Here is a 57671-nt window from a genome sequence, read left to right on the forward strand (position 1 = left end):
CATCAGATAAAAATCCGCGGTTACCGAATTGAATTGGAAGAGATCATCTCGGCGATGTTAAGCTTTGAAGGTTTACAGCAAAGTGTAGTGGTAGGATTGGAAATCGATGGCGAGAAACATCTGGCAGGTTATTATACCGGAGAAGAGGTAGAAAGCAATTCGCTGAGAAAACACTTAGCAGGCTGTCTGCCGGAATACATGATTCCAACATATCTGACCGGTATCGAAAAATTCCCTTTAACACCAAACGGAAAAATAGACAAACGTGCCTTACCCAACCCAACAGAAGGAATCGTAAGGGAATATGTCGCAGCGACCAATGAAACCGAACGCGTCTTAATCTCGATTTGGGAAGAAGTAATCGGAAAAGAACAAATCGGAATCAAAGACAACTTTTTCGAACTCGGTGGCCATTCCTTGAAAGGAATTCAGATTGTATCCAGAATTTATAAGATTCTTTCGAAGAGAATAGAATTAAAAAATATTTTCATGTATCCCGTATTGGGTGATTTGGCAAACCTGATTATCAATGAAGATTTTGAGGAATACACGCCAATAACAAAAACGGCAGAACAGGAATATTATCCGCCATCCTACCCGCAGAAGCGTATCTGGATATTAGAAAAATTTGAAGCCTCGGGAGAAGTATACAACATGCCTAATACGTTTTGGCTGACCGGAAATCTCGATAGAGAGATCTTAAAACGAACTTTTGAAACCATCATAGAACGACATGAAGTTTTCAGAACGGTTTTCGTAGAAACGATGGAAGAACCACGTCAGAAAATTGTACCGTTTAAAGACATTGATTTTGATATTGATTTTGTTGATTTAAGAAACGAGGAGGAACCAAAAAGTTTTGCCGTCGCGTTGGCACAAAATGCTTCTCAGGAAATATTTGACCTCGGAGAAGATCTTCTGGTAAAAGTAAGTTTATACCAAACGGCTGATGATGAATACCTGTTCTTATTTAATATTCATCATATTATAGGAGACGAGTGGTCTTTACAAATTTTAAACAAAGAAATCATTGCCATATACAATGCCTATTCTAAAGGAGAAGAGCATCAGTTACCGGTATTAAATATCCAGTACAAAGACTTTGCAACGTGGCAGCAGAAGGAACTGAGTGGAGAAAATTTACAACGTCACAAAGACTACTGGAACGAAAAAATGGGAGGTGATTTAGTGCCACTGGACATCACTACCGATTTGGTACGCCCATTGTCCCGTAAATTTAACGGAGACCGACTGTACTTTACCATAGATGCTGAAACCACTAAAAAATTCCAAAAATTACTGGCCAAAGAAAACAGTACTTTATTCATGGGATTATTAACCCTGGTCAAAGCAATGATGATTCGCTACACAGGAAACGAAGAACTGATCATTGGAACAGCCATTACAGGAAGAAGTCATACGGACTTAGAAGATCAGATCGGATTCTACTCCAATACCTTGGCATTTAAAAGCCAGTATAAGGAAAAAGATTCCTTCTTAAGCTACCTGCAAACGGTAAAAACTACGGTTCTGGAAGCATTTGACCATAGAATTTATCCATTCGATAAATTAGTCGATGACTTAAAATTAGTACGGGATTTAAGCAGATCACTCTTGATCGATATCATGGTGGTATTACAGGATGCCAACGCAGATAACGAAAGTATACTGACGTTAAACGGAATGAACATTGCAGAAACGAATGTGCGAATGCCTATTAGTAAATTCGATTTATCGTATTATTTCAGAGAGCGTGACGGAGAATTAATCATGACCATTGAATACGATACCGATATATTTTTTAAAGATCGAATTGAAAAAATGGGAAGCCATGTGATGCAATTGTTAGCTTCCATCGTAGAGAATCCAATTGAAGAAATTTACGAATTGAATTATCTTCAAAAAGAAGAAAAACAGGTACTGTTATCAAAATTTGCCGGAAAAGGAACGATCAATATTCCGGATGAAACCCTTAGTGAATTATTTGAAAAACAAGTAATCATAAACGGGGATCGCACAGCAGTAGTGGACGGTGTTTATGAAATGACCTACAAAGAGCTGAACGAAAAAGCCAATCAGTTAGCGCAATACCTGAAAAATACTTACGATGCAAAACCGGAAGATGTAATCGGAATTATTGCCGAACACAATCAATGGCTGGTTATCAGTATTCTCGCCGTTGCAAAAACCGGAGCGGCCTATTTACCGATGAATTCAAAATCGCCAATAGACCGTATCAATTATCAACTGGAAGATGCCGGTGTTAAATTGGTATTGACCGATTATTTTGAAGAAAAATTAAAAGCAGAAACTTTCAAAGTGCCTCAGGAATGGTATCAGTTGGAACACTATCCGGTTACCAACTTTAAAAACAAGGCCAATACCAGTAACCTGGCGTATGTAATATACACCTCCGGTTCAACAGGAAAACCAAAAGGCGTAATGATTGAACAGGCAGGATTAATAAACCTTTGTGAATGGCATACAGCCTACTATGGACTAACGCACAAAAGCAGGGTCAGTATGTTTGCCAGTATCAGTTTTGATGCCAGTGTTTGGGAATTCTGGCCGGCAATATTACAAGGAGCTGCCGTATATATGGCTGCTGAAAAACAAGAAACCGGTTTTGATAATCTGATCGACTGGATTCATGAAAAAGAAATCGATCAGGTATTCCTGCCAACAGCTGCCTGTAAATTCCTGATACAGTCCGGAAAAGAAATTAATCCGAACATAAAAATTCTGACAGGAGGAGACACACTAGGAAATTTAGGTAAAGTTCCTTTTACGCTTTATAACAACTACGGCCCGACAGAAGCTGTTGTGGTGAGTACGGTTTATAAAGTAGATAAAGCACACGAAGACAAACAAGTACCCATTGGAAAACCAATAGACAATAAAGTAATTTACATATTGGATGCTAAGCTTAATCCGCTTCCGGTAGGTTTTGAAGGCGAACTGTATATTGGAGGAGCCGGTATAGCAAGAGGATATATCAACAAAGAAGAATTGACAAATGCGGCATTCATTCCGAATCCGTTTGGAGAAGGACGTTTATACAAAACGGGAGATGTAGGGAAATGGCTCGAAGACGGAAACATCGAATTTATAGGGCGAAATGATGCACAGGTAAACATCCGCGGACTTCGTATAGAATTAGGCGAAATAGAAAGCAACCTGCTGTCACATCCGTTAATACATCAAGTATTGATAAGTGTACACGCAGTGGAGGAAGATGAATACCTAATCGCGTATTTTATCTCTGATGAAGTACTCGAAAAGAACGATCTCAAAGAATATCTGAGAGACTTCCTGCCGGCCTATATGATTCCGGAACATTTTATTCAGTTAGATAAATTCCCGCTTACGCTGAATGGAAAAATGGATAAAAAAGCATTACCGATGCCAACGGAAATCTCTAAATTCAGATACGTAGCACCAAGAAATGAAAATGAAGTCAGAATGGTCGAAATCTGGAAAAAAATTCTGGAGCGTGAAGAAGTAGGTATCGAGGATAACTTTTTTGAGATTGGCGGACATTCGATGAAAGCACTTCAGATGGTTTCCAGAGTAAATGCTGAAATGGATTTAAGAATAAATCTTGGAAACGTTATCATTGCCCCATACATCAAAGATCTGGTAGAATTAATAAACAATTACCAGCGTGATTTCAATAACATAATTACCCTGTCCGATAGTGCAGAAAAAGAAGAAGATGCCTTTTTCTTCCCGCCGTTAATGGGAACTTCATTAGCTTATATGGGAATTGTAAAAATGCTGAAAAACGACTTTAATTGTTACGGAATTCAGGATAATGGCTTTGATTTTGACGAACCGTTTGATAAAAACCTGGAAGACAAAGCCTGGAATTTTGCACGACAAATCATGAAAGACCGTTCACAAGGAAAGCTGACCTTAGTTGGTTTCTCGTTAGGAGCAAGCTTAGCGTTTGAAACGGCCAGAATATTAGAAGACAAAGGATTTGAAACACGCTTAATCCTGATCGACAGAAATATTAGCCGAAGAAAACCAAAACTAACCGACGAAGTGAAAAAAGCGAATGAAAATGAGCTGCGTTATTTAGAAGGGTGGTTAAGTGGTTTTGAATACAACGAAGAGCAGATCAACCGTATCCGAAAATTGTGGAGAAACAACATTGAACTCAATAACAAATACAAACAAAGAGGGAAAGTAAAAGGAGATATTATAGCATTCAAAGCCAAAAATAATATCAGTAACAAATTCCTGAACATGAAAGAATGGGAAAAATTCACAACAGGAAAATTTGACCATGTCTACCTTCAGGGAAATCACTATGACGCCATTCAGTTAACAAAGAATATCGAAATCATAGCTCAGGAGTTATTAGGCGCTGCAATTCAGTCATAAACCAATCACTTATTTAATAATATATTTTGTCTGCTGCAATAGCGGATCAGATAACTACGATCAAAACTATTCCTATGAAAAATGAAAAAGTATATCTAAAACCCAATGTCATTTTAGAGCCATTAATAGATAAATGGTATGCTTGGACACATTTAATTTATCCGCCCACGGCAGCGATGAATATAAAATCGAGGCATTTAAAAATCATGAATTCCTATGTGCAGGCCCCGAATATTCATATGGCTGCAACGCGAAACCCTAAAATGCTGGGCGGTCCTTTTATGAATTACGAGTCCAACAGGAAAGAAGAGGTGCAGGGACTTATTACACATGCTTTTGAAGAACGAAAGCCAATGTTTGAGCTCGCAGAAGCGATTCATGAACTGACCCGTTTATTAAAAAAACACGGAAACGGACACTCCCTTGAACCGCTGTACGAAAAAGTACCGGAAATCCTGAAAGGCTACGTAGAACTCAATTACGATCTTAACGGAAATCCTTCCTTTCGGATATTTGAAAGTCTGATGTACAAAAGTGAATATTACAATACAGACACACAGAGTATTACGCTTTGGTTAACTGAAAATGATGAACGCCCTTTCGTATTGAGTACGGCAAGACTGCCTGAAAAAAATTGCCTGGAAATCAACATTCCCTTTGCACACGAAGCCATTGATAAAATGTGCAGCATGCGTAACGAAGCAGATACGCTGGAAAACCTGATCAGAGATTTCAGGATCAGTGAAGATCAGAAAGAACTGTTTGAATCGTTTTTTACAACAGAAAAACCAATAAAATATCAAAAATACACGGGAGATAAAATCAGGATGCGTTACTATGGTCATGCCTGTATCTTAATCGAAACCAAAGACATTTCGATATTGGTAGATCCGGTAATCAGCTATTACGGCTATCAAAACGAAGTAAACAGATATTCGATGCAGGACCTGCCGGATGAAATTGATTACGTACTGATAACACACAATCATCAGGATCATATCCTTTTTGAAACCATGCTGAGTTTACGCCATATGGTCAAAAATATTATAGTCCCGAAAGGTACCACGGGAAATCTTCAGGATCCGAACTTAAAAATCATGCTGCAAACCATTGGTTTTAAAAATGTGATCGAGTTACAGGATATGGAAACCATTGAAGACAAAGAATGCAAAATAACCGGAATCCCTTTCCTTGGAGAACATGGTGATTTAGATATTCAGGCAAAAATTTGTTACCACGTCAACATAGGAACGAATTCAATGATATTTATGGCAGACTCCTGTAATATCGAACCGAAACTCTATGATTTGGTGGCCAGGCAGGTGGGCGACATAGACGTTATCTTTTTAGGAATGGAATGTGACGGCGCTCCTTTTTCCTGGGTTTACGGCCCCTTAATCGAAGGAGAAGTTGACCGGGACATGGATAATGGCAGACGACTTGCCGGATCCAACTTCGAAAGAGGAAAAGGGCTGGTCAAATCATTTAAGCCAAAAGAACTCTATGTGTACGCTATGGGATTAGAGCCCTGGGTAGAATTTATCAGCAGCGTTCGTTTCGATGAAGCAGCACATCCGATAATCGCATCCAACAACCTGATCAGCCACTGTGCAGAAAATAATATCAAGGCCGAACGCCTGTACGGAGAAAAGGAATTACACTACGAAATTGACTAATAATTAAGTAACCAAATAAAAAAAACTTGAAAAAATGAAAACATTATCATTACACGAAGACATACTGGTAGAGGAAAACAAATATCCAATGACAATCACCTTTAAAGACGGCAGCATGGATAAATTTTTAGCTTACTACGAAGAAAATAAGGAATTTATTGAAGATCGATTAAGAAATGTAGGTGCCATTCACGTAGTGGGAATTAACATTGATAACGTAGATAAATTCGGGACTTTAATGAAAAATTTATGCCCGAAAGCGCCGGACTTTCTGGATGGTAACTCCTCAAGAGGAAAATACTCCTCCAATGTATACAATGCTTCCGAATACGACGAAGCTTCAATTGTAAGGCTGCATACCGAATTTTCATACTCCAATGTATATCCTAAGAAAATATTTTTCTGTTGCCAGAACCCGGCAGCAACCGGAGGACAAACTACTGTTGGGGATTGCAAAAAAGCATTGGAATTAATAGAGCCGGAAGTAGTAAAAGCTTTTGATGAAAAAGAAATTCTCTATATCCGAAACTTACATTCCGGAGGCGGTTTAGGACCATCCTGGCAGGAAGCGTTTGAAACAGAAGACAAAAACTTTATGGAAGAATACTGTAAAGAAAATGGTATAGAAGTAAGCTGGAAAGCAAACGGAATTGTACGATTAACACAGCGCAGACCAGCCATCAGGAAACATCCGGTGACAGGAGACCGTTTGTGGTTCAATCAGGTAGATCAATTTTTTCCGGCTATTTATGGAGAGGAAATTTATGAAACCCTGTTAGAAATCAACGGCGGAGAAAAAGATGCCCTGCCGATGTTTTCCCGTTTTGCAGACGGAACAGAAATCAAGAAAGAATACATTGAAAATATAATTAAAGTACTGGACGACATTACTATACCAGTTCCGTGGCAAAAAGGAGATTTGTTAATGGTAGACAATATGACTGCCTTACATGGAAGATTACCCTTTACGGGCCCTCGAAAAATTTTAGCCTCGATGGGATAATCCGGGATCAAAAACAGATAATCGGATGCGCGATATCTTAAACCCGGGTTTTAAATGGTACTAGAAAATAATTATAATTAAATAAAGTAAAAATGGAAAAATTTAAATCATATACATTAGGTCAACTTGATAAAATACCTCAATTAAGCGGACTTAGTGAAGAGCAGATAGAAGAAATTAAAATTGTCAGCTCCATATATCCTTTCAAAACCAATAACTACGTATTGGAAAAACTCATCGATTGGAACAACATTCCGGATGACCCGATTTTCAGGCTCAATTTTCCGCACAAGGAAATGTTGCTAACAGAAGATTTTGAGCAGCTAAAGCAGATCAGGGCTACGGGTACTGATGAAGAAATTAAGGAAGTGATTTACAATATCCGAATGAGATTAAATCCGCATCCTGCAGGACAGGTAGATTTGAACAGCGCGTATATCAATGACGATAAACTGGAAGGAATCCAGCATAAATACAGGGATATTCTGCTTTTTTTTCCTAGTCAGAGTCAGACCTGTCATGCATATTGTACTTTTTGTTTCCGATGGCCGCAATTTATAAATGATCTGGATTTTAAAATTCAGTCCAAAGAAATTGGCCCGCTTTTAGAATACCTGCATGAAAACCCACAGATTTCAGAAGTACTGTTTACCGGAGGAGATCCAATGATTATGAATTCCCGTGTATTGGATTCTTATATAGAACCATTACTCAAAGTAGACAGCATAAAAACCATACGTATAGGAACAAAAGCGTTGAGTTACTGGCCATACAAATTTACGACAGATGAAGACGCAGAAGGAATGCTGAACGTATTGGCAAAAGTGACCAAAGCAGGAAAACATCTGGGTTTTATGGCACATTTTAATCATCCGGTAGAGTTAGAACCGCCTGTAGTAAAAGAAGCTATCGATAACCTGATAAAAATTGGCGCCACGATCAGAACACAATCTCCGTTATTGAGATTTATCAATAACAGCCCGGAAACATGGACGAAAATGTGGGAAAAACAAGTACAGCTGAATTGTATTCCTTACTATATGTTTTTGCCAAGAGACACGGGAGCACAGCATTATTTTGCAGAAACCTTAGAAAGGGCACATGAAATTTATACAGAGGCCATACGAAATTGTACCGGTTTAGCCTCTACGGCAAAAGGGCCTGTAATGTCCATGACCCACGGAAAAGTAGAAATTTTAGGGGTTAAAGATGACCTGTACACCTTACGTTACGTGAAGCACAGAGATGACAGCAAAACATTTAAAGTGTTCACAGCGCAGTCTATCAGTCCAAAACCAATGTGGATTGGTGATTTACAGGAAATAAAATCAGAAATAATGAATTATTAATTTAAATCTCAGTTCTATGAAAAAGCAATGCCAAAACACAGAACTGAGATTATTACGGCTCTTGAAGCCTCAGTAAAAAGAAGGAAATGATTATTGCTAAAAAGCAGTAAAATTTAATAGTATAAAAGAATGGATAAAAAAATCTCTAAAAAGAAGTGGACCTATAAAAAAATAAGTTACGTCGCAATCGGTACTTTCTTTGCAATTTTTGTAGTGTATTTTCTGGTAGCCTATCAAAATAAATCTACGTTAAAAATAGATCCCTCAAAAGTTGCATTTTCAAATGTTGAACAAGGCGATTTTCAGGAATATATCGTTCAGCAGGGAGAAGTAGTGTCCGGAAGAACCTATTTTTTAGATGCGGTTGAAGGTGGAAATATCACCAAAATCTTCAAGGAAAGCGGTGTTCAGATCAAAAAAGGCGATAAGATTGTGGAGTTGGAAAACATCAATCTCAGGCTTAGCGTTTTGGGTCAGGAGAATTCGTTAAGTGAGCAAATCAACAGGATTCGTACGACGAGGCTTGAATTAGATCAAAACTTTTTAGCCAATAAACAACAGTTAGCTCAGATTGAAAATCAACTGCAGATTTTAAAACCACAGTTTAGAAGAGATAGCATATTATTTAAAAAGCAATTGATTTCAAAACAGGTTTTTGAAAGAACAGAAGCAGATTACAGATACAACATCAAAAGAAAAGTTTTTACACTCAAAGCGTTTGAAAGTGATTCTGTTTCCCGTGCCGTACAAATAAGACAATTGCACACTTCAGAATTAAGCATGATGGAAAACCTGGACGGCGTTCGGAAAATCCTGGATTACCTGACCATAAGAGCACCAATTGACGGACAACTAACGTCGCCACAGCTGCAGGAAGGCCAGAACATTAACAAAGGAGAACGTATTGGCCAGGTCGATATTACGGGGGTTTATAAAGTAAGAGTGCCCATAGACGAATTGTATCTCTCAAAAATCAAACAGGGACTTCGTGCCACTACCGAAATTGCCAATAAAACCTACGAACTGCAAATTACCTACGTCTATCCCAATATCAAAGACGGAAGATTTGATGTAGACATGCAGTTTATGAAAACCATTCCAAAAGACATTACAAGAGGACAGTCACTGCGTTTAAAAATTGATTTAGGAAATCCTTCAATTGCCACGTTAATTCCGGTTGGCGGATTTTATCAGAGTACCGGAGGAAACTGGATTTACGTAGCAGACGGGACCAATAAGGCTGTAAAAAGGCAAATTAAATTAGGAAGGCGAAATGTGGCAAACTACGAAGTCATCGAAGGACTGAATCCGGGAGATCGCGTTATTATTTCCTCTTACAGCACTTTTGGAGATAATGAAGAATTAGTATGGTAACTGAATTATTAAAACAGAACAAAAAAGACATGATAAAGCTAAATAAATTATTAAAAGTATATACGAGCGAAGACATCGAAACCACAGCCGTAAACGAAATAAGTTTAAACATTAAAAAAGGAGAATTTATAGCCATAATGGGCCCCAGCGGATGCGGGAAATCATCCTTACTGAACATTCTTGGTTTGCTGGATAATGCTTCCGGCGGAGAATATTGGTTTGGAGATGAAGAGGTAGTCAAATATGTAGAAAAGGACAGAGCCAATCTGAGAAAAGGAAACATCGGATTTGTTTTCCAGAGTTTCAACCTTATAGACGAATTAACGGTATACGAAAACGTGGAATTACCGCTTCTCTACCTGAAAATGACAAGTGCCGAACGTGCTGAAAAAATAAATCAGGGGCTGGAACGAATGGGAATTATGCACAGAAAAGGCCATTTCCCGCAACAGCTCTCAGGAGGGCAGCAGCAAAGGGTGGCTATTGCAAGGGCAATTGTAACCAATCCAAAAGTAATTCTTGCCGATGAGCCAACGGGGAATCTTGATTCTGCAAACGGAATAGAGGTCATGAACTTATTAAAGGAATTAAACCAGTCCGGAACAACGATCGTAATGGTAACGCACTCGCCGGAAGATGCCAAATATGCAGATCGCATCATTAACTTACTGGATGGCAAAATAGTAACGGAAAACATTAATCAGCCACGAGAACTAAAACTTACTATTAATAATGAATAAGCTATGTTTTTTAATTCTATTTCTAATAAACAGTTTCGCTCTGACGGCACAGGAAAAACTGAGTCTGGATCAGGCGTTAAAACTGGCATTAGAAAATAATGTAGAGATTGCTAAAAATAAAAATGACGAAGCCAGTACCAAATATGATAAAAAAAGAGCCTATTTTTCCCTGTTGCCAAGTGTAAACGGTTTCGGAAATGTATTCGAATCCACCGGAACCAATTTTGATCAGTTGACCGGAATGTTACGAACAGAAACTGGACAGTATGTAAACGGATCTGTAACGGCAAGCTGGGATATTTTGAATGTGGCCAATAAACTTTCCGATCTGAAGCTTTCCAATTCCAATTATGAAAGTCAGAAAGCGCAATTGGCCTACACAAAAGAATTCATACTGTTAAAAGTAGTAGGAAGATATCTGGAAACCCTGCAGGCAATGAAACAAGACGTGATTTTCAATAAGTTTTGTGATGTGCAGGAAGAACAACTCAGAAGAACTGATGAACTCATAAAAGTGGGGTCCTTGCCCGGACAGGATTTTTATACGCAAAATGCAGAATGGAGCCGTTTAAAATCCCTGAGAGAAGACAATCTCAATGTGATGAATGCCAAGAAAAACGAATTGATCCTGCTTTTACGATTAGATCCGTCCAAAGAAACACAACTGGACAGTATTCTCGGAGAAGGATTGTTTAAAGGTAAAATGAACATTGACAGTCTGTATCAAAAAGCATTGGTGAGCCGTAAAGATTACCAGCAAATTGAAGCAAAATCAATGGTAAAAAAGTATGAATTGGCTTTACAGCGCTCTAAATTTATTCCTTCGGTCTCTATTTACTATGACTATGGTTCGCGATATTCCTCCTTTCAGACCAGAAGATTTAACGATCAGTTTTATAAGGACAATATCACGACAACTATTGGACTTTCTGTTCAGGTTCCCATATTCAACGGATTGCAGACCAGAAATGTGGTGTACAAAGCCAGACAGGATTTTAAGAATGCCGAACTCGATGTCGTACAAACCAAAAGTAATATCTATGTGGAGTTGAAAAACTTAATGTCTACCATTGCTGCAAACGAAAAAAAGGTAACCTACAGACAAGACCAGACAGAATCAGCCAGCAGAGCTTATGAACTGGAAAAAGAACGTTACTATCTGGGACAGGGAAGCCCTCTTGACTTAGGGGTAGCACAACGAAACTATGTAGAAGCTTCCTTATCCTTAAACCAAATTAATTATCAGTTGATTTATAACCGGTTTGAACTTCTTTTTTATACCGGAGATATTATTTCTTTGGTGCAATAGCAGGCAGGATATGTCAAAGTAAATCAGTCGTTTTTAATCCACACCTCTTAATGTGAAAATAAATTTTAAATGAAAACACAAAAAATAATACCCCTCTTATTTTTCTTCTCCATCCTGTTGTGTAACGCCAATAATCCGGCCATAATATCAAACCTGAAAGGGACTATAGATGAGAAAAATCATAAGGTAACCATCGTTTATGATCTTTCAGATAAAGAAGAGAATCAGATAGAGGTGTGGTTAAAACTCACCGATGAAAAGGGTCTTAGCTATACAATAAACAAAAATAATACAGAAGGAGACATCGGATTTCCGGTAGCCACCGGCAAAAAAAGAAGAATTATATGGACCTATGACAAGAATACCTTTAATCCTAAAAAATGCAGCATAAAGCTGGTAGCAGATGACCAATACAAAATAGAAATCACACAGCTCCTTAAAGAAGTCGATACGGTTCGTATGATAAAAGATTTGCAGTATGTTATGGGAGAACGTAATAGCAGCAATAGTAAATCGGAAGAACACTTAAGAAGTGTGGGAGAGTATCTTAAAAATTCTTTTAAAGACAACGGTCTAAATGCTTATTATGATACCTTTAAAATTTCCAATTCAGAACTTAATCAAATTTCGAATGCCAAAACAGGGTCTAACGAGATCGTTCCGGCAGGTGACAAAAAACACAATGTAAAAAATGTGGTAGGCAGCATAGCGGGGCAGAGTGAAGAAGCAGAAACGTTTATTTTATCAGCGCATTACGACTCCTATCCGGGCAGTTTAGGAATGGATGATAATGGTTCCGGTATAATTGGTCTTCTAGAAGCCATGCGGATCCTTTCCCAATATAACTTTGCCCATACGATAAAATTTATGGCATTTGACAAAGAAGAAGACGGCCTGATAGGAAGTCTTTCGTATGTTTTTGCAGGAGGTATAAAAAAATCGGAAAAAATTGGCGGTGTCATCAATTTCGACATGATCGGCATTTCTTCCGATAAACCCGGATCACAGATCGTACCGGAAGGATTTGATCAATTGTATCCTGAAGTCTGCAAAGAAGTAGCAAAGAATCAATACAAGGGAGATTTTGTAATAAATACGTCTAATGAAAATTCGACAAAGTTGAGCGAATCTTTTATAAACTCAGGAAAAAAGTATGTGGAAGAGTTGAAAATAGTATCGCTCCTTGTAGAAGGTAATGGTGAAAGCACACCTTCATTGGCAGAAAGTGATCATGCCAGCTTTTGGTACAATAAAAATCCGGCTTTACATATCGGTGAAGGAGGAGCAACCAGAAATCCGAACCTTCATACCATCAAAGATAGCAGTAGTTATTTAAAATTCAACTATAAATTTATGAGCGATATCGTCAAAACGACAATAGCCCTTTTTATGGAACTGGCTGAAGCAGAACATTATACTACTGCGTCCATTCCGCTAACCCGATAATTGGTAAAGAATAGGATACATTTACGTATTTACCGTACTTTTTAATAATGGAACTTCATAACTTACGTCATATTTCATTTTTAAAAATACAACAATGCAAATAGTAAAGAATAAAAATATGATAAGACAGTTTGGTCTTTTAACTACCATTTTCCTGACAACCTGCAGCCTGTTCGGACAGAAAGCAGACTTTGTAAAAAGCGACAAAATAACGTACCCCGTTCACAAGGCAAACGTTGGAAAAATTGCTTTCATGCGGGAGAACATTCCCATCGAAAAATTTAAGCAGTCCGACTTTTTAACAACCTATGAATTAAAAGATAAAAGTAATCTTGATATCAGGTTTTTTCTCAAAAATTCGCTGACCAACAGCCTTCATGTACTTTCTCCAAAGTCATCCGCTGAGGAACTTGTTAAAAATGGCAACTACCAATTTTCATTTTTCCTGGACGGCAAAAAGGTTTATGTGGAGAATCTGAATAACAATGCAGGAAGCAAGGAAAGTAAAAACAAGAAAAAAATGGTAAGAGTTCCGTTAATTAGTGCTGCCAATGAAGATTCGTGGGGTAAATTTCTTTGGAACAGATTTCTGGCGAATGGCGGACAGGAAGCATTGACAGACGGAGAACATCTTCTTAAAATCGAAATCAGACCTTACCTGAACACAACAGAAGTGCTGACGGGTGAAATTATTGCAGAAGGCGAGATAAAAATTATAGTTCCACAAATTATAATAGACGAGAAATTAGTAAAGGTTCAGAATATTGAACAACTTACGGACTGGCAGGTTTCAACAGAAAAAATTGATAACGTTAAGCTGGAAGAGCTCAATCGAAAAATCTTAACAAATGCCTATAAAAATATCACAAGTGTTGTTGTCATAAAAGACGGAAAGCTTTTGATTGAAGAGTATTTTAACGAAGAAAACAGAAATTCACTTCACGACACCAGATCTGTCGGAAAATCGTTTGCATCAACACTTATGGGAATCGCAATCAAAGGCGGTTATATAAAAAGCGAAGCGCAAACCCTAAAAGATTTTTACAATCTCAGCACCTTTCAAAACTATTCCCCATCAAAAGACAGTATTACATTACAAAGTTTACTCACCATGAGTTCCGCTTTCGACGGTTCTGATATGAATCAGGAATCACCGGGTAATGAAGAAAAAATGTATACCGCGGAGAATTGGGTGGACTTCACCTTAAATCTTTCCATTGACAAAACAAAAACAGCAAAGAAGCGATGGGATTACTTTACCGCCGGCGTGGTACTTTTGGGTGACATTATTCACAAATCGGTTCCAAATGGTTTAGAGAAATATGCCGACGAAAAATTATTTCAGCCACTCGGAATCACAGACTATAAATGGCAGTTGACCCCTCAAAAAGTTGCCAATACAGCAGGTAGTTTACAATTGCGTTCGCTGGACTACGCGAAGTATGGACAATTATACCAAAATAAAGGAAGCTGGAATGGTAAACAAATCCTGTCACAAGAATGGGTAACAAAAAGTTTATCCCGACAAATGGAGATAGGCGAAGGAGAATACTACGGTTACCTGTTTTGGAATAAAACTTATAAAATAAAAGACGTTGAATACGAAGTCTGCTATTCAAGCGGAAATGGCGGGAACAGAATTTTTATTTTCAAAGACAAACCAATTGTAATTGTCATCACTTCAGAAGCCTACAATACGCCATATGGAGAGAAACAGGTCGATAAAATCATGGAGGAGTATTTAATTCCGACCATCTTTTAAAGAACAAAAAAGCAAAAACAGAAAGGAATGCAAAGAAGGAGATCTATTAAGGTCTCTTTTTTTTTTGGAATAATAGGTTTACTAAAATGCGAAAATGTGAGAATGGTATAATGTGAAAATCTGAGAATGAGAAATGAGAAATGAGAAATGAGAAATGTAAGAATGTAAGACTGCGATTTTCACCTTCAAGTCACTGCGACTGCGACTGAAAACTGCAATTTAAAGGGTAAAAACAAAAAACCGGATTGAAATACTGATCATAAGTATTTCAATCCGGTTTTTTGTTTTGTACTATTTTATGGCGATAACCAGTTTTTTCTCAACTGATACCAGTTATATCACGGAACATGGTTTTTGTTTAATAGCAGCTATTATTGTATTTCCGATGCACTTAATTTGCCGGCTTTATCGTGCGAAAAAGTAGTAATCGGCCAGTAAGTCATTAGTGATTTGATCTATCTCTTGTGTCTGATTTTTTTATAATAAATTAAATTCTAAACCCCTAAAAAATGAAAGCACCTTTATTGTTCTTTTTCCTGCTGCTAACTTGTTTAGTTGTTGAGGTCACCTACGGGCAGGCCGGCATGCCGAAGAAAATTTCGGGTAAAATTCTAATAGAAGGTTCTAATGCCCTGCTTCCTCAGTCTGTTACCATCTTAAATAGCTCCAGTCAGACGACTTCGGTAACCGATGAAAAGGGAACGTTTTCAATTTTTGCAAAGGAAGGGGATGTATTGTTTTTTTCGGCAGTAAATCTGGAGGCAGTACGCCGAATAGTAACGGCAGAAGATCTTAAAGGAAATGTAGTATTTATAAAAATGGCAATCAAAAGCATTGAATTAAAAGAAGTAGCCATAAACAAACACCCCAATATAACTGCAGAAAGCATGGGTATTATTCCATACGGAATGAAAAAATATACCCCTGCCGAAAGAAAATTATATACCGCATCTTCCGGAGGAGATGCATTGCTCAATATGTTTTCCGGACGAGCCGACATGTTAGAAAAGGAATTAAAGGTCGAGGAGAAAGAGCGTTTGTATGCAAAAATCGAATACCTCTTTGAGGATAGCTATTACACAGAAAGACTGCACATTCCAAATGATTATATCAGGGATTTTAAAATCTACTGTATTGAAGATACTCAGTTTGTAAAAACATTACAGACAAAAGACAGGGACAATATCATGTTTTTAATGACAGACCTGGCACAAAAATACCTGAGAATTATAACAGGACAGTAAGAAACTTTTATTCTGTATAAAATTAAAAAAAGATAAAATTCAGCAATAACAATGACAAAATTAGTAAACAAACTAAAGCAAGTGCTTTGCATCATCATTTTTTGTAACAGCATTTTTGCTGTTGCCCAAAGTGCACAAAAAGAGCAGGACATCCTCTTTATGACGAATGGAGAAAAGAAAGAAGGCAAAATACTTTCGATAAGGGGTAATACTGTTAAATTCATTTATACAGGCGAAACTCTCGAATATGACTATGAAAAAGCAGACATTAATAAAATTATATTTGCCTCCGGCAGGACAGAAATTATAAATTATTTCGGGAATTCCGAACCCGCTGCCAGGCCATCACTCCCGTCCGAACGTAAAGGAAAAATAGCGGTACTCCCTTTTGAATTTATGTCTAATGACCCAAGTCTGGATGTGAATTTATTGGGAGAACAGCTGCAGGCAGACAGTTATCTTTCCATAAAGAAATATACCATGGGGCTGGAACTGCAGGACCCCATCACAACAAACAATTTACTGGCGAAAAACAGACTGCTGTACTCCAATTTAAAAGTGATAAGTCCCAAAGAAATGGCAGAATTATTGGGTGTTGAAATGGTGGTGTACGGAGCCGCTAATATCAGAAATTCGGGTAATTCCACGCAACAGAATGGCTTTGCCAGCGATAATGTGACGGCAACAAGTAAGAAAGACGGAAAAAGAGAAAATGCCAGTTTATATGCTACTGAATACAGTTCAAACACCGTAACAACGACCACCAATTATGATACTAAAATCAGCTTGAGTATTTTTAATGATACGGGAGCAAATGTATATGCAGTATCCAGGAATTCTTTCGGAAGTGACTTGGATGCCTACGTGGGCACAATTAATTATCTGGTGAAACGCTGTCCGTTTGGATCAAAAGCAAAACGTTGAATTTATTAATTAAGAATACTAAAAAAAAACGTTCCCTTGGGACGTTTTTTTTATGCGCTATAATTTTTAAGGATCTGTTTTTTTAAATATATAGGGTGTTTTTTAATCCTCTAAATAAGGAATTGCAGTAAGGGCAATTAGGGACATCAAGCGCTTCGGGCGCAGGGAATATTTTATAATCAATTTGAAAATAGGCTAAGAACCCATAGTATTAAAAAAATCATTTATAGCATTCACATTTTACCACATATTGCCTTAATGTGTCCAGTTATTGCATAGCTGGACAAGTGGCTTAAATACGATAGATTAAGTTATACTACAACCATACTTTTGTAAGAGTAAGTTTATCGCCAGATTAATGATGCATCATTTTAATACTTGTCAGGTATGTAAACTTCAATATGTTTAATTTTTAATATTTACAGATTATGAAAAAAGTTATTGTTTTATCAGTACTATTATTGTGTGCAACGATTGCAAAAGCTCAGGATACAGAAAAAAATGAAATAAGAGTTGGGTATAGCGATGCAACATTCATTAGGCTTGGTAATGGTTTTGCTGATGCATTTAGCACTGCCATTGTTTCGGGTCTTAGCGGAGTAAAATACAAAGACGCCAAAAATAAAACCATGGGGATGTTTGAAGCGGGTTATCGCTATACGATTAATGAGCGTCTGAAAGTTGGTGCAGATATTAGTTATCTGAAATCAGAGGACACGTTTCAGGCAAAGACTGCAAATGCCAAGAGCGTTACTCGGAACACCAATTACATCATGGGGCTGGTAACGGGTGAATTTAGTTACATCAGGACTCCTTTGCTGAATTTCTATGGTTCAGGAGGTCTGGGGATACTATCAGGAGCGACAAAAGAAACCGGAAGCTCGTACTCCAGTAATGAAGTTGGATTTGCCTACCAAATCAATCCTGCCGGTTTGAGAGTAGGTAAAAAGTTTGGCGCATTTGTAGAGGTGGGATACGGTTATAAAGGTATTGCAACGGCCGGACTTAATTATAAATTTTAGGTACTTGTAATATCATTATTGAGGAGTTTAATTATAATTCTTATAGTAAATGAGGAGCTTTTTGCTCCTCATTTATTTTATATAAAATACGCGAATGTTTTTAAATGTAGCAATTAACTATCCTTATTTTGCTTTATGTTTTTAAATGTTGTTTAGGGTTTCATACAACTTAACGGCTTATTCAAAAAGTATAATAGTTTTTTGGACAGAGAATAAATTGGTTTTCGTACTGAATTATGGGATTATTAGGGTAGGCTCTCATTACCATTTTTTATTTAAACCCGCCTTTTATTTCATGAATATGCCGCAATTAAGTTTTTGATATTTAATACCGTAGCAACTCCTTTTTCGTCTGTATACGTAATGGTTCCCGCCGTAAGGTCCTGAGAAATACCGGTTACCGTTTCAAAGTTTGGAATGATTGCAGCCAGATTGATCGTATTGGCCGTTCCCTTTTCATCCGTATAGGTCAAAATACCGCTTACAGGGTTTAAGGAAACAGAAGTCAGGGTTTCATTTTGTGAAGCACTGGCCATCCAGGCAGTTCCGTTATAGACGTATAGCTTACCGGTGTTTAAGTCCACATAGAGATCTCCCCGTAAGCCGGTTGAAACGGGAGCTCCGCTTCCGGTTTCGGGAGCTTTTAGCTTGTTCCATTTGTTATTAAACCAGTAGTAATAGCCCGGAACAATATCAGTAGTTATGGCAGTGTTAAAGACCAGTAAACTATTTACATTTCCATTACTGATGGTAACGTTATCCGTAGTTCCTGTCAAAGCAACCCGGGGAATGAGTACTCCTTTGTCAGTAGCCACAACGTCAAGCTGAGAAGAGGTATTGGGTAAAATAGTACCAATACCAAGTTGACTGAATGCGATAAAAGGGAATAGTAATAAAGGCAGTAGTAATTTTTTTTTCATGGCTCTACTTTTTAACTTTAAGAATAGTGGGTGAATGCGTAAAAAATGAATTGAAAAGCAATGAGATAATTCTTGTTAGTGATCAAATTTAAGAAAATAAATATTAAATAGATATTGTTTTATTTTTTAAATGCTTAATATTTAGTTAGATATGATATTTAGGAGCAGCAATTGTTTCATGAAACCTACCAGCTATTTAATAATAAGACACACTTATACATTAGGGCGCTAAAAAAACAAAAGAATGGATAAGGAACGGAGTAAAATTTTAATGTATTAAATAGTAATAGTGTAAAATTAAATACTCCCGATTTTTTATATTTAACCAGGAACAGCTATAGAATTGCTACAGCTCGTAATAAACTAAAATTCTAACTAGTAAATGTAATATCATGAACGGCACTAAAAAAATTATAATGACACTACTGTTTTGCTGGTCGGCAAATGCAATGCTGGCACAACAGAAAGAAAAGAACGAAAATTGTAACTATATAAAAACGGCCAGCGGATATGTAATAGTGCTGCGTGAAGGCGCTGATGTACTTGCTGCAATTGAAAATCTGGTACTGGAAAAACAGATTCCGTCAGGAAATTTTACAGGAATTGGTTTTGCGCAGGAAGTTACTTTTGGCTTTTATGATTTTAACGAAAAGAAATTTAATCCCAAAACCTTCCGTAAAGTAGAAATGGGAAGTCTGACAGGTTCTATTGCCTGGAGTGATGCAAAACCTTCCATTCATATGCACGGAGTGGTAACAGATGATCAATTTGATGCCTATGGCGGGCATATTCTGGCCTTAAAAGTAGGAACCGGTTCAATAGAAGTTTACATCACGCTTAACAAGCAGAAACTGGAACGAAAAGTAGAATTTCCATTAGGGGCCAACGTCCTTCAGCTACCGCCTTGTGTGAAATAAAACAGGACCGGATAAGCACAAAACCGTTAGCATAAGTCTGACGGTTAAGAACCTGCTTACAGCACACTCGAAATAGAAATTACATCCTTTAAAAGGAGACCATTACGATGCTCTTTTTAGTACAAATAATTCCCCTGATCTTTTCTTTCCAATGCAGTGGAAAATTCACCGTCGAGGTAATTGGATTCCGGACCCTAGCACAAAAGTTGCTCCTTTTTAGGGGGATAGACCTGCTCCATATGATTGCGTTCGTACGCTTCCATATACATGGGAGAGTCTTTGGGTATTGGTACTTGTTGCATGTTGTTGGTGTAATTAGCTGTTTTCATATAAAATGTTTTAAGAGGTATAGTTTAGAAACAATCTGATTTTTGTCTGAAGTTTTTTAACGGATTAGGATTTATTTTTGAATAAAAGAAAACCTGCCGTAAAACTTTGGAATCAAATTTAAAAAGACGCCCGCCAAAAGTTTTTATATAATTTCAGGAAATAGTTATTTAATTTTAATTTCTGTACAGCAGGAGGAGAAGATACCTCACGGTGTGTCACTCTAAATCACTCCATTAATACATCCTCCTCTTTTCCGGATATTACTTTGTTGTTTCCGGCTATTCCCTTATTTAACGCATCGTTTAAAAGTCATAACCTATTTCCCGGATCCCTGCTACTTTTGATTTCAATTTTACTGAAGGTTTTATACTTTTTAAAAGGGGAGTAAAACCATTTTGGGAAAAGTGGCATAAAAAATCAGTAAAAGAATAAAAAAAGATAAAATGAGAAAAACACACACCCTACTAACTTTCCTGATTGCGATAGTCGGTATTTTATCAGTAAATGGACAAGTTCAGCAAGAGAAACTAATTTACCATTATTCAGTAATGGATGCCATGCGCAATGGGGTTTACCAAGGCGATATCACGGTAAAAACACTTCGGGAAAAAGGAAACTTTGGTTTAGGGACTTATAACTTTCTTGATGGTGAAATGATCGTTTTGGACGGAATTTTTTACCGAATAGCCTCCAGTGGTCAGGTTACTAAAGCAGAGCCTGAACGGGAAGTTCCATTTGCTTCCTTAGTTGTATTTAGTGCCGATAAGGAATATGAAATCAGCGGTATTACAACTATAGAGATGCTTCAAAAAGAGATTCTAAGCAGGCTTCCTTCTGCCAATAAACCGTATGCCCTGCGTATTGAATGCTCTTTTGAATCCATTGTAACGGGTGGTGCAACGAAATTGGAAGAGAAAGATACTACAGGCATAGCAGAATTAATGAAAACAAGGCCTTTATACCAAAAAAAGCCTGTTTCGGGCATGATGGTTGGTTTTTATAATCCGCCTTCTTTTGCAGCTGTAGATTTATCTCCTTTTCATTTTCATTTTATTTCATACGATAAGACATTCGGAGGGCATTTGGTTTCCGGAACTTTATCATCTGCAAAAATAAAAATAAGTATAGACGAAAAACCCGGATATGAAATTGTGTTGCCGCAGCAAAACAAAAATTTTGACAAACCCTGGCCACAGCAGCAGGTTAAGAGTTCTTACTAATAAGTAAGAACAAGGGAATTATTTTTAATACAAGGAATATTGGCATCTACCGATACTACCAATACCAATTTTGAAGAACAGGCAGAAAGATGCTGCAAGGAATAAAGTACATCATACTCAGTCCGGAGAGGCTATACAAGATTGATCCTGATAAGATGTCTGTGGCAATTCTAATCGCACTAATTTAATTCAACGACGAAACAGACCCTTAAAGTTTGCGGGTAGGTTAAATTATCAGTACCATGCTCCGATAACTAATCTAAAATTTTAAACAAAAAATCTTCAATAAACTGATTGGTAAACTCGGAGTTGTTTTTGGAGGAAACATCCGTTAGTTTGGGTAAATTAACACTAAAGTACTGCTGATGATGCGAAGTCTCAATCAGCGTAGTGCTTAAGGAGCGGGGATATTTATATTTGGAATTGTACGCAGATATGACTTCTGCTATTTTCCCACACAAATCCTTATAAGGCTTAAAGACCTCATTTTTATTGATTTCCGTAACTTCCTTTACCAAATACACTTTACTGCTTTCTGCAATAACAATTTGATTCAGTAACTTTTTATTATAGTCAAATTGATTCGTGCTTTCTGCAAATTCGTGCGTCAGTAAATGCACAATTATTTTTAACCTTTCTTTTTTGTCAACGACGTTTTCCAGTTTAAACGTCACTAAAAATTCCATATAGCACCAATACCAATTCAGAATATAAAGTAAAAGCCTGTGTTTATTTTCAAAATAGCGGTAAATGGTTGCTTCCGTACTGTTTATTTCCAGGGCCAGTTTCTTAAAAGTAAATTGTTCAAAGCCCAGGTCATAAATAAGATCTATGGATTTTTTGACCATCAATTTACCTACTTCACTGCTTTCAGGATTTCGTAAGAATATCTTTTCGTTTATATCAAATTTTACTTGAAATTCCATAGGGATAACTGTTTTGGCAAATGTAGTAAAGATTTATTGTTTGATAGTAATACTATTATAAAAATTTATTTATAATAGTATTACTATCATTAAAAATAGTTTTATTACTTTTACGGGGTAATTCAAATTAAAAGCAGATGTTAATCAATACTAAAATTCCGGTTTCCTATCTTTTCAATAAAGTTAAGTATGAAATTATATTCGTATTAGTTATTGCGGTATTAGTTCATTATCTCACGACGCAGTTTGAAAATCTCATTCCGGAGATGCCCATCACAATACCGGCCTTTATCGGAACAGCCATTTCTGTTCTGCTTTCGTTCAAACTCAATCAGTCGTATGACCGTTGGTGGGAAGCCCGTAAAATCTGGGGAAGTATCGTAAATGACAGCCGTAGTTTTGTGCTGCAGCTGCAATCCTTTGTGGCCGGAGAAAATCAGAACGAAATCAGGGAAATTGCTTTCAGGCATATTGCCTGGTGTTATAGCCTGGGGCAAAGTTTACGCGATCTTAATGCTGTTGAAAATCTGGAGCACTTTATTTCTAAAGAAGACATAGCGGAAATAGAGAAACAAAGCAATAAACCATTAGCCTTATTACAGCTGAATACACTTCAGATACTGAAATTGAAAGAAAAAAGAGCCATGAGTATTTTTTCACAAATTCAGTTGAATAACACTTTAGTTAACTTTTCAAATGCTATGGGAATGGCGGAGCGTATTAAAGGCACCATTTTTCCCATCACCTATCGTATTTTTCTACATTTCTTCATCTATATTTTTATCGTTACGCTCTCGATTGCGTTAAGGGATATAGAAAGTTATTTCGAAATTCCATTGTTACTGACCATTTCAACCATGTTTTTTCTTTTGGAAAAATCGGCTACGCACATGCAGGATCCTTTTAGAAATCGTCCTACAGATACTCCGGTAACCGCGATTGCAAGAACGATTGAAATAAATATCAAACAGTTATTAAAAGAAACAGAGGTTCCAAAACCACTTCAGCCGGAAAATTTTTATTTATCATAAACTTTTAAAATCAATAAAAAATGAAAACATTAACAAAAGAAATGCAAGCTGCTATTACGCCTTCCAAAGCTTTAGAATTATTAAAGGAGGGAAACCAAAGGTTTGTGAGCAACCTGAAAATAAATCGTAATCTTTTACAGCAGGCCAATGAAACGTCAGACGGGCAGCATCCTTTTGCTGTAATCCTGAGTTGTATTGACAGCAGAACCTCTGCAGAATTAATATTTGACCAGGGACTTGGTGACGTTTTTAGTGTGCGTATTGCCGGAAATATTATCAATGAAGACATTTTAGGCAGTATGGAATTTGGCTGTAAAGTGGCGGGTTCAAAAATTATCGTAGTATTAGGACACACGAAATGCGGAGCTGTAAAAGGCGCTTGCGATCATGTTGAAATGGGGAATCTTACAGCACTGCTAACAAAAATAAGACCGGCTGTAGACGATGAGACTGAAACCAAAGAAAACCGTAATTCAGGCAATCCTGTTTTTGTGGAAAATGTATCCGTAATAAATGTGAAGCGCACCGTAAAATCAATAATGGAACGCAGTCCAATCCTGAAAGAAATGATTCAAAACGGAGAAATTGGCATTGTTGGAGGTACCCATGACATTACAACAGGGGAAGTAACATTTTATACGGAACTGTAAATTTTGTTTGTAAAAAAAGAAGCAAACATAGAAAACCTTCAAAGTCATTTGATTTTGGAGGTTTATCATTTTACATACATAGTAAAACTATATTTTTTCACAGCGTTTCACCGATCATTTTTAAACCGAAGATTTCAGATTGTCACCATCTTTAAAATGCAGTCTTCTGAAAACGAAGCCGGATAAAATGGTTAAAAAACCAACCACTAAAAAGGTATAACGAAAAGCATTGTGAATTTCATGGTGAATGAGTTTTACATCGCCCTGAAAAATTTTCAGCACCAACAGTCCGAAAGCGATACCAAAACCAATAGCCAGCTGCTGATTTACAGAAACCAGTGAGTTGCCGCTGCTGGTGTGGTATACACGTAAATCGGCAATAGAAATGGAATTCATGGACGTAAACTGTATAGAGTTAAAGAAACCCAATACCGCGATAATCGGAACATACCAATAAATCGAAGTATGTATAGACGGAATGGCCAGAGCGCAAATCAGGGCACCAATAATAAAGGTGTTGACCATTAAAGTTTTTCGGTACCCAAAAGTGTTTAAGATGCCGATTACAGCCGATTTCCCAAACATGGCCGTTAGTGCCATCGGAGCAACAATCCATCCCGAGGTAACAGCCGACTTTCCGTACGCAATCTGAATCATCATCGGGAGCAGTAACGGAATGGAACTAAACCCCAATCGGGTAGCCAGATTTCCAATGATGCCCACGCGAAAGGTTCGCACCTGAAATAAATTCAAAGGAAAAAGAGGATTATTGTCCGTCACCGCATGGCGGTAGTACCAGTACAGCATTAAAAAGCCCGACATAAAAAGGGCTAAAACGGCTGATACCCGAACAGTGTTGCCGAATAATTCCAGGGCCACGGACAAAAGGAGTGAGGCTGCTGCAAAAATCAGGAAACCCTTTAAATCGAAATCAATTAGGGGCGATTTGTAATCAGGCATGTACTTCAGGCTCATGAGAATACCTATAATTCCAAAAGGGATATTGATGAGAAAAATCCAGTGCCAGGATAAATAGTCCACCATATAACCTCCGACCAAAGGACCCAATACCGGGCCAATCAAGGCAGGAATAATGGCGAAATTCATGGCTTTCAGGAGCTCTTTTTTAGGAAATGTCCGGATCAGTGCCAGTTTTCCAACGGGCGTCATTAAACTTCCGCCGATTCCCTGCAGCACACGGGCGAAAACCAAATGGGTAAGATTTTGGGAAAGCGAACAAAACAAGGATCCCAGGCTAAATAAAAATAAAGCAAAAATAAATACTTTTTTAGTTCCGAATTTATCCGACAAAAAACCGCTGACAGGCATAAAAAGGGCCAGCGTCAAAACATAACTAATAATGGCATTCTGCATTTCCAGCGGAGACTCCCTTAAATCTCTTGCAATCGAAGTTATCGACGTATTGAGAATGGTGGAGTCAAGCATCTGCATGAAGATGGAAGTAGCCAGGATAATCGGTAGTATTTTTTTGGTAGTCGCACTGTTTTGTTCGGAAGCAGTTGTACTCATATCTTTTATGGAAGTAACGTTTAGTAACGCCTATAAAATTAAATAAGATTTTAAAGTTTTAGAACTTATTTTTCATCAATATTGATTTTTTTACTTCAACAGAGGCTTTTTCATTGTGTCTGGAAGAGGTCGACTTTGCTTCCGTTTTTTTATCTGAAGTTCGGGCACTGGAAACATTATTTTTGTGATGGGAAGAAGTCATGATTATATTTTTACAGTTAAATTACAAATAGAGCCACTAAGATAGCGCCTGCCTTATAACATTGATGGTCAGTACTTATAATATTAACAGTTAGTTGTGATTATAAAGGAAGGAAAGCGGGATCAATAGAAAAACCATCAGTTCTCACTGACGGTTTTTACAAAAGAGTATTAAAAATGCTCTTCTTATTATGTATCAATTATATCCTGTTCAGGATTCTTTTTGTTCGAAATCTCCATAAGAATCAACATTATCGAGATCATCTTCCTCACTCAAATGCTTGTTAAAATCATGCGAGAGTTCGTTTTCGGGATATTTTGGATCTTCACCCCAATTTAATAATTGTTCTTTGATCGTTCTGTAGGCACAATAAAGGTGTTCCCCTTTTTGTAATTCTGTATAGCTTCCTGAGTTTGTTGGGTTTGCAGTGTTCATGATTTCAATTTTTAGTAAAGAGATTAATTGATAGTTAGTGCAAGGTCTAAAGTTTGGCTAAAGTAGAATTACAGGTAATCAAATTGTTATATAATTTTCAGGAATAGTTATTTAATTATCAGCTGCTTACAATTGTACTTTATAAAATAGCTTCTGTTCAAAGCTGTTAAATACCAAATACCGCGACTTGAAACATTACTTTTTAAGGAGCGTTTTATTAAGAACAGTTTTTGGTTTCTAAATACGCTGATTCGAGCGGCATTAGGCTATAACTAATCTGAAATTGCAAGTAACCTGCTATTTTTCCAGAATTTCTTTTCTAAAAAGAACCCCCCAGTTTAGAATCTCGTCCAGCAATTTTTTCATCGTCAAACCTAAAGGCGTTAGCGAATATTCCACCGTTACCGGCATGCTGTCGTAGAGCGTACGGGCAATGATTTTATTGGTTTCTAAAGCTTTGAGTTCCTGCGACAGCATTTTGGGTGAAATATCTGAAATATCTCTCTGGATTTCCCCAAAGCGTTTGTTGCCATGCGTTAAGGAAATAATAATGGGTAAGCGCCATTTTCCCTGAATAACTTCTAAAGTATCCCTGGCAACCAGTAACCGATGTTGGCAGACTTCATCTTTTTGACTCATAATGATCTGATTTAAAGTAAACTCACCTGAAGGTAACTACTTACTCAAAGGTAACTACTATATTTTGTATAGCAAACTTAGGTAATTTTGGTCTTGTAATAACAGTAAAAAAATAAATATGTCAAATTCAACAATATGGGCAATAGACCCATTGCACTCCGAAGTTTTTTTTAAAATCAGGCATTTGGTAATTTCTACCGTAACCGGTTCCTTCAAAAAATTTGAAGGGAATATCATTACGGAAGGAACTGATTTTACCAATGCAAAAGTGGCTATCGTACTGGATGTAAAAAGTATTGATACCAATCAGCCGCAACGGGATGAGCATTTACAAAACGGTGACTTTTTTGATGCGCCGGCCTATCCGCAAATCAATTTTGAATCGACGTCTTTTGTAAACAGTGGGGACAGTACTTATAAAATGACGGGTAATCTGACTTTGAAAGGGGTAACGAGACCTATTGAACTACATGTAGCATATGGCGGTTCTGAAAAGGATGGGCAGGGCAATCTAAAACATGGATTTGAGGTAACCGGAATCGTAAACCGAAAAGAATTTGGAATGACCTGGAATAAAATTACGGATTCAGGCGGTTTGGGATTAAGTGAAGACATTAAGCTTATTGCCAATATCCAGGTGGGTCAGGTAGTGGAATAAGCCTTCCCATAAAGAAGCTAAATCTTTAAAACCCCTTCCATCTGCTTTTAAGATGGAAGGGGTTTTATTTTTATTTTTTTTCTTCATTGTCCAGCTGATCATCGAAATCAGGTGCTTCCCCTTTAAATTTATGTGTGTCCACATCATAATTTTCATCGTTGGTCAGCACTTCATCATGATCTTTATACTGATGTTTTCTCATGTCATTTCTGTCATTTCGATTCTCAGTGTTGTTCTTAGTAGTATCCGGATTTTGATTATTTGTTTTCATAATAGTACATTTTAAAGTTGTACTAAAATTACTTAAATGCCAGGACAGCAGGGTTATATAATCCTTTATTAAAGTTATAAAATACCACTGTCAGGAAGCTTACGTAAACCCGAACCTCATGTAGAATTGCTGTTCCGTTTAAGCAGAAAGGCAAACTACTTTTTCAAAACGGCCATGATGGCTAATAGAAACAGCCTGTCCATTTGGAGATAGGGGAGAGAATAAAAACGGAATACCATATTCGTCTTTCTCAATGTTCTTTTTTTCAATTTCCGTTACAGTGCTCCACTGATGGGGAGTAGTAACAGCTATGGTATGAAGGCAATCTGGAGTAAAAATCGTTTGGGTAAAATACAGATTTCCGCAGCAGCTCACTTTTCCGGAAATGCAGTCACTACTTTCCGAATCTAAACTGCAGACCAGCTTTAGAGGCATATACGCCCTTATTCTGGTCTGTCGGTTATAAATTTTATAGGCGGCCTCTTTCATGCTCCAAAATACCCACACCATCCTTTCCGGATTTAGCTGCTGAGCGATAAGTGACTGTTCTTCAGCGGTAAAAAGTTTCTCTAAAAAACCTTTACGCTGCCAGTTGCTTTCCTGGCGGGTTTGTATGAGATCGATCACATCATTACCGATCATTTTGCGGCCAGTTTGGTTTCAATAATTGCTACGGCGGTTTTTACATCCAGCATGCGTTCCATATCGACATTGTCAATAACCACATCAAAAGTTTCTTCGATATCCAGCACAATATCGACCAGATTGGCAGAGTTGATATTCAGATCGTTGATAAAATCAGTCTCTTCCGTAAGGTTGTCAAAAGCTTCCGTATTGGTCGTGTAGGGCTTGATGATCGCTTTTAGTTTCAGTATAAGTTCTTGTTTGTTCATAGTATTATTTTTGAAATTTTTTAAAGAGGAGGCAGGCATTTACATCGCCAAAACCAAAACTCGCTTTGGCAATGATAGCAGCGCTTTTTTCTAAGGTTTGCAATGGAATTTTCGAGGCATCAATAAGAGAAGTAATTTCAGGATGAAGATCGGCACAATTGGTATTGCCAAAGATAAAACCTTCATGAAGCTGCAGCACCGTGGCAACGCTTTCAATACTTCCTGCGGCGCTCAGGCAATGCCCCGTCAGGCTTTTTAAGGAATTGATGTACGGAAAATCAGTACCCTTTCGTCCCAGGGCTTTTGTCCAGTTCTCGATTTCCAGACTGTCTTTTGTGGTGGCGGTAAGATGGCCGTTGATGGCATCCACCTCATTCGCCGAGATTCCGGCATTGTGCAGAGCGTTCGTAATACATTTTTGTACGGCCGTACTGTTGGGTGCTGTCATACTGCCGCTGCCGCGCTGTCCGCCGGAGTTGACATGACCGCCCAGTATTTCGGCATAAATGGTAGCACCGCGTTCCAAAGCACTGTCCAGTTCCTCCACAACTAAGGCTCCGGCACCGCTGCCCGGGACAAAACCTGCCGCTGAGGCACTCATAGGACGCGAACCGTCTTCAGGGTTATCATTGTATTTGGAACTGCAGACGCGCAAAGCATCAAATCCGGCCCAGATATAAGGTCCGCTGTCTCCGGTACTGCCCGCCAGCACCCGTTTTGCCTGTCCGGATTGGATGCGGTCGTACGCCAGTATAATCGCTTCCGTGCCGGTAGAACAGGCAGAAGAATTGGTCGTAACCTGATTCCCCAATCCGAGTTTACCGCCCAGATAAGCGCTTACGCCACTGTTCATGGTTTGGGCGACAACCGTACTGCCCAGCCTGCGTGTCTGCAAATCGTCTATTTTATAAATGCTTTCGCGAAATTTGTCAATTCCCGAGGTACCGGATCCAAAAATAGTTCCGCTGTCCCAATCGGGTTCTTCGTTTTTTTCTATCGGTAATCCGGCATTTTTCCAGGCTTCCATACCCGCAATAACCCCGTATAAAATACCGGTGCTGTTAAAACCGCGGAGTTCCAGTTCTGTAAAATACTGCGCTTTAAGTTCCTCCGAAATCTGGGGCTGTCCGGCAATCTGGCAGGAAAACTGCAGCTCCTGTAATTGCGCATCATGACGTATACCTGAAATTCCGTTTTTTAACGCATGGGTAAACGCCGCAATGCCAACTCCGTTGGGAGCGACGACTCCAAGACCTGTTATCACAACGCGCTTTTTCATAGTTTTGTAGTAATCATGCCGGCAATGGTGCCTTTGCAGACTTCTTGTCCGGCTTCGTTTTTCATAATCGCTTCACACTTCAGTTTCCCAAACCGGAAAAATAGTTTCTTTGAACTCACCGTTACTTTTTCATTGGGATATACGGGTTTTAAAAATTGCATATCCGCCGAGGTAAAAGCGACTACGGTATCTTTTTTCAATTCATTTCCCAGTAAATAAATACCCAGGCAAACCATCCCGATCTGTGCCATCGTTTCCGTTAGGATCACCCCCGGGGTGACCGGATTATCCTTAAAATGCCCTTTATAAAAAGCAAGATCTTCCTGAAAAGTATAGGTTCCGCTAATGCCGTTTTCATCGACGTGAAGCAGTTCATCCACAAACAAAAAAGGTGGGGTGTAGGGCAGCTGCGCTATAATATTTTGTAGTTCCATGGTTCTTTTTTTAAACAGTACTTACCATTGTAATAAAACACGTTGTGCCGAAAATCCCGGACCAAAACTGAGCATCAGTCCTTTTTCTCCGGCTTTTGGCTGATCCTCCATAATACTTTCGAGAACATACAGCACCGTTGCGCTCGACATATTGCCGTATTGTTTCAGTACTTCTTTGGTAGCATCAATATTTTTTCCTAATCCCGAGAACAAAGCCTCCACCGTGGTCACAATTTTTTTTCCGCCCGGATGAAAGATCATATGGTCGAGATCCTTGATTTCTAAATTGTTTTTCTGTAAAAACGGATGGATAATGTCGCTGAAGTGGGACGCAATCGTATCCGGAACTTCAATATCCAGTACCATCTGCAGTCCGTTGTTCGTCACTTTAAAACCCATCATATGTTCAGCATCATAAAAATGATACATCTCCTCATCGATAATCTCAGGACCAGCATCCTCTTTATAAGAGGATAACAGGCAACAGGCAGCGCCATCGCCAAAAATAGCCGCACTAACAATATTGGGCATCGAAAAATCATCGAGCTGAAAAGTGGCCGTTGGCGATTCTACCGCTATAACGGCAGCACGTTTTCCGGGATTGGCCTTCAGGAAGTTTTTGGCATAGATAATACCCGATATTCCTGCGGCACAGCCCATTTCGGTAACGGGCAGGCGCACAATGTCCTGCCTCAGTTTCATTTTGTTGATCAGGTACGCATCCAGCGAAGGAATCATAATTCCGGTGCAGCTCACCGTAATAATATAATCCAGTGTTTCGGGCTCCCAGTTGGCGTTGCGAAGTGCTTTTTCGAGCACCTGTTCGCCCAAAATAATCACTTCACGGCTGTAAATATCGTTTTTATCTTCAAAGGAAGTAGCTGTAAAGACCTCGACGGGGTCCATGACAGAATAGCGTTTGTCTACGGCCGCCGCTTCAAATATCTTTTTTACTTTTTTGATAAAACGCTCGTCCTGTCCGGCGAGCCATTCATCCAGAAAAGGAAGAATCTCTGCTGTGGTACGGGAATACTGGGGTAGCTGCTTGGCAACTGTTGTTATTTTTACACTCATCTTTTAGCGATTATCAATTGGTAGCGGAAAGCCCATTTCCAGTTTATGGTATAGTTTTTTAAATTCAGTTTTTTAGAAAATTCTTCCAGTTCGTTTTTTTTAAAACCTCTTAATATGGAGACCTGGCCATCTTCCCGCGACATTTTATTCAGCCGGAAAACAAAGCCAATCAATTCAAAAAGGCGATATGCCAGTGCACTGCGATGCAAATCATTTATTACAGTGCCAATTGTCGCATTGGTATTAAAGATACGCATTATAGACAGGATCTGCTCATTTGTAAAATGGTGCAGGGTCAGCGTACACAGCACAATATCGTATTGCAGCGATTTGAATTCCTCACTAAAAATATCTATACATATATATTCAATATTCGAAAACCGGCTCGATAATGATTCGGCATAATTGATCGTAAATGCATTGGCATCAATGCCTATCAGTTTAAAATTAAGATCATGGGCAGCGCCGTAATCCGCCAGCATTCGCAGCATATCACCGTTACCGCAGCCTATATCGGCTATGACGATGGGTTCAGTACCAATAGGTTGGTTCAACAATTGTCTGGTAGCTTGCAGCGTCAGTTGATTACCGCCTAACAACCGGTTGATACGGGCAATCTGATCAAGCGCAGATCGTAATTCCTCGCCCGTAAGCGAAAAATCATCCATGATCTCGGTTTCCTGTGTTCTGTATTGGGTGTTTATCGTCATTTAATCGATTACTATGGGTTTACCGTGTGTTTGTTTAATAATAAGCGGCAACAGGCCGGGTAAGGAGGCAACGATCGAAATAAGAATAGCGGCCAGTTTTTTCCGGCTTAATATTTTGGCGAGCAGGCGTCCCATCAGCATCCGTCTGCCAAAATGCGTTTTCCATCTTTGGGTATAAGTCTTTTCTAAAAGGTCACGTGAAATCCTTCCGTTTTGAAAATCCAGTACCAGTTCGGCTGCTATTTTAGCACTGTGTAAAGCAATGGCCATCCCGTTGCCGCATAACGGATGGATCAGACCGGCTGTATCGCCGATCATGAGAACATGCTGTTCTACCGGTTGTTTGGGGTCAAATGATATCTGACTGATGGTGATGGGTTTTTCAAAAAGAAGCGTGCTGTTTTCAAAAACTGTTTTAAGGTTTTTGTTTTGATACAGGACCTGATTTTGGTACTCTTCTATATTTTTATATCGTTTGAAAGTCGCATAATCGGCCAGATAACAAATATTGATCCGGTTGTGCTCTACTTTGGAAACGCCGCAATAACCGCCGTTAAAGTTGTGCAAAGCCACCAGATCATCAGGGAAATCACCCGAATAATGGGCTTTAACAGCCAGCCACGACGACTTTTTATGAATAAAATCCCGTGCTAAAACCTGATCGATATTCGAGCGTTTGCCATAAGCGCCCAATACAATTTTGGAGGTTAACGTCTGATGGGAGGTGCTGACACTGAATACGTCCTGATCGAAAGCAATACCGGTAACCGTTTCCTGCAGGATCTGGCAGCCATTGGCTATCGCTTTTTCAAAGAGAAAATGATCCAGGGCATAGCGGCTCACACCAAAACCGCCCAACGGAAGCCGGGCTTTTGCACTTCTGCCGTTTGTTGTCGTGAACTCAAATTGGGAAATAGCGGTAGGATGCAATTCAGAAACGGCTGCACCAAGCCATATTAAATACGGTAGAATTTCATTAGAAATATATTCGCCGCAAACCTTATGTCGGGGATAGCCGGATTTTTCAACCAGTGTTACCTGCATTCCCTGTCCGGACAAATGAATCGCACTTGCCAGACCTGCCAGTCCGCCGCCAATGATCAGTACATCCGTGTTTGTTTTCATATAAGCAAGTTAGATATAAATCTAGTAACAGAATACAGATTGTACCTTTTTTTCAAGCCAAAAGGTATAAAAAAAGCGGTATTTTTTAGATTTCAGGTGTCGGATCAGTTTCTTGAATCCACCAGGCTTCTTTTATAATCTCAGGCAAGTTTAAATTTAGATTTTCATCGGTAAAAAGGCTTATAGTATTCCCCTTAAATGTTATACAATTTGGTACTGCCATTCAAAAGAGATTAAACGAATAGGTGTCTCTTCATGCAACTTTAAAACGGTATCTTTTTGTGCGTGATTTTGCCGTTTTTATTTTGCAGAAATTAACTTTATTTTATATTTGTAATGATTCTAAATAAAAATAACGATTATAGTTCACATGAAAATAAATAGTAATACGCTTATAAATACTGTTTTAGCTAAAATAGTACTGTCCATTCTACTCCTTCTTTTGGGGTCTTTTACCGCTTTTTCGCAATCCAATACCGGAACAATCTCAGGGAAGGTAAATGTAAAAGACGGAAATTCTGTACAAGGTTCAAAGGTCAAAATTGATGAGCTGAATAAAACAGCCATCACGGATGCGGACGGTTCTTATGAATTGAAAAATATTCCGTTTGGGACTTATATAGTCGAAGTAGTTATGAATGGCTATGATTCATCTCCCGCTTCCGTAGTAATCGATCAAAATAATACGGCTGTCCAATTGGATTTTGAGCTTCTTTATACCTCACAGAAATTAGAGGAAGTCATTGTAAGTTCCGGAGGAAACCGATTTGCCAGAAAAGAAAGCGAAGAAGTTTCTAAGATGAAACTCAAAAACATGGAAAACCCTCAGGTATACACCATCGTAAGCAAGGAACTGATGAAAGAGCAGGTCATAACCGATTACAACAGTGCGTTTAAAAACGTTCCTGGAGCCGGTATTGCCGAAGTTCGGAATCAGGGAAGAACCACCAATATTTCGAGAGGTTTTGCCACGCCGCAACTGGTCAGAAACGGAGTAGGAAGTTTTACGTACAATGCAATAGATCCGGCGAATCTGGAGCGCATTGAAGTCATTAAAGGGCCATCGGCTACGTTGTTCGGAAGTACCATTTCTTCTTTCGGAGGTTTGTTTAACAGGGTAACCAAAAAACCTTTTGATTTCTTTAAGGGCGAGGTTTCCTATTCAGCGGCTGACTGGGATCTAAACCGTTTTACTGCCGATATTAATACACCGCTTAACGAAGACAAAACGGCACTTTTCAGAATCAATACCGCTTTGCATAGTGAGAGAAGTTTTCAGGATGCCGGATTTAATAAAAGCTTTTTTATAGCACCAAGTTTCTCGTATGCCGTAAACGAAAGACTGACTTTATTGATTGATGCAGAATTCAGCACCTCAAAAGGAACTTCGCCAACCCGACTGGCACCTTATACCGGAAAAGATGCGACAGCCAAAAGTATCACCGAAATGGGAATTCCGTACAAACTTTCTTTCGCCAACAATACCGTAAATTATACCGGACAGCAATACAATATATTTGCCCAGTTAAAGTATAAAATATCAGACGCATGGACGTCGCAGACTATTGTATCACGTACCCGGTCTTCAGCAGAAGGCTATACGGTCGCTTTAACCGCTTTGAGCAATACAACCCTGAGACAGGCGGTTACCAAACAGGATAATCCGTATTACGGAACCGATATCCAGCAAAACTTCAACGGTGATTTCAAAATAGGAAAACTACGTAACCGCGTTGTGGCCGGTTTCGATTTTTACAGCCTTCGTGCCACCCGTAATGATGCGACCGTAAACATGAAACCGCTCGACTATAGAAAACCGGGGGATGCGTACAATAATTTCACTGCCGTTAAAATAGATCCTTTGTTTTTACCGGAGAATGTTAAATTCAGTAATTATGTCTCCAATAACGAGAGAACGTACAGTGCGTATGTGTCCGACGTATTGAATGTTACGGATAAATTAATTGTAATGGCGGGAGTAAGGGTAGACCGTTATATCAATAAAGGCGTCTATTACCCAAGCCGTGACTCTCTGGTAGGAAGTTACAATCAGACAGCATTTTCGCCAAGATTCGGGGCCGTCTATCAGCTTGTAAAAGAAAAGGTATCCGTATTTGCCAATTACATGAACGGATTCAATAATGTGGGCGGATCGGATTTTAACGGAAATACATTCAAACCCAATCAGGCAAATCAGGTAGAAGGAGGAGTGAAGTTTGACTTTAATAAAATCAGCGCGACTTTAAGTTATTACGATATCCAGGTCACGAACATCACCCGTGATGATCCGGATAACGCCAACTTTCAGCTTCAGGACGGTACGCAGCTCAGTAAAGGACTGGAAGCCGAACTGATTGCCAACCCGATACGCGGTTTAAATATCGTGGCAGGCTATACCTATAATGACAGTAAATATACCAAAGCCAACGCGACGATCAACGGATTACGCCCCACCACGGCAGGTTCGCCAAGAACCGCCAACCTTTGGGCCAGTTACCGTCTGGCGGAAGGATCGCTTTCGGGATTGGGAGTCGGTTTTGGAGGAATTTACGGAAGTGAATATTACCAGACCAACACCGCAAACTTTAAGTTTAGTATTCCTTCGTATACTGTTCTTGATGCTTCCGTTTTCTACGACAGGCCAAAATACAGATTGGGGTTGAAAGTCGATAACCTGACCAACGAAAAATACTGGTCGTACCGTTTAGCGGCGCAAAATCCGACAAGAGTGACGGGTAATATTACCATAAAATTCTAGGCAATCGGGTCCATCATTTTAAAAGCAGATTCTCTATATTTGGACTTTACGATACAGTATGACAAAAGGATTTAAAAAAGCAGTACGACAAATACATTTATGGCTCGGTTTAGCATCGGGCCTTATTGTTTTTATCGTTAGTATAACCGGATTTTTGTCTGTTTTTGAAGAAGAGATCCGGGAGGCGACACAACAGGAATACCTGCATGTACCTGTTCAGCAAAAACCTTTTATAGGGCTTGCTGCTATAATGGCAAACTACCGGCACCTCGAGCCCAAACAGAAAATAACGGCTTTTAAAGTCAATAAGGAGGAAGCTAACGCAACGGTTCAGCTTTCCACCAAAAAGAAAAAGACCTACTACTTCAATCCCTACGACGGAAGTCTGGTCAATGAAAAAGGAGCAGACTGGCTCAATACGGTTTTAGAAATACACCGTACCCTTTTATTAGGAGACGTTGGGGAATTTATTCAGGGCTGGTCCGTGGTAATTTTTATGATCATGCTTATCACCGGATTGATCTTATGGTTTCCGAATCAAATCCGTCAGCTGAAACAGTCGCTCCAAATAAAATGGGGCGGTTCGTTTAAAAGGGTCAACTATGACCTGCACCAGGTTTTAGGATTTTATGCGGCTTTCGTGCTGCTGCTGATCGCTTTTTCCGGACTTTATTTTAAGTTCGAAACCGCCAAAAAAGCCGTGAGTTTCGTTACCGGAGCGCCTTTAAATAAAGGAACAGAGGCTGTAAACACCACCAAAATAGATTCCACGACCGTTCCCGTTCGGTACAATACAATCTATGAAACGGTAAACGCCCAATATCCGGGAGCAGCGTCCATAAGTTTTTCGGTTCGAAAAACCGGAGAGCTTAGGGTAAGAATGATTTATCCCAATACCTGGGCAAGTGCCAGAAATCAGAATGTTCTCTTTTTTGATGGAAAAACCGGGCAGCTGTTACGGACCAAATTGTACAAAGACAACAATGCCGCAGATGTATACGAAGCGAGCAATCATGACCTGCATACAGGCACTTTCTTCGGACTGGCCGGAAAAATACTGTGGAGTCTGGTCAGCCTGATTGGCGCCTCTCTTCCGGTAACCGGATTTATCATCTGGTGGAAAAAAGGAAAAAAAGCAAAAGGAAAAAAAGGAAAGGGCAGGACTGCTGTTCTTTCAGAAATAACTTAAAAGAACTTTTTATAAAGTAAAGTTGTAGTTCGGGCTTACGCTCTGTTAATCGCATTAAAATGGCGCAGGATGTGTTTGGGTGCTGCGATTACTTTGCTGCGAACAGGGTCAAACCATTCGACTTCTTTGGTCACTGCCGCACAGCATTCGTTTCTGGAGTTGAAAAAGTAACTTTCAACCGTGATTTTGTCGCCGATACAACACTGTTTCATTTCCACAAAAAAAGGTTCGGTAAACATCAGGTCCTGATACGAAACCAATATATCCTTTCTTTCCTGCAGACCCAGCTGCAAGGCATGGAGCCGCTCTTTTGAAAATCCGTTGGCAAATAAAAAACGATACAATAGGCGAAGCGTATAGGAAAGGTACGCACTGGTTTCCATAACCATAAAGTCATTGACATCTTCTCCCGAAACAACATAATTTTTGCAGATCATTTCATTTTAGTTTAGGATTCGTAAAAAAAGAGGTCAGTCGGGATCAACTGACCTCAGGGCACTATTTATTTAACCAGTAAAAAATTGTAATTAACTTTTATTTTATCCGCAATTTTTTTTCGTACCAGGTTGGGTATTTCGATACCATAATCTTCCGGTTTCACCTCAAAAGAACCCATCGCCATAACACCGTTGGCTGCTTTCGAAACTTTTACCGTTACGGTTATCGGTTTGGTTACGCCGTGAAGCGTAAGGTCTCCTTTTAAAGTAAAATTTTTAGCCGTACTGGTCACTTTCGAAAGATCAAAATCTTCCATTTTACCTTTTAAAGTGGCTTTTGAAAACTTTTCAGATTCCATATAATTTTCATTAAAATGTTCCTCCATTAAAGCCACCTTAAACCGAAAACCTTTGATCAGGACCAAAGCCGCGAAATCCCCGGTAGAGGGCTCTAAAACCGCAGAGACACTTTTATTTTCGGCAGCCACTTCTTCATTGGAAGGTGTAGAAGCCTGAAATTTGATATTCCCCGTTTTGGTGATCAGCTTTTGCGCCCATGCGTCTGTACTTACCGTAATAAGCAACACCAATACGAAGAAATGAATAATTGATTTTTTCATGATCCTAGTTTTCTTTAAGTCCGTCCGTATTCCATTTTACAATCACATCAATATTGGCCTGAGACATTCTTCCTGCCTGAGGCATGATGCCCTGCTGTCCGGTCTGCAACTGAATTCGGTTCAATAAACCACCGTTTTCAACTGCCGCTTTAACCTCCGCATAAGTAGTCAGAGGCCTGAAAGCCGCAGACCTTCCACTTTGGTGACAGCCGATACAATTGGCATCAATAATTGATTTTGCATTTTTAGTATAACTGCTGACAGCTACAGGATCCGGATTTGGAGTTCCTGTTGTCGGTGGCGTTTCAATATCCTGATACGTATCAGAATCACTACAGCTTGCAAATGCGGCCATAAGTAGGGTAAGGGCTATTAGTTTTTTCATAGTTGTTGTTTTTTATTTAGGTTATGAGTTATGAATTATGTGTTATGAGTTATTTGTTTGGGGTTAGATGTTAAGTGTTAGGCATTTGTAAATCTCTCATTTTCAAATTCCCACATTCTCAAATTATCACATTATCAAATTATCCAATTATCTAATTCTTCTTAAAACACCCTGTACAAGTTAAATCCAAAGAAGAAATCCCCTTTACCCCAGTCACCGGTAGCATTGGTAAGATACCCGCTCTCACTCATCGATTGTGAATTGGTAAAGATCAGCTGAAAGACATGTCCTCCGGTTTCGACATCCAGGCCTACGGACAATGGATTTTTGTAAAAGTCAGGCGTGTCAAAGTTGTGCATGTACTCTAAATTCACCGATAATCTTTTGGTGATTTTATAACGGCCGCCTCCTCCAAAAGAAAACTGATTGTCGTTTTCGATGGCCGGATTGTACAGGTTTCTATGAATAAAAGAGGGCACTAACTCTAACGATAGTTTTTCACTCACTTTTCGCGATACCAGCAACTGCTGCACATACGTCATGCGATGTTTGAATTCCAAGCCCGGATACTGATCTTCTTCTAAAAAAGTATTGATATCCGCCACACTGTACCCGACAATATCTACCGGGAAACTGGCATCCTGTCTGGCCATTCGGTATTTTACCCCGGTCTCGTACATTTTGTTCAGCGTATGTCTGGAAAGGCTTACGGACAACCAATCGGTAACGCCGTAAATACCACCCAGTTTGGTAGTAGCGTTATCAAGGCCGAAAAAACTGTCAAAACCGTCTTTCACAGTACCGAAACGGTGCGAGACTACAAAATAGAATTCTTTTTTGGCAGCCATTTTGGTGGTCTGTAAAGTAACCAGCTGTAAGGCTTTAAAAGTAGCGGTCGAATAGCTGTCTTCTACCTGAGTAGAATCCAGGTCCTTCAGCAGATCATCCTGCGAATAGGCCATAGTGGCCAGAAAAAGGCAGATTGGGACTAAAAATTTCTTCATAATACGTTTTAATTGTGGGGTTGATTAAGGGTACACTGGTCTAATTTAACTTCCTGAAACAGCTCGTCATATCCAATACATTTGCCTTTAACGCTTACCTTATGATCGAGATGTTTCTCTTTTATTTTCTGGGTAAACAGACAAAAAACAGTATTTTCAAGTGTGATTACAGAATCGGTTTCTTTGGTTACTGCACCGGTGATTTCAATGGTTTTATTGAGATACAGGACATCTGCCTTTTTGGGATCTTCATTATACGCTTCCAGTAATTTTGTTGCGGTGATATTGAAATCCGCTTTTTCTGAGGCGATATCACGCGCTCCCTTAAAAAGAAACCCGTAATAAAAATAAATACCCGCAGCAGCCACGATCAGTAAAGCCGCAAGTACAAAGGCTGTTCTTTTTCTTTTCATATTTTTGTTTTAATTTCAGGTAGCAGTAAGGCTCTGTTTATTTCAAATTAGTCCGGTTTTCAGGGGACTAATTTGAAATAGAGAGCAGTGCTATAGTGTTTATTGGAAATTCGGGTGCTTAGATCGCGAGCGGCGAATCTTTTACCGGTACGGGCCAAACGCCCGGAGCAGGGAAACTGATGCCTTTGTTGGCACCTCTTACGCTGGCATCCTGTCCAAAATAATACAAAGGCCAGCCGTTGTACACCAGTTGCGATTTACCAAATACGGTAATCACAGAAAATTTGGTTTTGTCGAGAGTAGAAGGAACTACAATTTTGTCGGTCTCGTAGATAGGCCAAACCGCATTGTTGGAGAAATCGGACTTTGTAAAATTGTTTTTCTTAAAATTATCATTTTTGAAGGTATACAGGGTGATCCCTTTCGCATCGGTAAAGTAGGTCGTTACACCATCTCCAACCGTGTAATCAGATTTGTAGTTTTTACCATCATGTCCTACCAGCTGGCTTCTGACCAACAGGACAGAATAATCCGGTTTGGCAATAAACCAAACCCCGCCAACTCCGTCACCGGTTGTTTTTCCGGCCGCTTCCGGTACATTCGTTCCGGCACCGCCATACCCGTCACCCGAAGAAAGTGGTGCATAGTAATACAATGGCCAGCCTTTATACGTCAATTGTTTTTTGGCAGAAGCAGTAGTAACCGTTCCAAAATCAGCTAAGGTAAGTCCGGCACCTAATTTGTCGGCAGTTAGGTTATCCACATTAAAAGCAGGCCATACCGCTTCACATCCTCCGGTACAGGAAGGTTTTCCGTTCGCATCTGTGGCGAAAAAATACAAAGACCTTCCGTCCTTATCCGAAAGGTAAGCACCTAAAGTAGCACTGGTAGAAAGACTAATTTCTTTTTTGGCTTCGACCACAGGCGGCGTAGTGGTAGGAGTATCACTGTCACTGCTGCAGCTTGCAAAAAAGGCTGTTGCGATAAGAGCAACGAATGCGAATGTAATTTGTTTTGATTTCATGGGTTTTAAATTTTAATTGATTTTTTAACGGTTGTTAGTCCTTAGTCTTTAGTTTTTAGTTTTCAGTCTCTCCCGATAGCTATCGGGATCAGTCCCGGTCAAACTCAAAACTCATAACTCATAACTAAGGACTAAGAACTCACAACTAATACTAAAACAGCCTTGACGCAGATTACCCTACCAAAGAATTGATATTTTATTAAAAAAAAAGTAAAAAAAGGGAAGTAAAGCTTTACAAAAGATTGAAATACAAGCTTATAAGGAAATTCTGAAACTCACATTTGGAGTTCTTTGCAGGGCGAAAGTTTCCACTTCCTCGATAGAATTCGTTAGGGAACTGATGCGGTAATATTCGCTGATTTCGTTTTTGCGGTTCAGGATATTCAGGATCGAGAGGCCTACTTTGTACTGAATGCCATTGTCGGTTTCCCACTTGTATGTAGAAGAGATATTTACCTGCGAAAAGATATGCAGGTTGGTATTGTTTGGTTTGTTGTAGATCAGTACCGGATCTGAAAGGTCTATTTGCGAAACATCAGGAGAAGTTTTGGGCCTGCCCGAAGACCATTTGGTGCCCAAAGCAATCTTGAAATTGTTTTTCTCGTAAATGGCAGCCCAGGATAACGTATGAGTTAACTCAAAGTTGTTGGGAAAACTCGGGTATTCATAATCCGGAAAATGATAATTGTTTTTATTGTAGGTATAACTGAGCCACGTCAGAAAATGGTTTATTTTTTTCTGAATCAGGATTTCCGTTCCCAATACTTCATAATCGCCTGTGGTTCGCACAAACTCCAGCTGGTTCTGAAAACCCTGGCTCGAAGTGGTGATGCCGTTTACTTTTTTATAAAAATTTTCCATACCCAGCAGCCAGTCGTTCTCTTTGTAGAAGACATTTAAAGAGAGCTGTTTACTTCTCTGAATAGGAATGTTGGTGTTATTGGAGATGATCCAGCGCCTTTTTTCAATGCCGAAATAATCTTTCTGCAAATCAATAATCTGTTGGGAGTTTTGACTTTTCAGTTCCCCCAGCAATTCTACATTGACACTTTTACTGATGCCATAACCCAGTTGCAGTCGCGGTTCTACACTGTATTTTTTAAATTTTTCAATATAATTCATACGGACTCCGGCCTTCAGATAGATTCTCGAAAGGGTGTCGTTGTATTTCCCTTCCAGAATTAAGGCATGGGTTCGCAGCACGTCTTTGACCCTGCGATAGAAATCAGGATTCGTGACCTGCTCTAAATTGGTAATCCCCATTTCGTTAAACTGATACCCGTTGTTAAAACTCCATTTAGCCGTAAGCGTATGGTTGTTCTCTATAGTAAGTCCATTATTGTTCACCGTGTTTTCCTGAAGCACGACCTGATTAGCATTAGTCGTTTTCTGGTTGCCCAAAAGTTCATACGCAGAGTTGTAGATATTAATTTTAGTCGTATTAAAGGCATTCCAGTTTCTTTTCCAGGACAAATTCCCGCCATAGTTTTGCTGGCGTAACACATTGTTTTCCGATCGGTTGATGTCGTAAACGGTCGCACTCTGAAAAACTTCCAGATTGTCTTTGATCGTAATTAAATCCAGTACAATCTGGTCTTTAGTACCTATTTTTTGGACATATTTCAGGGTAGCATCATAGAAACCGAATTTTTTATCACTTTGGTAATCGACATTCTGGTTTTGGGCAAAATCAGTGATGGTCGTGTTTTGAAATACTTTATTAAAATATTCCTTATACGTAGGGGTTTCGACAAAATCAGTAATCGATTTACGGGCAGATATTTCAATAAAGCTCTTTTTCGAGAGATTGTACTTCGCGTACACATCGGCATTGATCATATTGATTCCGGCACTAAAGGAATTTTTTTCCGCGGTTTCCGGAGTCGAAGAAATCGCCACGACACTCGAAACACTTTCCCCGTAAAAAGCCGAACTTCCGTTTTTATAAATCGAAATCGTATGTGCCAGATTGGGATTAAAAACCGAGATCAGACCAAAAAAATGTCCGGTCTGAAACATGCGGATCCCGTTCCACAAAAACAAATTCTGATCGTGTGTACCGCCGCGCACGTTGATGCTCGAAACACTTTCGTCAAGACTGTTCACGCCCGGAATCTGCTGCATGGTCTGCAAAGCATCGGGTTCAATAAGTCCCGGCAGGATTCCGAACTTCTTGGGTTTAATTTCAAAGGCGCCATCGGTGTTTTTGGAAATTCCCGAAGCCAGCACCGCACTCGCTTTGATTTCTTCGAGCTGCGTAATTTCAGGTGCCATTACGATCTGAAGACAATTAGCAGTGTCCAAATGATCCGTCGTGATTCTCTGGGTGATAAATCCCACATGACTAATCAAAAATAGGGTGGCAGGCCCTTGTTCCAACTCAAAATATCCGTTAAAATCCGTGGCAATCTGTGTATGATCGGGTAAGCTGATATTGGCGTTTTCAATCGGCTTATGATCCGTAGCCCCAAAAACATAGCCACAGATCAGGGGAGTCCTATTTTCTTTTTTATAAATATTAATAAACCGGTTGCCAATATTCTCAAAAGACAACTGCGTTTTTTGGGACAGGAACTGCAGTTTCTGTGCTAACGAAAGCGATCTTTTGGGCGGATTGCATTGCAGCCCCGCAATAATATCCTCGGTATAGTTAAAACTAACCTGATGCTGTTTTTCAATAGCCACGAGGATTTTTTTAAACGGCATGACTTTTCCCTTGTCCTGCGCAGATAGGGGCAGGACAAGGAAAAAGAAGAGAAACAAAAAATGAAATTGTTTGGGGAGCAACATTTATTTTTCGTCAAAAATTATTTTATGGTTGGAGACTTTTCGGGCCTCTAAATGATAGGTGGTACTAATAATCTGCAAGGCTACCTCCAGGTCATGGGCGGGTAATTTCCCGGTAAACAAGGCCGTTGTATCTTTGGTGTTTAATTCGATAGTAATGTTGTATTGCCTTTGTACTTCGTCTAAAAGGCTTTTGATGTTTTCCTGATAAAAACTAATCTCGTTGTCCATCCATTCCGGCTGCGAGGTTTGTATTTTTCTATTAAGCTGTTTTCCGTTTTCAAAACGTACCCCCTGTCCGTGTGTCAATAGAATTTGGGTATTGCCGTAATTGACCTTAACACGTCCTTCGTAACAAACGATATCAAAGCTGTTTTTACGGGCCTTCACGTTAAACTGCGTTCCTAAAACCGTTACTTTCCCCAGATTCGTCTGCACCTCAAAGCGTCGGCCTTTCGCAACTTTAAAATAGGCTTCTCCTTTAAGTTCCAGATGCCTGTTGTTGTCCCAGTTCCATTTTTTATACTGTATTTCAGAACCTGAATTCAGTACTACCTCAGAATGATCCGGTAACGAAAAAATAGTTTTTTCGCCAAAACCGGCCGTCTCCGTCTGCTGTACCAGCATTTTCAGCGCAAAGGTAATGCCAAGCGCCAGCACAAAAATAGCCGCGGCACGAAACGCCCATTTTTGATATAAAGGAACTACTTTCGGAGTCACTTTGGGCTGTTGCAGGATGTTCGACAACATCGCGTTTTCATCCCAGTCCGCTACCTCCAGGTGATCGGTATAGTGTTTTATCTTTTTATATTTTTCAAAATCGGGACTGGCTTCAAATTCCGCCAGTTCCTCAGGTGTTAAATCATTGTTCAGCCATTGGGCCAATAAGCGATTCTTTTTCATTGTACTGTATTATATCATTAAAACAATTAGAATTCAATTTACCCTACTTTTTTATAAATCAATTTCTTTACGCAGGCTTAACAAAGCCAGGTGAATGCGTTTTTCTACGGCCTTGACGCTAAGGTTGAGCTCCAGGGCTATTTCACTGTATTTTTTTCCGTCAATCCGGTGCATCAGAAAAGCAACGCGCTGTTTTTCGTTCAGGTTTTCAATCGCTTTCAGGAGTTTAGCCTGAAACTGTTTTTCCTCCAGCAGGTATTCGGGGTTTTCATTGGTTTTATCGAGGCCGGTAAAGTCTTTTTCATAGCGCAAAACCACTTTCTGGTGGGCAATGGCATTCAGGCTGCTGTTGTTGGCAATGGTGTACAGATACGACTTCGCCTTTTCCAGCGGTACCGAGGCACAGTTTTGCCAGAGCTTTACAAAAGCTTCCTGGGTGACATCTTCGGCCTGGTCGCTATTGCCAAATTTATAAAAAAGAAAATTCCGAAGCGCTTTGACGTGACTTTTAAAGAAAGACGAAAAAACAATTTCATCACAAGTGTTGGATTGGTTTTGATCTGGCATTTCAATTTTCAATTGGTATGCTGCAAAAGTATTTGTTTTTAGTATAAGTAGGGTAAAAGCAAATAAGATTGTTCTATAGGAGTATAAATACTATTCCCTTTTGATAAATTAGTACACACCAGGGGACAGAAACCTTTGAAGACGAATTTATTAAAAAACAGTTTCTTAAATTTTATTACATTTGTAAAAATATCACTATGTTGCCTTTCCAAAAATATCTATCCATTGTCCTTGTACTGTTCTTGTTTGGCTGTCAGAGCGATTCAGAAGAGCAGAACGATTATGTACAGGGAACCGTTACCAGTACGTCTCCGCTTACGACCTATCTGCAAAGGGTGGCCATGGTACCCACCGTGCAGGACAATGTCATTGACGGCTCTACGTACTGTACCATAAAACTCCCGTATACCGTGACGGTCAATAGTGCCACCATTGCCGTTAACACCACTGCCGATTATCAAAAAGTAGTCGACAATATCAAAGCGAACAATTACGATGATGATATTGTTAGGATCACTTTTCCGGTCACCATGGTGTACTACAACTACATCCAGAAAGTGATCCCGAACGAAACGGATTTTAAGGACCTAATCGATTATTGGAACATGTACCCGGACCTGTTGTCTAAAATCAACGGACTCAACATCAACTATCCGATTACGATCAATACCTATAACAGCGCCAATCAGATTGCCGGTTCGGTGTCGATTGCCAGCGATCAGGCCTTTTTTAATTTTATCAAAAACCTGAACGCCAGCCAGTACATCGCCCTGCAATACCCGATCTCGGTTACCGATTACAACAATCAGACAAAATCGATTACCAACAATCTCGACTTCGAAAACGCCATCAAATATGCGATCGATTACTGCCCCGAAAACAACATTACACCGCTCGATTTCACCGCAACTCTGACCAGCGGTTCCTGGGAAATTCCGTATTATTTTGCCGATTCCGATAAAACGGCTTCTTATAGTGGTTATTCGTTTGTTTTTAAAAATGACTACTCGGTAGTAGCCACCAAAGGAGCCGTGACCGAAACAGGGCAGTGGCAAAGTACGGTACAATATGGGGTGCGGGAAGTACAGCTGATGTTCAGCTCCCCCGAACTTTCCAAATTGAATACGAACTGGAAATTGTTTGAGTTTAACAATTCACTGATCCGATTACGTAATGTGGGGACTGGGACGAGTTATCTTTATTTTGAGAAAAAATAAATAGAATAGGGAAGAAGCGAAAGATGCTAAATATATATAACAAAAAAGAGAGACTTCCCGGTCTCTCTTTTTGTTTTGCTCTATCTTGTAAAAGTTTATTTTCCTTTTACTAATTTTTCCAAATATTCAATTTTATCTTTTTCGGCTTGTAATAAACGTTCGTAGAGTTTTTTGTTTTCCTCATAGGATTCAACTAACTTATCCAAAGGGTTGAAAGTACAATTGTGTCCAAAATTTACGTTGCTATTTTTCGTGTCGTTAAAACTGTTGAAGTAATTAATGACACCTTCTTCCGAAAAGTTCTTAATGGCCTCCACACTCACACCCAAAGCTTTTGCTACTTCAATCAACTTTTCTTCGTCAATCGTCTCGCTGTTTTCGATAATCGAAACCGCCTGCTGATTGGTTCCCATGGCCTGTGCCAATGCTTCCTGCTTCATGTCTTTTAGTTCGCGAATACGGCTTATTTTTCGCCCGATGTGATTTGGTTTGGTTTGTGTGCTCATAGCTCAAAGATAATAATTACGAATAAAAATAATATAGTTTTGGTAAAATACATCATTTAGTGATGCGCTTCACTTTTTTGGTCTTGAAACAAAAGTACAATTTTTCATACAAGTTTGGTTGAAAATGTGAAATTTTGAGAGATGTAACTTTGTATAAATTAATAACCATGATTGAAAGAATTAGCAGCAACGAAACTTTAATTACCACTTTTTTAAAGTTACTCTTTTTCCATTTTTACTAGTTATTTCTTCATATTCCCAAATTAATCTATCGTACAACCCTTTTTCATATGTATATCCAGTCAAAAAATTATTGTTTTTCACTTTTACTTCTTGTTCTTCTGAAAAACTGCATTGTTGAATTTTCATACCAATGCTCATCATTAGAAATACATTGTCAACCAGTAAATTATAGCCTCCTATAGATGGGGCAATCTCGAGCGTTTTCTTTGAATATCCTTTATTATCAATGCTTCTTTCATGACTTAATTTTTTTGTTTTAGATTATTTATACTATTTTATATTGCTTTTCAATTAGATATTTTTATAAAACACATTCAAAAACCCCAATAACTTTCAAGCTTTCCAGTTCATTTTCAACCAATTCAATATCATAATATTTTGTATCATGAGAAAGAGGCTTTAATGTGATTGTATCGTGCGCCCAGCTTTCGTTTATAATATTTTTTTTGCTTCTATATTCTTTTACGGTATAACCAGATCCAAAATCAGGATCTTGAATATTTGTATGTTCTACTAATACAATTTTGCCATCTCGAGAACCTCCCGTATATTTTCTAAACATACAAATTGAATCATTAGGAATTATTTTGTTCATTGACTTACCAATAACTTTGCAAGCAAATAAATCATGTGATGGCTTATAAGCTTTAGGTAGTGCAATCCACTGACAATCAGTAATAGTTTGTAATTCACTAAAATTACCTGCTGCGACCTTTAAATCATATATCGGAATGCTATTTACATAAGGAATGACTTCATCTTCTTGTAAAATAGGTGTCTCTTTTTCAGTCTTGAATTTAGGGATAAATTGGGAAAAATAATCTCTTAGGTTTTTATCACAAACATATACATAGGTTCCTTTAATACCCCTTAGCATTATTGTTTTGTATATGTTTAAAATAAAATCTTTTAACTCTTCAGGATCAACAATAGATTGTTTTCCATTTACATCAAAATAATTTTCTTTTATAATTTTAATTTGATTTGTTGTCTTATCAAAAGTAATTTCATTCCCAAAAATGATTCCTGTGTAATTTAAATCGTATCCTTGCGTAGTATGAATACAGCCCACTTCCTCTCGGGAGTTTTCAGAATTAACCCAATCAATATTTGTACTGTTCCACTTTAGCCTGACATTCTCAATTTCAATGTCATAATCTTGCTTGGAGTCTTTTTTATTGGTGATCCATGGCCAGGAATATCCGGCAACTAATCTTGATAAGCCATTTTCTATATCTCTGGATTTTATTTCATTGATGATGTCTTCAATAGAATCAAAAAGGATAAGCTCATATTCTTTGGAGTTAAAAATAACATCCGAATTATTCAAGTTACATTTTAGAAGATTATCAACATATTTAACATAATCATTGCCTCCTTTAGATCTAAATTGAGATTTTAAATATTCAATTTTGGTTAAACTATTTCTTTTTAATTTATCAAAATCTTCCTTCTTAACATCAGATGGTTTTATAGATTGATTTTCATCATAAAAATATATAGCACTTTCGGATTGTTTCATGATCCAATCCAATTCATTACAGGTATATTTGTCTAGATTTAATTTTTCACAAACAATATCAGATGCCCTGAAATAAGCACCTAAATTAACACGTCTCCTTAATCGATGTGATTCGTCCACAATAACAATATCAAAGGTGTCTTTTACGATTTCTGCCGGGCCAATTACCATATTGGAATTCAATCCTTTTATATTTTTAAAAACTTTTTTTAAAGTAGTTCTAAAAGATGACATTGGGACAACTAATGCCATTTTCGGGTTTGGATATTTTTTCTTTAATTCAAAAACAAGTTCCATGAATTCAAATTCATCATTTCCGAATTCTTCAAAATTAAAATCCTCATTAGTAGTATTAAGTAACTTAAATAAGAATATGGCTAAAATTGTTTTGCCGGTGCAGGCTCCCCCTTCAATAATAATACTTTTATAATTATTATCCAGGAGGTTTTTCATAATAACCAAAAGCCCACTTTTTTGTTCAAAACTTAAAGTTTTGTATGGTGAATATTTAAATAAGTCAGAATTATTAATATAATCGATAGGATGCTTAGCTATTCCAACGGATCTTAAGTTGTCCCAGATGGATTTGAAAATATCCCAATACACTTCTTTCTTTTGGTAATAGTTATGATTGGCTAATCCAACATTTCCATTAATTAATTTATATTGCCCATCGCCGGAAATATATTTAATGAGATTAGATTCTATATCTAATGTTGCAGATTTATTAAACTTTTCACTTGAAATCAAATGGACACCAACTAGTTTATTTTTTATGTTATTTCTTAAGTGACTAATCATTCTGGCATATGCATCTGTAGTTTCACCAACATATGCTTCCATCACATTACCATCGCTTAAAATATAGACAACAGGCCATAAATCTTTTACGTAATGTAGATTATTAAGTTCATTAACAAGAGTCGAATCAAAATCAAATTTTTTAATTGTGAACAGGGGGGGCTGATTCATAGTTCATTATATTTTTTTGCAGTGCCTTTGGCTTTGTCGACAGGGTATTTTAATGCGTTCTTTTGAATTTTTTCTGAAATTATGTCAAAAACATCGAGGTTATGTTTTTCGGCAAGTAAAAAAGCATAAGATAAAATATCCGAAAGTTCTTCTTTTAATCGATCTTTATTAATGTTTTCGACTTCATCTCCTGTTTTCCACAAGAAAATTTCATTCAGTTCAGCAGCTTCAATTGAAATTGCTAAGGCTAAATTTTTAGAGTCATGAAATTGTTTCCAATCCCTTTCATCCCTAAATTGAATTAATTCTTTTATGACTTTATTAAACTTTTTCATAATATAATACGTGGTTTATATCAAATTTAACAATCCCTATTATTAATAAGGATGATATGTGAAATTATGCTTCTAGGATATATTGTTTAAAGACTTTATCTTTTATAAAAATTTGTATCTAGTAATTACATTGCTAAAGTATCGAATATATACCAAAGTGTAATGAGGAAACCCTAAAGTAATTAAGAAATATCTTTCTGATTTTTTTAAAATAACTTCGTTCATTTTTAAGCTTTAATAACGTAGGCTAATTCGTTTCCCGTAGCTTTATTTTCAATTTCTAATAGACTTATTTTTTCTTTTCGTAGTTGAAACAAAGGATCAAGTATTTCACTTAAGCTTAATTTTATAACTTTTTCTACTGAATTGGGAAGAAGTTTAAAAAGGAATTCAAATTTTGAAAATTTATATTTCATACCTGCCAATTCCATTTCACGTTTAAATTCTGTAATTAAATATTCAATTTCTTCTGCAATTTCTTTTTCGCTAAGATTTTTTTCAGAAATGTTGTTAGCCCATCTACGAAGCCTTAAAAAATTTAATCTATTGGATTCTTCATCTCTATATTGAACGATGTCAAGGAGGGGTACAGTTTCATCCGGAATAGGGAAGTTATCAATTAAAACCCTGTACACATTAGCTTTTGGAAATGATAAATCTAATGTTTCATATGAAAGAAGAGAAGAAACAGGAAGTACATCGTCACCGTACTTTTCTTGATGAAGCAATGCAAAAAGTCTTTCTTCTAATGCCAATAATTGAAAATTTGCATTCGAGGCGAGTAAATGACTTTCCGGAGAATTGGCGTTTTTTTGTAGAAATTCATACTTTTCATATTCGGAATTCAACAAATCAGTGATTTGAAAATAATTATTTTCATTTGCTTTTGATATAGAAATAGCATTGAGTTCAGCAATAGTACCTACCTTCAAAAATCCCTGATCAACAAGAAGTTCTATTTTCTCAAAGTACGATTTTTTACCATATGAGGTATTCAACTGTAGATCTTTGAATTCATCAAAACGATACGTGATTAAAGTTTTATGTAGGTAGAAATTTTTTATTATGGAATTATAAGATCTGCTGGATAAATAATATCTTAAATCTATTAGACCGTTTTGCATGGTGATAGTTTTTTAAATTACGATAATGTAGATATTTTGGTATTTGATTGAAATGGGTGCCATTTTATTTGAACTTTAAAAAAGGTTTTAGCGTCCATGTTGTGATCGAAGCGCACGGGTATATTTGACTAAAGCCCCATCTTAATCTAATTGATTACGACATTGACACAATTTTTTTCAGCTTAAGATTTTAAACAAAATCACCTACGAAAGCTATAAAAATTTTAAGTCTTCGTTTTAGGGAAATAGCGGTACTATGGTTCTTTTATCCAGATCACCAAAAATTAATCCAATCAATGATAGATTATCTCAACAAGCGCTTTGAATCCAAACCGGAATAAATCGAAGTTTCTCCGGATGAATCTCAACAAAATCAATTTTATAATTACATTTTTTGTGTTTTCTTTTTATTAAATATAAAAAATACAGCCCTTAAATGTTTATTGTTCATTTCAACTTTAATCCAGATTTAGTGCATTATTTACAATTTCAATTGGATTCGAACCTTTCTTGAATATAATAGGAAAGCCTGATACCTCTAAAATATCGCTTTCTAGACCTACTTCAAGATAAACATCTTTTTCATCAGTCAACTTTGTAAGTTTAAATAAACGTGATTTGTTTCCTAAACTGCTGGTGGCAAGTAATCTTAAATCTAGATCTGTTGTTTCCTTTTTTAATGCAGCAAGTATAGGAGAAACAACAGCAAGAAGCAAGTTCCTCAATGCTTCGCCCTCATTTATGATCTTTGTTTTTGAGCAATATTTCATCGCTCGAATAATGTCACCGTATGATTCTTGAACACTCGGCACACTCTCACCCATAAGCTCATTGACTTCGTAAGATGCAGCATTGGGCTTTTCATCGACAGTTAAAGTTGTAGAATGCTGGTAATATGACTCGATAGTGCCTCTTCGTAGTATAAAGCAACCCAGTGTTTCAAGGAAAGCTAAAAGTGTTGTTAAACGAATTTTAATATTTAACAAATCATTGCTTGTAAGTTTGATTTCTTCATTAGAATTATTAAATAGATAGCAAAAAGTACTTCTTCTTTTTGCAATTATTTCATCTTTTTTAATATCACGATGAATCCAATAATAGTGCTTTTCAGCCTTATCCTTAATTTGATCCCATTCTTTAATCACTAATTGACAAAAATCAGTGTATATATCTTTCGCAAATTTAGCGGCATCTTTGTGACCTAGGTTTTGTGCAAGATCTGATGATTCTGGAAGTTTTGTAAATACTCCTATAATATCGAGGCTATCAGTTATGGCATCAGCGTCGCCTATTAAAGCAGGAGCTTTACCAATGAGTCTGAATAACTCAACTACAACTGGAAATTGACCTTTTCCGGTAACAGGTAGAATTTGACAACCAGCCGCTTCTATATGTAACTCAAGTTTTCGACTCAAAGCCAAACAAATTATTTCATCGCTTGGACCTTCTACCAAAAGAGGCGTCGTGCAAAAAAGTGCTAATTTATGCTCCTGACCAAGCCTAGTTAATAATGCTTGAAGTTTTTTACCTTGAAAGTGACCGTCGTTTTGAGAAATTTGGAAAGGTCTCGTCTTAATGTCTTTACAGAAAATTATGGATGAAAATTGGGCAACAGAGCTTATTTCTATAAATTCCGTTGAGTGTGTCGATATAAATATTAACTTCTTCCCTTTTTGCGTATTGTTACCAGCTACCTTCTTTATTTCGTTTAGAAGAAATGATTGCAGCTGTGGGTGTAAAGAAACTTCTGGTTCATCTATAAGCAAACAACTAATTTCGTCATCGTAAATAGAAGTTAGTAAAGACGCCAAATGAAGCAGTCCACTTGCTTCACGTGCTGAATTGTAGTTTTTGTGTTCTTCATCGTCTATTTTGGCAAAGTAAACTTTTAGCTGTCCTGCATCCCACTCTATTATAATATCCCTATGAAATAGTTTTCTTAACCTCTCTTGAACTTTAATAAGGATATCTGGCCTTTCGGATAAAGTTGCAAAATCACCACCCACAGTTTCGTTTTGATACCTGTTCTTTACGTAATATTTGTCTCCAAATTCCGCATAATCATATTGAGGCAGATTTGTATTACCATTATGATTTGACCTATATGCTTCTATCATTCCTAATCTTCCAGCAGAAATGTATTTTATATTTTTTCCATTAGCATGATTTGACAATGATTTTTTTAGACCTTTAAGAAGCTGTGTCTTGCCCGATCCGTTTGGACCAAGAAAAGTTGTTAATCCACCATTAATTGTAATGATAGGATTAGAAACCCCGGTTATACCTGATTCGCTAAGATTTATTTCAATGTCAAACGGGAATTCCATAATATTAAATGTATGTCGTTAATTGGTATCTTTTTGATTAAGTAAACATAATATAAATATTTCTGTTATCTAAATTTTTAATATAAACAGGTATTTATACCTATTTTTAAATGTTATTAAACACTAAATTTGGTTGTTAATATCTATAAAAAAATACATAATTCACTTATTTTAAAAAGCCTAATCAACACAACCCTTTAAATAAAAATAATGAACCAAAATCACTTTGTTATTTTTGATGCAATTTTAAAATTCCTTTCAAAAAACGCTCATAGATCTGTTACATTTAAAGATTTAACTGAAAATGCTCTTTCAGACTCAAAAAATGCGCATGAATATTTAAAATCATTTAATAATTTTGTGTTCACAAAAAGAAAGGAACGCGAATTTGATAGTTTTATAGTAGACATATTTAAAGATAATCATAATTCTGAATTGATTTCTAATGCTTTGTATTACTTAAAAGGTGACGGTTTAGTTAATTATATTCCAATGAAACAACATGAATATATTACCGTAGAAATAACATCAAAAGGGTTGAACAAAATAAATACTGGTGGATTCAGAAGAGAATACAAGAGAGCAAATTCTAATTACTGGGTCGATAGAATCACTAAATTAGCATCTCTAACAATAGCATTTCTAGCACTTTGTTTAACATATTATGTTTACACCCATCCCAATTGTAAATAATCGCTTTTAAATTAATACGAAAGCTAATCAACCATATAAAGATTAAAGATATAAACAACTACACACTCATGTTATCAACAGCACAGGTTGCAATTCCTGACGGGGTAGCAGTTGATTTCGTTACCAATTTACTTAATCGACGTTGAACGGATATTGAATATTTCGGTTCGGAATTAGATACCCCGGAATGTTATGTTGATGAAGATATGAAAACATCAAGTTCTTAAATAACCTATTTTGATTTCCATTTTGGTACAGAGAAGCATTGATGACGATTCGTTTTCTGAGATTACGATTAATGAGTTCATTACGACAAAATAAAAAAGTTCGCTCACTACATCTGCGAGAGGATGAAGACATCGCTATTTATCTTTAATGTACATCGTCTTTATCAAGAGTAAGCACAACGGGTTATTCATAAAAAACTTCTTTATCCCAAATTTTCTTTCCGAGATAGTTACCGCAAAAATCGTAACGTTTTATAATGGCCTTTTCAGGATTTCTATTGTAATAAAAAAGCAATATCTCATTGGCTGTAATTTTTATACGGCGGTATCTTATGCCGTCACAGGCATCTGTTGAACAAATATCTATCGAGATTCCCTTCAGGATGCTATTTCCTTTAGCATCCGTTACCTGATCACGCACAATAATTTTTTTGTGCGGTAATTTCCAAAATAGAAATTTTCGGTCTTTCTCTGTCCGTTGGGTTTTTATTGTTACGTTGTTAGCGGAACAGGTAGTGTCAATAACATAGAAAGTATTTGTTGGTATCCCTTTGGTTTTACTGTTGGCAAAAAGACTAAAAAGACTAAAAAAACTAAATAGTATCGATAGTATAAAACTCTTTTGCATTTCCTTTTATTGTTTTTGACTTAGTGGTTTTGGCTATTGCCATCGGTCTCGTATTGAATTGTATTTTATGCCCTCTTATTTTGCCTTTCTTCAAACGAATATAAGATATATTTCGAACGCATCTTTTTTAAGTAGAAAGATTTCCTGAAAAAATATACGTATCGTAAAGTTTCATTTCACTACAGCTTTGTAAGCGGGAATTCCTCTATCCGTTGTTACTATATTAATACTATATTTCTATATTTTTGTAATCTTTTTCTGTTAAATAATTTGTATTGAAATAAAATTCCTTTTATATTCGTCATCTTTTATTTGTTAAAATAAATCTGGACTTAATTAATCAAATCTGTTTTAGCTATTACAAGATTCCTCTTGCAATGTTCCTAAAACCAAATTAGAACACCTTCATAAAACAGAATAATCGATAAAATAGTGGTGATGAAAAAAAGAGAAAAACGTTGGAAGACTATTAGGAATCCAACAAGAAGAAATGGCCAAACTGCTGGAGGTGACTCGTGGCAACTGGTCCATGTATGTATCGGGCAGGCGTAAATTGCCCAAAGAAGCCCAAATAAAAGTGAACGAAATGGTTGCCTTTGCAAAAAAGGTAAATACACCGGATCATATAAGTCCTTATTTAAGCAGACAGGAATAACAAACACAAGAATGGTTTGAAAATAAGAGGAACCATAATCTACTAATGCAAAGTACTATAGCGGCTCAACTCAAAAGGGGTAAGGAGAAATTTGAGGGGGCTTTTATTGCATTTCATCTGGTTGATTTTTTGGCCGATCGACCGAATTACAGCGCGAAATCGAAAGAGGTATTGCCGGGAATTAAAAAGAAAGCTGCAGCTGCCCTGGAGAAAAATGGCTTGGCATTGCAAGAACAGTACACCTTTCAACTATTGGTACTGGAACAGGAGGAACTGTTATTAGCAAAATACCTTTTACAGCACAGCTACCTATCCTGTCTGGAATAAAAAACAAATTACGAGAATACAACGAAATTTAATAATCAATAAAACAATAATGATGGAAGAAGAAGAAAAAAATGGAAAAGTATGGGGTGCACAATTAGAAGACATGTCCAATTTTGCGCATCTCAAGTGTAGTACTTGCGGAATGCATGTAACCGGTGATCGCAAATTGCCAACAGTAGCACAGCTAGAACTTACTCACATGATAACTAAATCACTTTCAGGCACACAAAATAAAAAAGATGTTATTCCGATAGCGGAGCCAGGAACAAAATCCCGGCAGCTTATAGAAGAGAAGTTGTTTACTAACGAACATAACCAAATGGTTTTATCCATAAAACTTGAAAAATGTCAGCTAAAATACGAGGAGGCTCTTATTGCTAAGAAGCTCATTACTTATTTAGACGAGGAAGTAAATGAAATGGAAAAATCGGAAGTAGAACGTTTATCAGGAATAAAAAGAAAAGCAGAAGCTACCAGGAAGAAATATGGTATCGTGTTGCGCGAGAAATTAACCAATAAGCTGCTTACCCTGCGAAATGAAGAGATTGTGTTGAGGAGCGAATTGTTAGAGGCATTATCGAAGGAATAGGGAATTAGGTATTCTATTGTTGCTGAACAGCAAACGGAATACGATTTTCGATACGGTATCATTTTAAATAAAAAAGCTCCGGATAACTCCGGAGCTTTTGTTTGCTTATTGCTTTTTAAATGTATAAAAATTCATATCGTCAGGATCATCGATCACTCGGACTAAATTATATGAGGTACTGGTAGTAAAGGGACCTGATCCCATAATTTCCAAGGTGCAATTGATTTTATAGGGCCGCTCAACTCCGTTTCTGTTTGTATAGGTTTTAGCAATGCCAAAATCTTTATAGGTCTGATTGCTTTTTAATTCCACCGTTTGGGTAGCGGGATTCCCGATAGTACCCATCACCCATTTTCCCGACAGATCGATTTTTCGGCTTTTGAAGGCATCATCGTCAGAGAAATAGAAATAACTGATCCGGCTTGCGCTAAACGTACCATTTTTATTCAGCAGAATAAAAGCACCATCAGCTGCTTTCCAGCAGCCGGTTACCTCTTTTTCTGTTATAGCAGGACTACAACTGCTTACGATGATAGCGGTAAAAAACAGCAGCACTATTTGAGACCTTATTTTCATTCTTTTATTTTTTAAATATCCTTAAAGGCAAAAATAAAAATAATAATTTTCTTATAACGCTGTGTGAAAACGAAAATTAAAATCAAGTGCCTACACATTCTGTTGGGAAGTCAAAATAAAAATTAAGTTTCACACACTTTCTGTGTGAAAGTGAAAATAAA

Annotated in this window: 56 protein-coding genes; 24 read left to right on the forward strand and 32 right to left on the reverse strand. The window is 37.8% G+C overall.

The window, feature by feature from the left end; all coding sequences use genetic code 11:
• The 12 genes from EV142_RS19025 to EV142_RS19080 all read left to right on the forward strand — a co-directional run.
• On the forward strand, nt 1–4389 hold a 4389-nt coding region (locus EV142_RS19025), incomplete at its 5' end, for a non-ribosomal peptide synthetase (RefSeq protein WP_132037431.1).
• 74 nt (nt 4390–4463) lie between these two features.
• Complete coding sequence (locus tag EV142_RS19030; RefSeq protein ID WP_132037432.1) at nt 4464–6065, forward strand: MBL fold metallo-hydrolase; 1602 nt, start codon at nt 4464–4466, stop codon at nt 6063–6065.
• Between the two features lie 34 nt (nt 6066–6099).
• On the forward strand, nt 6100–7068 hold the full coding sequence (locus EV142_RS19035) for a TauD/TfdA family dioxygenase (protein WP_132037433.1): 969 nt from the start codon (nt 6100–6102) through the stop codon (nt 7066–7068).
• A 92-nt stretch (nt 7069–7160) separates the two neighbouring features.
• Complete coding sequence (locus EV142_RS19040; protein WP_132037434.1) at nt 7161–8417, forward strand: KamA family radical SAM protein; 1257 nt, start codon at nt 7161–7163, stop codon at nt 8415–8417.
• 129 nt (nt 8418–8546) lie between these two features.
• Nucleotides 8547–9791, forward strand: a complete 1245-nt coding sequence (locus EV142_RS19045) for an efflux RND transporter periplasmic adaptor subunit (RefSeq protein WP_132037435.1) — start codon at nt 8547–8549, stop codon at nt 9789–9791.
• Between the two features lie 29 nt (nt 9792–9820).
• A complete protein-coding gene (locus EV142_RS19050) occupies nt 9821–10531 on the forward strand; it encodes an ABC transporter ATP-binding protein (RefSeq protein ID WP_132037436.1) in 711 nt (236 codons plus the stop codon).
• Nucleotides 10524–11840, forward strand: a complete 1317-nt coding sequence (locus tag EV142_RS19055) for a TolC family protein (RefSeq protein ID WP_132037437.1) — start codon at nt 10524–10526, stop codon at nt 11838–11840. The genes EV142_RS19050 and EV142_RS19055 overlap by 8 nt, the downstream gene beginning before the upstream one ends.
• A gap of 69 nt (nt 11841–11909) precedes the next feature.
• A complete protein-coding gene (locus tag EV142_RS19060) occupies nt 11910–13286 on the forward strand; it encodes a M28 family peptidase (protein ID WP_132037438.1) in 1377 nt (458 codons plus the stop codon).
• 94 nt (nt 13287–13380) lie between these two features.
• Nucleotides 13381–15048 carry a serine hydrolase domain-containing protein gene (locus EV142_RS19065; protein ID WP_238698775.1) on the forward strand — a complete coding sequence of 556 codons (1668 nt, stop codon included), beginning with the start codon at nt 13381–13383 and terminating at the stop codon, nt 15046–15048.
• A gap of 509 nt (nt 15049–15557) precedes the next feature.
• Entirely contained in the window at nt 15558–16292 is a 735-nt protein-coding gene (locus EV142_RS19070; protein ID WP_132037439.1) for a peptidase associated/transthyretin-like domain-containing protein, read from the forward strand.
• A 51-nt stretch (nt 16293–16343) separates the two neighbouring features.
• The gene (locus tag EV142_RS19075) at nt 16344–17216 is read left to right on the forward strand and encodes a hypothetical protein (RefSeq protein WP_132037440.1); all 873 of its coding nucleotides are present in this window, start codon (nt 16344–16346) and stop codon (nt 17214–17216) included.
• Between the two features lie 428 nt (nt 17217–17644).
• The gene (locus EV142_RS19080) at nt 17645–18238 is read left to right on the forward strand and encodes an outer membrane beta-barrel protein (protein ID WP_132037441.1); all 594 of its coding nucleotides are present in this window, start codon (nt 17645–17647) and stop codon (nt 18236–18238) included.
• A 293-nt stretch (nt 18239–18531) separates the two neighbouring features.
• Here EV142_RS19080 and EV142_RS19085 read toward each other — a convergent pair whose 3' ends face one another.
• On the reverse strand, nt 18532–19158 hold the full coding sequence (locus EV142_RS19085) for a hypothetical protein (RefSeq protein WP_132037442.1): 627 nt from the start codon (nt 19156–19158) through the stop codon (nt 18532–18534).
• A 416-nt stretch (nt 19159–19574) separates the two neighbouring features.
• Between EV142_RS19085 and EV142_RS19090 the strand changes: the two genes are divergently transcribed.
• Both EV142_RS19090 and EV142_RS19095 read left to right on the forward strand, forming a co-directional pair.
• Complete coding sequence (locus EV142_RS19090) at nt 19575–20075, forward strand: PPC domain-containing DNA-binding protein (protein ID WP_202978516.1); 501 nt, start codon at nt 19575–19577, stop codon at nt 20073–20075.
• Between the two features lie 773 nt (nt 20076–20848).
• Nucleotides 20849–21625, forward strand: coding sequence for an acetolactate decarboxylase (locus EV142_RS19095; RefSeq protein WP_132037444.1), 777 nt, complete (start codon nt 20849–20851; stop codon nt 21623–21625).
• A 254-nt stretch (nt 21626–21879) separates the two neighbouring features.
• On the opposite strand, the gene EV142_RS19100 is transcribed toward EV142_RS19095, so the two are convergent.
• Complete coding sequence (locus EV142_RS19100) at nt 21880–22551, reverse strand: TetR/AcrR family transcriptional regulator (protein ID WP_132037445.1); 672 nt, start codon at nt 22549–22551, stop codon at nt 21880–21882.
• A 137-nt stretch (nt 22552–22688) separates the two neighbouring features.
• On the opposite strand from EV142_RS19100, the gene EV142_RS19105 reads away from it, so the two are divergent.
• Nucleotides 22689–23582 carry a bestrophin family protein gene (locus tag EV142_RS19105; protein WP_132037446.1) on the forward strand — a complete coding sequence of 298 codons (894 nt, stop codon included), beginning with the start codon at nt 22689–22691 and terminating at the stop codon, nt 23580–23582.
• 20 nt (nt 23583–23602) lie between these two features.
• Nucleotides 23603–24232, forward strand: a complete 630-nt coding sequence (locus EV142_RS19110) for a carbonic anhydrase family protein (protein WP_132037447.1) — start codon at nt 23603–23605, stop codon at nt 24230–24232.
• A gap of 120 nt (nt 24233–24352) precedes the next feature.
• Here the strand turns inward: EV142_RS19110 and EV142_RS19115 are convergent, their stop codons facing one another.
• The 4 genes from EV142_RS19115 to EV142_RS19125 form a co-directional block, all read right to left on the reverse strand.
• Complete coding sequence (locus EV142_RS19115) at nt 24353–25762, reverse strand: MFS transporter (RefSeq protein ID WP_132037448.1); 1410 nt, start codon at nt 25760–25762, stop codon at nt 24353–24355.
• 58 nt (nt 25763–25820) lie between these two features.
• Entirely contained in the window at nt 25821–25964 is a 144-nt protein-coding gene (locus tag EV142_RS24085) for a hypothetical protein (RefSeq protein ID WP_158286343.1), read from the reverse strand.
• Between the two features lie 210 nt (nt 25965–26174).
• A complete protein-coding gene (locus tag EV142_RS19120; protein WP_132037449.1) occupies nt 26175–26399 on the reverse strand; it encodes a hypothetical protein in 225 nt (74 codons plus the stop codon).
• A gap of 297 nt (nt 26400–26696) precedes the next feature.
• Nucleotides 26697–27038 (reverse strand): winged helix-turn-helix transcriptional regulator, encoded by a 342-nt coding sequence (locus tag EV142_RS19125; RefSeq protein WP_132037450.1) that lies wholly within the window; start codon nt 27036–27038, stop codon nt 26697–26699.
• A gap of 118 nt (nt 27039–27156) precedes the next feature.
• Here EV142_RS19125 and EV142_RS19130 point away from each other — a divergent pair, with 118 nt between their 5' ends.
• Nucleotides 27157–27696 (forward strand): YceI family protein, encoded by a 540-nt coding sequence (locus EV142_RS19130; RefSeq protein WP_132037451.1) that lies wholly within the window; start codon nt 27157–27159, stop codon nt 27694–27696.
• Between the two features lie 70 nt (nt 27697–27766).
• On the opposite strand, the gene EV142_RS19135 is transcribed toward EV142_RS19130, so the two are convergent.
• The 9 genes from EV142_RS19135 to EV142_RS24090 all read right to left on the reverse strand — a co-directional run bounded on the left by EV142_RS19135 (nt 27767) and on the right by EV142_RS24090 (nt 33705).
• Entirely contained in the window at nt 27767–27967 is a 201-nt protein-coding gene (locus tag EV142_RS19135) for a hypothetical protein (RefSeq protein WP_132037452.1), read from the reverse strand.
• 138 nt (nt 27968–28105) lie between these two features.
• Entirely contained in the window at nt 28106–28609 is a 504-nt protein-coding gene (locus EV142_RS19140; RefSeq protein WP_132037453.1) for a 4'-phosphopantetheinyl transferase family protein, read from the reverse strand.
• The gene (locus tag EV142_RS19145; RefSeq protein WP_132037454.1) at nt 28606–28860 is read right to left on the reverse strand and encodes an acyl carrier protein; all 255 of its coding nucleotides are present in this window, start codon (nt 28858–28860) and stop codon (nt 28606–28608) included. Before EV142_RS19145 ends, EV142_RS19140 begins: the two co-directional genes overlap by 4 nt.
• Nucleotides 28861–28864: 4 nt before the next feature.
• Nucleotides 28865–30139: a beta-ketoacyl-[acyl-carrier-protein] synthase family protein gene (locus EV142_RS19150; RefSeq protein WP_132037455.1), complete on the reverse strand. Its 1275-nt coding sequence runs from the start codon at nt 30137–30139 to the stop codon at nt 28865–28867.
• Complete coding sequence (locus EV142_RS19155) at nt 30136–30573, reverse strand: 3-hydroxyacyl-ACP dehydratase FabZ family protein (protein ID WP_132037456.1); 438 nt, start codon at nt 30571–30573, stop codon at nt 30136–30138. Before EV142_RS19155 ends, EV142_RS19150 begins: the two co-directional genes overlap by 4 nt.
• 21 nt (nt 30574–30594) lie before the next feature.
• Nucleotides 30595–31647, reverse strand: coding sequence for a type III polyketide synthase (locus tag EV142_RS19160; RefSeq protein ID WP_132037457.1), 1053 nt, complete (start codon nt 31645–31647; stop codon nt 30595–30597).
• Nucleotides 31644–32357 (reverse strand): methyltransferase domain-containing protein, encoded by a 714-nt coding sequence (locus EV142_RS19165; protein WP_132037458.1) that lies wholly within the window; start codon nt 32355–32357, stop codon nt 31644–31646. Before EV142_RS19165 ends, EV142_RS19160 begins: the two co-directional genes overlap by 4 nt.
• Entirely contained in the window at nt 32358–33482 is a 1125-nt protein-coding gene (locus EV142_RS19170; protein WP_132037459.1) for an NAD(P)/FAD-dependent oxidoreductase, read from the reverse strand.
• A gap of 85 nt (nt 33483–33567) precedes the next feature.
• Nucleotides 33568–33705: a hypothetical protein gene (locus EV142_RS24090; RefSeq protein WP_158286344.1), complete on the reverse strand. Its 138-nt coding sequence runs from the start codon at nt 33703–33705 to the stop codon at nt 33568–33570.
• A 147-nt stretch (nt 33706–33852) separates the two neighbouring features.
• Here EV142_RS24090 and EV142_RS19175 point away from each other — a divergent pair, with 147 nt between their 5' ends.
• Together EV142_RS19175 and EV142_RS19180 are read left to right on the forward strand one after the other, a co-directional pair.
• On the forward strand, nt 33853–36240 hold the full coding sequence (locus EV142_RS19175; protein ID WP_132037460.1) for a TonB-dependent siderophore receptor: 2388 nt from the start codon (nt 33853–33855) through the stop codon (nt 36238–36240).
• Between the two features lie 58 nt (nt 36241–36298).
• Complete coding sequence (locus tag EV142_RS19180; RefSeq protein WP_132037461.1) at nt 36299–37429, forward strand: PepSY-associated TM helix domain-containing protein; 1131 nt, start codon at nt 36299–36301, stop codon at nt 37427–37429.
• Between the two features lie 35 nt (nt 37430–37464).
• On the opposite strand, the gene EV142_RS19185 is transcribed toward EV142_RS19180, so the two are convergent.
• The 9 genes from EV142_RS19185 to EV142_RS19225 form a co-directional block, all read right to left on the reverse strand.
• A complete protein-coding gene (locus EV142_RS19185; protein ID WP_132037462.1) occupies nt 37465–37866 on the reverse strand; it encodes a hypothetical protein in 402 nt (133 codons plus the stop codon).
• Between the two features lie 65 nt (nt 37867–37931).
• Nucleotides 37932–38486 carry a YceI family protein gene (locus EV142_RS19190; RefSeq protein ID WP_132037463.1) on the reverse strand — a complete coding sequence of 185 codons (555 nt, stop codon included), beginning with the start codon at nt 38484–38486 and terminating at the stop codon, nt 37932–37934.
• 4 nt (nt 38487–38490) lie between these two features.
• Nucleotides 38491–38871 carry a cytochrome c family protein gene (locus EV142_RS19195; RefSeq protein WP_132037464.1) on the reverse strand — a complete coding sequence of 127 codons (381 nt, stop codon included), beginning with the start codon at nt 38869–38871 and terminating at the stop codon, nt 38491–38493.
• A gap of 161 nt (nt 38872–39032) precedes the next feature.
• Nucleotides 39033–39875: a DUF5777 family beta-barrel protein gene (locus EV142_RS19200; RefSeq protein ID WP_132037465.1), complete on the reverse strand. Its 843-nt coding sequence runs from the start codon at nt 39873–39875 to the stop codon at nt 39033–39035.
• Between the two features lie 8 nt (nt 39876–39883).
• Nucleotides 39884–40288, reverse strand: coding sequence for an OB-fold protein (locus EV142_RS19205; protein ID WP_132037466.1), 405 nt, complete (start codon nt 40286–40288; stop codon nt 39884–39886).
• A 118-nt stretch (nt 40289–40406) separates the two neighbouring features.
• Nucleotides 40407–41312, reverse strand: coding sequence for a COG4315 family predicted lipoprotein (locus tag EV142_RS19210; protein ID WP_132037467.1), 906 nt, complete (start codon nt 41310–41312; stop codon nt 40407–40409).
• A 255-nt stretch (nt 41313–41567) separates the two neighbouring features.
• Nucleotides 41568–43997, reverse strand: coding sequence for a TonB-dependent receptor (locus EV142_RS19215; protein WP_238698774.1), 2430 nt, complete (start codon nt 43995–43997; stop codon nt 41568–41570).
• 105 nt (nt 43998–44102) lie between these two features.
• Complete coding sequence (locus EV142_RS19220) at nt 44103–45002, reverse strand: FecR family protein (RefSeq protein ID WP_132037469.1); 900 nt, start codon at nt 45000–45002, stop codon at nt 44103–44105.
• A 51-nt stretch (nt 45003–45053) separates the two neighbouring features.
• Nucleotides 45054–45569, reverse strand: coding sequence for an RNA polymerase sigma factor (locus EV142_RS19225; protein ID WP_132037470.1), 516 nt, complete (start codon nt 45567–45569; stop codon nt 45054–45056).
• Nucleotides 45570–45766: 197 nt separating this feature from the next.
• On the opposite strand from EV142_RS19225, the gene EV142_RS19230 reads away from it, so the two are divergent.
• Nucleotides 45767–46786 carry a hypothetical protein gene (locus EV142_RS19230; RefSeq protein WP_132037471.1) on the forward strand — a complete coding sequence of 340 codons (1020 nt, stop codon included), beginning with the start codon at nt 45767–45769 and terminating at the stop codon, nt 46784–46786.
• 95 nt (nt 46787–46881) lie between these two features.
• Here the strand turns inward: EV142_RS19230 and EV142_RS19235 are convergent, their stop codons facing one another.
• From EV142_RS19235 to EV142_RS19255, 6 genes are all read right to left on the reverse strand, one after another.
• The gene (locus EV142_RS19235) at nt 46882–47292 is read right to left on the reverse strand and encodes a helix-turn-helix domain-containing protein (RefSeq protein WP_132037472.1); all 411 of its coding nucleotides are present in this window, start codon (nt 47290–47292) and stop codon (nt 46882–46884) included.
• Between the two features lie 201 nt (nt 47293–47493).
• Nucleotides 47494–47661 (reverse strand): hypothetical protein, encoded by a 168-nt coding sequence (locus EV142_RS24095; protein ID WP_158286345.1) that lies wholly within the window; start codon nt 47659–47661, stop codon nt 47494–47496.
• A 175-nt stretch (nt 47662–47836) separates the two neighbouring features.
• Nucleotides 47837–50029, reverse strand: coding sequence for a DNA/RNA helicase domain-containing protein (locus tag EV142_RS19240; RefSeq protein WP_132037473.1), 2193 nt, complete (start codon nt 50027–50029; stop codon nt 47837–47839).
• Nucleotides 50026–50364: a nucleotide pyrophosphohydrolase gene (locus EV142_RS19245; RefSeq protein ID WP_132037474.1), complete on the reverse strand. Its 339-nt coding sequence runs from the start codon at nt 50362–50364 to the stop codon at nt 50026–50028. The genes EV142_RS19240 and EV142_RS19245 overlap by 4 nt, the downstream gene beginning before the upstream one ends.
• A 227-nt stretch (nt 50365–50591) precedes the next feature.
• Nucleotides 50592–51488 (reverse strand): hypothetical protein, encoded by an 897-nt coding sequence (locus tag EV142_RS19250; protein WP_132037475.1) that lies wholly within the window; start codon nt 51486–51488, stop codon nt 50592–50594.
• A gap of 458 nt (nt 51489–51946) precedes the next feature.
• Nucleotides 51947–53815 (reverse strand): ATP-dependent nuclease, encoded by a 1869-nt coding sequence (locus EV142_RS19255; RefSeq protein ID WP_132037476.1) that lies wholly within the window; start codon nt 53813–53815, stop codon nt 51947–51949.
• A 210-nt stretch (nt 53816–54025) separates the two neighbouring features.
• Between EV142_RS19255 and EV142_RS19260 the strand changes: the two genes are divergently transcribed.
• On the forward strand, nt 54026–54508 hold the full coding sequence (locus tag EV142_RS19260; protein WP_132037477.1) for a hypothetical protein: 483 nt from the start codon (nt 54026–54028) through the stop codon (nt 54506–54508).
• Nucleotides 54509–54919: 411 nt separating this feature from the next.
• On the opposite strand, the gene EV142_RS19265 is transcribed toward EV142_RS19260, so the two are convergent.
• Entirely contained in the window at nt 54920–55363 is a 444-nt protein-coding gene (locus tag EV142_RS19265; protein WP_132037478.1) for a hypothetical protein, read from the reverse strand.
• A 490-nt stretch (nt 55364–55853) separates the two neighbouring features.
• On the opposite strand from EV142_RS19265, the gene EV142_RS24100 reads away from it, so the two are divergent.
• The 3 genes from EV142_RS24100 to EV142_RS19275 are packed head-to-tail and all read left to right on the forward strand — an operon-like array spanning nt 55854 to nt 56934.
• Nucleotides 55854–56018: a hypothetical protein gene (locus EV142_RS24100; RefSeq protein ID WP_158286346.1), complete on the forward strand. Its 165-nt coding sequence runs from the start codon at nt 55854–55856 to the stop codon at nt 56016–56018.
• 45 nt (nt 56019–56063) lie between these two features.
• Nucleotides 56064–56345, forward strand: coding sequence for a hypothetical protein (locus tag EV142_RS19270; RefSeq protein WP_132037479.1), 282 nt, complete (start codon nt 56064–56066; stop codon nt 56343–56345).
• Between the two features lie 49 nt (nt 56346–56394).
• Nucleotides 56395–56934 (forward strand): hypothetical protein, encoded by a 540-nt coding sequence (locus EV142_RS19275; RefSeq protein WP_132037480.1) that lies wholly within the window; start codon nt 56395–56397, stop codon nt 56932–56934.
• A 105-nt stretch (nt 56935–57039) separates the two neighbouring features.
• Here the strand turns inward: EV142_RS19275 and EV142_RS19280 are convergent, their stop codons facing one another.
• On the reverse strand, nt 57040–57510 hold the full coding sequence (locus EV142_RS19280) for a hypothetical protein (protein ID WP_132037481.1): 471 nt from the start codon (nt 57508–57510) through the stop codon (nt 57040–57042).
• Between the last annotated feature and the right edge of the window lie 161 nt (nt 57511–57671).

The organism is Flavobacterium circumlabens (assembly GCF_004345565.1).
Taxonomy (GTDB): domain Bacteria; phylum Bacteroidota; class Bacteroidia; order Flavobacteriales; family Flavobacteriaceae; genus Flavobacterium; species Flavobacterium circumlabens.

Coding starts and splice junctions, on each gene's coding strand:
- EV142_RS19030 (WP_132037432.1), top strand. CDS start 4,464: ATGAAAAATGAAAAAGTATATCTAAAACCCAATGTCATTTTAGAGCCA.
- EV142_RS19035 (WP_132037433.1), top strand. CDS start 6,100: ATGAAAACATTATCATTACACGAAGACATACTGGTAGAGGAAAACAAA.
- EV142_RS19040 (WP_132037434.1), top strand. CDS start 7,161: ATGGAAAAATTTAAATCATATACATTAGGTCAACTTGATAAAATACCT.
- EV142_RS19045 (WP_132037435.1), top strand. CDS start 8,547: ATGGATAAAAAAATCTCTAAAAAGAAGTGGACCTATAAAAAAATAAGT.
- EV142_RS19050 (WP_132037436.1), top strand. CDS start 9,821: ATGATAAAGCTAAATAAATTATTAAAAGTATATACGAGCGAAGACATC.
- EV142_RS19055 (WP_132037437.1), top strand. CDS start 10,524: ATGAATAAGCTATGTTTTTTAATTCTATTTCTAATAAACAGTTTCGCT.
- EV142_RS19060 (WP_132037438.1), top strand. CDS start 11,910: ATGAAAACACAAAAAATAATACCCCTCTTATTTTTCTTCTCCATCCTG.
- EV142_RS19065 (WP_238698775.1), top strand. CDS start 13,381: ATGCAAATAGTAAAGAATAAAAATATGATAAGACAGTTTGGTCTTTTA.
- EV142_RS19070 (WP_132037439.1), top strand. CDS start 15,558: ATGAAAGCACCTTTATTGTTCTTTTTCCTGCTGCTAACTTGTTTAGTT.
- EV142_RS19075 (WP_132037440.1), top strand. CDS start 16,344: ATGACAAAATTAGTAAACAAACTAAAGCAAGTGCTTTGCATCATCATT.
- EV142_RS19080 (WP_132037441.1), top strand. CDS start 17,645: ATGAAAAAAGTTATTGTTTTATCAGTACTATTATTGTGTGCAACGATT.
- EV142_RS19085 (WP_132037442.1), bottom strand. CDS start 19,158: ATGAAAAAAAAATTACTACTGCCTTTATTACTATTCCCTTTTATCGCA.
- EV142_RS19090 (WP_202978516.1), top strand. CDS start 19,575: ATGACACTACTGTTTTGCTGGTCGGCAAATGCAATGCTGGCACAACAG.
- EV142_RS19095 (WP_132037444.1), top strand. CDS start 20,849: ATGAGAAAAACACACACCCTACTAACTTTCCTGATTGCGATAGTCGGT.
- EV142_RS19100 (WP_132037445.1), bottom strand. CDS start 22,551: ATGGAATTTCAAGTAAAATTTGATATAAACGAAAAGATATTCTTACGA.
- EV142_RS19105 (WP_132037446.1), top strand. CDS start 22,689: ATGTTAATCAATACTAAAATTCCGGTTTCCTATCTTTTCAATAAAGTT.
- EV142_RS19110 (WP_132037447.1), top strand. CDS start 23,603: ATGAAAACATTAACAAAAGAAATGCAAGCTGCTATTACGCCTTCCAAA.
- EV142_RS19115 (WP_132037448.1), bottom strand. CDS start 25,762: ATGAGTACAACTGCTTCCGAACAAAACAGTGCGACTACCAAAAAAATA.
- EV142_RS24085 (WP_158286343.1), bottom strand. CDS start 25,964: ATGACTTCTTCCCATCACAAAAATAATGTTTCCAGTGCCCGAACTTCA.
- EV142_RS19120 (WP_132037449.1), bottom strand. CDS start 26,399: ATGAACACTGCAAACCCAACAAACTCAGGAAGCTATACAGAATTACAA.
- EV142_RS19125 (WP_132037450.1), bottom strand. CDS start 27,038: ATGAGTCAAAAAGATGAAGTCTGCCAACATCGGTTACTGGTTGCCAGG.
- EV142_RS19130 (WP_132037451.1), top strand. CDS start 27,157: ATGTCAAATTCAACAATATGGGCAATAGACCCATTGCACTCCGAAGTT.
- EV142_RS19135 (WP_132037452.1), bottom strand. CDS start 27,967: ATGAAAACAAATAATCAAAATCCGGATACTACTAAGAACAACACTGAG.
- EV142_RS19140 (WP_132037453.1), bottom strand. CDS start 28,609: ATGATCGGTAATGATGTGATCGATCTCATACAAACCCGCCAGGAAAGC.
- EV142_RS19145 (WP_132037454.1), bottom strand. CDS start 28,860: ATGAACAAACAAGAACTTATACTGAAACTAAAAGCGATCATCAAGCCC.
- EV142_RS19150 (WP_132037455.1), bottom strand. CDS start 30,139: ATGAAAAAGCGCGTTGTGATAACAGGTCTTGGAGTCGTCGCTCCCAAC.
- EV142_RS19155 (WP_132037456.1), bottom strand. CDS start 30,573: ATGGAACTACAAAATATTATAGCGCAGCTGCCCTACACCCCACCTTTT.
- EV142_RS19160 (WP_132037457.1), bottom strand. CDS start 31,647: ATGAGTGTAAAAATAACAACAGTTGCCAAGCAGCTACCCCAGTATTCC.
- EV142_RS19165 (WP_132037458.1), bottom strand. CDS start 32,357: ATGACGATAAACACCCAATACAGAACACAGGAAACCGAGATCATGGAT.
- EV142_RS19170 (WP_132037459.1), bottom strand. CDS start 33,482: ATGAAAACAAACACGGATGTACTGATCATTGGCGGCGGACTGGCAGGT.
- EV142_RS24090 (WP_158286344.1), bottom strand. CDS start 33,705: ATGGCAGTACCAAATTGTATAACATTTAAGGGGAATACTATAAGCCTT.
- EV142_RS19175 (WP_132037460.1), top strand. CDS start 33,853: ATGAAAATAAATAGTAATACGCTTATAAATACTGTTTTAGCTAAAATA.
- EV142_RS19180 (WP_132037461.1), top strand. CDS start 36,299: ATGACAAAAGGATTTAAAAAAGCAGTACGACAAATACATTTATGGCTC.
- EV142_RS19185 (WP_132037462.1), bottom strand. CDS start 37,866: ATGATCTGCAAAAATTATGTTGTTTCGGGAGAAGATGTCAATGACTTT.
- EV142_RS19190 (WP_132037463.1), bottom strand. CDS start 38,486: ATGAAAAAATCAATTATTCATTTCTTCGTATTGGTGTTGCTTATTACG.
- EV142_RS19195 (WP_132037464.1), bottom strand. CDS start 38,871: ATGAAAAAACTAATAGCCCTTACCCTACTTATGGCCGCATTTGCAAGC.
- EV142_RS19200 (WP_132037465.1), bottom strand. CDS start 39,875: ATGAAGAAATTTTTAGTCCCAATCTGCCTTTTTCTGGCCACTATGGCC.
- EV142_RS19205 (WP_132037466.1), bottom strand. CDS start 40,288: ATGAAAAGAAAAAGAACAGCCTTTGTACTTGCGGCTTTACTGATCGTG.
- EV142_RS19210 (WP_132037467.1), bottom strand. CDS start 41,312: ATGAAATCAAAACAAATTACATTCGCATTCGTTGCTCTTATCGCAACA.
- EV142_RS19220 (WP_132037469.1), bottom strand. CDS start 45,002: ATGAAAAAGAATCGCTTATTGGCCCAATGGCTGAACAATGATTTAACA.
- EV142_RS19225 (WP_132037470.1), bottom strand. CDS start 45,569: ATGCCAGATCAAAACCAATCCAACACTTGTGATGAAATTGTTTTTTCG.
- EV142_RS19230 (WP_132037471.1), top strand. CDS start 45,767: ATGTTGCCTTTCCAAAAATATCTATCCATTGTCCTTGTACTGTTCTTG.
- EV142_RS19235 (WP_132037472.1), bottom strand. CDS start 47,292: ATGAGCACACAAACCAAACCAAATCACATCGGGCGAAAAATAAGCCGT.
- EV142_RS24095 (WP_158286345.1), bottom strand. CDS start 47,661: ATGAAAATTCAACAATGCAGTTTTTCAGAAGAACAAGAAGTAAAAGTG.
- EV142_RS19240 (WP_132037473.1), bottom strand. CDS start 50,029: ATGAATCAGCCCCCCCTGTTCACAATTAAAAAATTTGATTTTGATTCG.
- EV142_RS19245 (WP_132037474.1), bottom strand. CDS start 50,364: ATGAAAAAGTTTAATAAAGTCATAAAAGAATTAATTCAATTTAGGGAT.
- EV142_RS19250 (WP_132037475.1), bottom strand. CDS start 51,488: ATGCAAAACGGTCTAATAGATTTAAGATATTATTTATCCAGCAGATCT.
- EV142_RS19255 (WP_132037476.1), bottom strand. CDS start 53,815: ATGGAATTCCCGTTTGACATTGAAATAAATCTTAGCGAATCAGGTATA.
- EV142_RS19260 (WP_132037477.1), top strand. CDS start 54,026: ATGAACCAAAATCACTTTGTTATTTTTGATGCAATTTTAAAATTCCTT.
- EV142_RS19265 (WP_132037478.1), bottom strand. CDS start 55,363: ATGCAAAAGAGTTTTATACTATCGATACTATTTAGTTTTTTTAGTCTT.
- EV142_RS24100 (WP_158286346.1), top strand. CDS start 55,854: ATGGCCAAACTGCTGGAGGTGACTCGTGGCAACTGGTCCATGTATGTA.
- EV142_RS19270 (WP_132037479.1), top strand. CDS start 56,064: ATGCAAAGTACTATAGCGGCTCAACTCAAAAGGGGTAAGGAGAAATTT.
- EV142_RS19275 (WP_132037480.1), top strand. CDS start 56,395: ATGATGGAAGAAGAAGAAAAAAATGGAAAAGTATGGGGTGCACAATTA.
- EV142_RS19280 (WP_132037481.1), bottom strand. CDS start 57,510: ATGAAAATAAGGTCTCAAATAGTGCTGCTGTTTTTTACCGCTATCATC.